The organism is Niveispirillum sp. GW835-FHT14G11 (assembly GCF_058793615.1).
Genome location: NZ_JBXAFZ010000002.1, coordinates 367,898 through 425,568, shown reverse-complemented (window position 1 = coordinate 425,568; position 57,671 = coordinate 367,898). Strand labels below are relative to the sequence as shown.

Below are 57,671 nucleotides of genomic sequence, written 5' to 3'. Positions count from 1 at the left end.
CTGTCTGGAGCGCGGCTGGGAACTGCTGGCCCATAATTACGAACAGGGCGAGCTGCTGACCAATTTCGCCAAGCACCCCGCCAAAGAGCGCGACATCATCCTGCGCTCCATCGAGATGTATGAGCGCCATGTCGGACGCCGCCCGCTGGGCTGGCTCTCCTCCTCCCTGCGCGGCACGTTGAACACCGCCGGCATCCTGGCCGAACAGGGCTTCCTGTTCTATTGCGACCTGATGAATGACGACCAGCCCTATCCATTACAGACGGAAAACGGCCCCCTGGTCTCCGTCCCCTATTCCAACGAGATCAACGACTTCACCCTGCTGACCCGCCGCAACCTGACCACCGATGCGTTCAGGGATACGCTGATCGAGGAATTGTCGGTGCTGCTGAAGGAAGGGGAGAAGACCGCCCGTCTGATGAATGTCGGCCTGCACCCGCATGTCACGGGGCGGGGGTATCGCATCCGCGGGCTGCGGGAGTTCCTGGAATATGCCAAGGGCCTGGACGGCGTGTGGTGGCCGACGCGCGAGGAACTGGCGCGGTGGTACCTGGCCAACAGTGCAGGGCATATGCCGGGGTGAGGGGGACGGCGGTTTGGTTTGAGGGCAGGGAAGCCGGGGTGCGGAGGGGTGCCCGGCTTTTGCATTTGGGATGTCGTGTTTGGGGCCGGAAGCGGACGGGCTGGTTTCAAAATCGCGACAAGCTAAAGCGGATATGCCTCTGGGCGTCTCGCGCTTGAGCGCTAATCTCGCCAGCGCTGATCCGCTGTTCGAAAAACCTATTCCAAGCTCAAGCAGATTTGCTATAATTTCGCACAGCATTTCATTTATTCAAGAGATAAAGACGTGACAAACACTTCGAAGATTGCACTATTCCCCTTCAACACGACGATACCCCTGATTAATGGGTCTGAATTGCAACTCCCAGTGTCATCGTCTGCTCCGCTGTTCGTCGTCGGACCAAACGGCGCTGGTAAATCCGGCCTTATATCCATACTATTCCGCCGCAATCACGACAAAGCCGTTCGTATTTCCGCACACCGCCAAACGTGGATGGCAAGTAATGCGGTTCCATTCTCACCACAAGATAAGATTAGAACTGAACGTAACAATAGAGGGCAGGATAATCAGCCCGACGCACGTTGGAAGGAGTACAATGCCGCTGTTCGATCGGGGTTGGTGATTGCCGACCTTATTGAGTTGGACAACAAGCTCTCACGCCAACTCGCAGACGCATATCGATCTGGCAACGAGGCAGAGGCTGTCAAGCTCGCAGCGGAACCCCAGCCACTTGCCGAAATCACTGAGTTATTTGCTGGATCGGGCATTCCGATTAAATTAGAAATTGGAGAAAATAGCGCTATTTTTGCCAGAAAAAATGGAGGACTGCCGTACAGCATAGCACAGTTGTCAGACGGCGAGCGAGCCGCATTGCTAATCGCAGGAACGGTTCTAACCGCAAAAAAAGGCGCTCTAATACTTGTCGATGAGCCTGAACGTCACCTCCACGCATCGATCGTGACGCCACTGCTTTTGCGGCTTTTCGGAAAACGTCCAGACTGCATTTTTGTTGTTTCTACCCATGAACTCAGTCTGCCAATTGGCATGCCGACTGCCAGAACCGTTTTGGTTCGCGATTCCACATCAATAGGCGATGATGTCGCTGCATGGGACCTTGATGTGCTTGAACCGGGTGTTGAGGTCGATGATGCTACCAAGGAGGCTATCATCGGTTCACGCCGAAAGATGCTATTTATTGAAGGTACGTCTGCCAGCCTTGACAAACCGCTCTATGAGTTGCTGTTCCCCGGTGTATCTATTTTCCCGCGTCAGAGCTGCCGAGATGTTGAACATGCCGTCGTCAGTGTGAGCGACGCCGAGGCGGTAACTTGGGTACAGGCATTCGGCATAGTGGATCAAGATCAGATTTCGTCGACTCAGCGTTCTTCTTTCATAGCAAAAGGGATTTACCCACTCTCCGTATACTCGGTCGAATCCCTCTATTACAGCCCGGCAATCATTGCCGCCGTCGCCCAGCGGCAATGTACCGTTGTCGGAGGCGAGCCCGCGCATATGATTCAAACCGCCAGCGCGAATCTGGTTGCGGCGATTGCCTCCGAGGTTGACAGGCTAGCCGCGCGGATGACGGAGCAGGCTGTTAAAGATAAGATTAGCATGCAAGTGCCTGACTGGAAGGCAATTCAAAGGGGCGACAACGTCAATATCACTGTCGACACACAGACGATGTACCAAGCTGAAAAAGCGCAATTGGAATCCTGGATTGCCGCCAACGATGTTGAGAAGATCGTGCGACGCTATCCAATTCGCGAAACGAGGGCGCTGGAGGCTGTCGTGACCGCTCTTCAGTTTAAAAGCCGGAGCCAGTACGAAGCTGCCGTTCGTAAGCTGGTTAGTGATGATGAGTCAATCAGGGCGACCCTGATCGGGCATTTTGGCGGGCTCGCGGCTGCGCTAGCCTAGAAAATGGCATTTTGGAAAGATAAAGTTAATCGACGCCACCGCCAGTCTGCAATGTGCATGGAAACTGTGGGTGTTCATGTGTGACCAATGAACGGCAGAAACCGGGGTCGCGCTAGAATGCCGGGGACAGCCGAAATGCGGCGCCTTGCTGCCCGAACGCTCTCCGGCCACGGCTTCACGCAGCGTTGCCGGAGCTGTTCACCTTTGCCAACAGGGCCTAATGCCCTACCGGTTGGAAACCCGCGCCGAACTCCCTGGCAATTTCCGCCAGGCGTTTGTCGCGTGTCCACAGTTTGGCGCTGGGGGTGATCAATGTCGAGGCCAACAGGCACATATCGACCAACCCGCATCCCCGGCCGTAGAGGCGCTCGCGTTCGATGAAATCGATCACTTCGCGAAGCGTGGCTTGCTTGCATGGTCGCAGCATGTCGATGCTGCGCAAGGTGCTCGCGCGTGGTTGTGGCGGCGTCCCACAGGCCAACTCGGCCGTCACCATTGGATGAATGAGTGCCAGGTCCGCCTGCATCAGCTCGACCAAGGCAGGGTTTCCATTTCTAAAATGGTCCACCCAAACCGATGTGTCGATCAGCACGTTCATGGGGCGGCGGGCTCCCCGCGCCGGGGAATGTCCTGCATGGTGGGAACGGTACCACCCAGGGCTGCCAAGCGCTTGGCAGACTGCACCCGCACATAGACCTTGATCGCCTCGCGCACGAGGTCCGACGCACTGGACACCTCCGGATCGGCATATTCCAGCGCCTGCTTATAGAGCGCATCCTCAACCGAAACTGTGGTCCGCATCGAAAACCTCACATCATACTTGATGCTTAACTACATCAATATCCGCATCGACGCAAGCGTCGGCACGGGCAGCATATCGGCCATCGCCCTGAGAGCCTTGGCCACCCTCACATAAGCTGACTTCTGCGTCTGCCTGTGGTATAAGGTCGTCATCAACGCCACCCCCATGTCACCCATTCGGAGCAGGCCCACCGCCGGCTCTGAAACGCAGCGCATTTTATGTTGCACGATGTTGCACAGAGGTGTCCGCATTCGGAGCAGGCGACCCATCCACTCCGATCACCCCTCCGGCGTGATCAACGCGACGCTTGGGAAATATGTCCGATACCGTCGGATGTCGCTGGTCAGCAGGGGGAGGGAGGCGATGGCGGCGTGGGCGCCGATGAACAGATCGGCATTCGGCCCAGATGGGATCGTCGGTGACGATATCCAACAGGATGTTGGTATCGACCAGGGTCAAGGCTCACCCCTCACCACGGGTCAGGGCCATGATCTCCTCGGTACTCGGACCCGCCCCGGCGCGGCCACGCAGGGCGGCGAACCGGCGGGCAGGGTGGGCATGGTCGACCTTGACCAGGGTGACACGCCCATCCGGTGCCAGTTCAAAATCGACGGCACTGCCCGGCCCGATGCCCAGCCGGTCGCGCAGCGGCTTGGGGATGGTGACCTGACCCTTGCTGGTGACCGTCGTGACCATGGCTGCCTCGGTTATACCCGTCGTCAACAAGGATACTTCATAGCATGCCGGCACTGTGAAAACAAAAATCCCCCTCCCCGCCATCGCGAGAAGGGGGCCGTGAACCTTGTTCCTCGGACAACAGACCTCAGAACTTGTACCCCGCCGTCAGTGTCCACATCCGCGGCTCGGCAATCGCCACCGCGGCGTTGCTGGGCGCCGTGGTGAAATACTCCTCATCCGTCAGGTTCTTGGCCGCGAGCGTCAGGCTCCAGCGATCATCGCCCGACAGCAAGGCCACCGAGGCGTTGACTAGGCCCACCGTCTCCGTCTTCACCAGATTGGCGACGGTGGAATAGTAATCATCCTGGTACTGATAGCTGCCCGAAAGGCGCAGGCGGACCGCGTCCTGCCAGAACCCAGGCGTTTCATAGGTGAAGCCGGTCTGGATGCTCCAGGGGGAGACGAGCGGCAGGTGCTTGGCGCCGGCCGTGGCGCTGTCCGACAGCGGGTTCTTGGATTTGTATTTGTCATCCATCAGGCCCAGATTGGCGAACAGGTCCAGCCCCGGTGCGGCCTTCAGCGTCAGCTCCAGTTCCGCGCCATCAACCCGCGCATTGCCGATATTGCGGATGGCGTAGGAGCCGGCGGCCACCTGTTCGGTCTGCTGCAAATCATACAGGTCGTTGCGATAGACTGACAGGTTGGCGCGCAGCCGGCCATCCAGGCCCGTCACCTTCAACCCGCCCTCATAGGCCCAGACCGTCTGCGGGTCATAGACCGTGCCAAACACCACGGGGCTGGCCACGGCCAGACCGTTGAAGCCGCCGGCCTTGAACCCCTTGGACACGGTGGCATAGGCGAAGATATCGTCATTGATCTTGTAATCGGCCCCGATCTTGGGCGACCAGGAACTGAAGGACGGGCTGCGGACCACGGGCACCAGGGTGATGGCAGGTCCCGGCGCAAAGGGCAGGTAGTTCTGGATGCTGCCATCCAGCTTCTTCTTGTCCTTGGTATAGCGCAGGCCGCCGGTGACGGACAGGTTCTCATCCACCTGATATGTGCCCTGGGCGAAGGCGGCATAGCTGTCGGTGGTGCTGTCGATGGTCTGGGGCAGGACGGGCATGGTGAAGAACTGGCCCAGCACCAACTGGTCGTTCAGCACCTGCAGGCTTTCCTCGCGGAAATAATAAAGCCCGGTGATCCAGGTGAGCTTGCCGTCCAAGGCGTCGCCCTGGAACTGGATCTCCTGGCTGTACTGGTCGGTCTGGCTCTGCCCGTCACGGACCAGGCCGTTGGGGCGGAAGCTGCCGTCAGGATTGCGGATGCCACCCGACAGGTCGAACACGAACCCGTCATCGGTGCCGACAAAGGCGGAGATGGAGCGCACCGTCATGTCGCCCCATTCGGCGGTAACGTCCAGCGACACCGCCGTCTGGTCGGTATAGCCGTCGGGTTCGGCCGTGGACTGGCTGACGAAGCGCGATCCGGCGCGGGGAATGGCATCCTTCAACGATACGGCATTGGCCGCCAGCGTCGGATAGGTGCCGGGGAAGGTGACGGGGATCAGGTTGGCGGGGCCGTCATTGCGGTCCTGGGTGCGGGTCACCGACAAGGTGGCCTTCAACCCTTCGCGCCCATAGAAATGCAGCTTGCCGCGCAGGGCCAGGTTTTCCTGCCCGAACACATCCTTATCCAGCGCCTCGTTATAAACATAGCCGTCCTGGTCACGGGTGAGGACGGAGAGGGAGGCCCCCAGCGCATCCTCGATCAGGTCGCCGCCCCAGGAGGCGGACGCGTGATAGTCGTTGTAGGAGCCGATGCCGGCCTGCATTTCGGCCCATTCATCCTCCCCCGGCGTGCGGGTCACCACCTTGATGGCGCCGGAGAAGGAATTGCGGCCATAGAGCGTGCCCTGCGGCCCGCGCAGCACCTCGATCCGCTGGATATCGGCCAGTTCCAGGTTGGACCCGGCCAGCCGGCCGCGATAGACATCATCGACATAGAAGGCGACGGCGGATTCCGACGTGACCAGCCCGCCCGACTGTTCCGACCCGCCGCGCAACCCCACCTGCAGGGTGGAGCGGCTGGCGGTGACGGGCATCAGGGTCAGGCCGGGCACGATGGAGGACAGGTCCTCGGCACTGCCGATCTGCTGATCGGCCAGGGCGTCGGCCGTCAGGGTGGTGACGGCGACGGGCGTGGTCTGCAGCGATTGTTCGCGGCGCTGGGCGGTGACGATGATCTCGTCCAGCATCAGGCTGTCGCCGGCAGATTGCGCCAGGGCGGGAAGGGCGGTGCTGCCGGCCAGAAGCGAGGCGAGCAGAAGGGTACGGCGGTGATAGCCGGGCATGTCTGAATTCCTTGATCGATGGAGGTGCAATACCGGCTGGTCAGACGACCATGCAAACGGTTTTCACTTCCAGATAGTTATCGATGGCGCCGACGCCGCTTTCGCGACCCCAGCCCGATTGCTTGAACCCGCCGATGGGCAGGGCCACATCCCAGAAGGAATGGCAGTTCACCCACACCGTGCCGGCGCGGATATCGGCCGACAGGCGCGATGCCGCCGACAGGTCCTGCGTCCAGACGCTGGCGGCCAGACCGAATTCGGTATCGTTGGCGGCGGCCACGACCTCGGCCACGTCATCGAAGGGGGCGACCACGACGACGGGGCCGAACACTTCTTCACAGACGATGGCGGATTTGGGATCGGCACCGGTGATGATGGTGGGTTCGATGAAGGTGCCGGCTGGGCCCTTCTGTCCGCCGCCCGTCACCAGGGTGGCGCCCTCGGCCACGGCCTGATCGATATAGGCCTTCACCCGGTCGGCCTGGCGCTTGCTGACCAGCGGACCCATCTGGGTCTCCGGGTCCAGGCCATGGCCCAGGCGGATGCTGCGGGCGATGTCGGCCACGCCCTTGACCACCTGATCGACGATGGAGCGATGGGCATAGAGGCGGGAACCGGCCACACAGACCTGACCGCCATTGAAGAAGATGGCGTTGGCCGCGCCCTGGATGGCGGCCGGGAGTTCGGCGTCGGGCATGATCACCACCGGCGACTTGCCGCCCAGCTCCAGCGTCACCTTCTTCAGATTGCCCCGTGCCCCGTCCAGGATGGCGCGGCCGGTCTGGGTGGAACCGGTGAAGGCCACCTTGTCGACTTGCCTGTGCGCGGCCAGGGCCGCCCCCACCACCGACCCCAGGCCGGTCACGACATTGACTACACCGGCCGGCACCCCGGCCTCCATCAGCAGCTCCGCCAGACGCAACGCGGTCAGGGAGGTTTCCTCCGCCGGCTTCAGCACCAAGGTGCAGCCGGCGGCCAGGGCCGGGGCCAGCTTCATGGCATGCATGATCAGCGGCGAATTCCAGGGCGTGATGGCGGCCACCACGCCCACCGGTTCCTTGGTGGTATAGGCCTGGATGCGCTTGCCGGCCGGCTGGTAATTGATGCTGGACGGGATGGTGTCGCCCGACACCTTGGTGCACAGGCCCGCGAAGAAACGGAACTGCTCGGCCGCCATCGGGATCTCGGCCCAGCGCCCGACAGAGAGCGCCTTGCCCTGGTCCAGCGTTTCCAGCTCCGACAGCTCATCGATATGGGCGTCGATCAGGTCGGCGATGCGCCAAAGCAGGCGGGCGCGGGCCGCCGGTACCATGCCGCGCCAGGCGCCATCGTCAAACGCCCGGCGGGCGGCGGCGACGGCGCGGTCCACATCGCCTTCATCGGCCGCGGCGATCTGCCCCAGCACCGCGCCCGTGGCCGGGTTGATGGTGGGCAGGTAACGGCCGGCGGCCGGGTCCACCCATTCGCCATCGATCAGCAACTGGTGACGCGGCTTGCGCAGCCAGTCACGCGCACCCGGCTGCGCCGGGCCTAAGTTCTCGATATGCATACCCTGACTCCCAGGTTCGATCATGAACCGCCGTTGCAGGCGTTGTTGTTCTGGGAGGTAATTGTGGGCAGGAAAACGCAAAGGGTCAGAACCGTTTTGCGGTTTATCCGCTGGGTGGAACTTGGTTTGGCGAGGATATGTTTGTCCGAACCAATATCCAATTACCCAAGCGACCATCTGGCGGACAGCGGCCCGGTGCAGGGTGGCACCTCTTTCCTTTCGTGATCACGTTTGAATACTTCAACCTGCGAATGGTTGAGCCATCCAAAATTAAATCCGAGGGGATGTGCTTCATGTCGAAGAACCGGGTGCTTATGTCCGCCCTGGCCGCCAGCCTGGCCTGTTCCGCCATTTCCGTTCAGGCAGCGGAAGGCTGGCGCAACCCGTCGCTGTCGCCCGATGAACGTGCCCGGCTGCTGGATGCGGAACTGACGCCGGATGAGCGGATCGGCCTGCTGCACGGCCCCATGGCGCTGAGCTTTCCCGGCGGTCCGCCCATTCCGGCCGGCTCTGTCGGCGGGGCCGGCTTCATCCCCGGCGTGCCGCGCCTGGGCATCCCGGCGCTGAAGGAGACGGATGCCAGCCTGGGCATCACCAACCCCGGTGACGTGCGGCCTGGCGACGTGGCCACGGCCCTGCCGGCCAGCCTGGCGCTGGCCGCCAGCTTCAATCCCAAGCTGGCCTATGACGGCGGGGCGATGATCGGCAGGGAGGCGGCGGCCAGGGGCTTCAATGTGCTGCTGGCCGGCGGCGTCAATCTGGCCCGCGATCCGCGCAACGGCCGCAACTTCGAATATCTGGGCGAGGACCCGCTGCTGGCCGGCACCCTGGCGGGCGAGAGCATCCGGGGCATCCAGTCGCAGAACATCATCTCTACCGTCAAGCATTTCAGCCTGAACGGCCAGGAGACCAACCGCCACTGGGCCAACTCCATCATCGACGAAGCGGCGCATCGCGAAAGCGACCTGCTGGCCTTCCAGATCGCCATCGAGCGGGGGCAGCCCGGCTCCGTCATGTGCGCCTATAATCTGGTGAACGGCGCCCCTTCCTGCGGCAGCGACCATCTGCTGAACAAGGTGCTGAAGGGGGACTGGGGCTATAAGGGTTGGGTCATGTCGGACTGGGGGGCCGTGCACGCCACCGACTATGCCGCCAAGGGCCTGGACCAGCAGTCGGGTGAGCAGCTGGACCAACAGGTCTGGTTCGGGGAACCGCTGAAGCAGGCAGCCGCGGCCGGCACCATCCCGGCCGCACGCCTGTCCGACATGTCGCGGCGCATCCTGCGGTCGATGTTCGTGGCCGGCCTGTTCGAGGCCGAGCCGGTGAAGCCGGCAATCGACGCCGCCGCCCATGCCGCCATCGCCAAGAGCGTGGCCGATGAAGGCATCGTGCTGCTGGCCAACAAGGGCGTCCTGCCGCTGGCGGGGACGAAGAAGAAGATCGTGGTCATCGGCGGCCAGGCCGATGCCGGCGTGCTGTCGGGCGCCGGATCGTCGCAGGTGACGGGCATCGGTGGCAATGCCCGTGTCGTGCCCATCGGCGGCGACGGCCCGATGGCCATGTGGGGGCGACAGGTATTCCACGCCTCCTCTCCGTTGAAGGCGCTGCGCGCCGCCCTGCCAGACGCCACGATCAGCTTCGCCGATGGCCGCTATCCGGCCGAAGCGGCGGCGGCGGCCAAGGGCGCCGACATTGCCATCGTCTTTGCCACGCAATGGATGGCGGAGGCGGTGGATGCCTACGACCTGTCGCTGCCGCAGGGCCAGGACGAGTTGATCCGGGCGGTGACGGCGGCCAATCCCAACAATATCGTCGTGCTGCAGACCGGTGGGCCGGTGCTGATGCCCTGGCTGGACAAGACGGGGGCGGTGGTGGCGGCCTGGTACAGCGGGCAGAAGGGGGGCGAGGCCATTGCCGACATCCTGACCGGCAAGACCAACCCGTCTGGCCGTCTGCCCGTGACCTTCCCCTCCAGCCTGGACCAGTATCCGCGCCGCGACCTGCCGGGCTGGGGCCTGCCCAAGAAGCAGCAGTTCGACGTGGTCTATGAAGAAGGGGCCGATATCGGCTATCGCCGTTTCGCCGCGCTCGGCATGAAGCCGCTGTTCCCGTTCGGCCATGGCCTGTCCTATACCAGCTTTTCCTATGACAAGCTGCGGGTGAAGGGTGGCGATACGCTGACCATCAGCTTCCAGGTGACGAATACCGGCAAGCTGGCTGGCAAGGATGCGCCGCAGGTCTATCTGACCGGCGCGGGTGGCCAGAAGCTGCAGCGCCTGATCGGGTTCGACAAGGTGGACCTGAAGCCCGGTGAAAGCCGGACCGTGACCGTGAAGGCCGATCCGCGCCTGCTGGCCAGCTTCGACGCGGCCGGGCGCCAATGGCGCATCGCCGGCGGGACGTATGAGGTGAGGGTGGGAGCATCGGCCGAAAACCTGGCCCTGTCCGGTCAAGCCAAGCTGTCCGGGCGGACCCTGAAGCCGTAACCGGCATCAGAATGGATGCGCAGTAAAACCCGCCTTCCCGGCCTTCGCCGGGAAGGCGGAAGAGATGATCAAGGGCTCAAACGATCAGCGGTTCCCGCTGTCCGGCCGCTACTTCCCGCCCGGTGCAAAGAAAAACGGCCCTCCCCGATACGCTGCGGGGAGGGCCGTGAGCCGTTGGTCGGGTGTGGCGAAGCGTCAGTTGAACAGCAGCGGCGCGATCTGTTCCAGATAGGCCCGCCAATTGATCCAGGTGTGGCCACCGCCGGTTTCGACATTGGTGTATTTGATGCCGTGATCATCCAGGATCTTGCGGAAGGGGGGCGCCATGGTGATGACGAAATCCTCCTTGCCGATGGCATAGAAGACCAGGCCGCCATCCTTGGCGCGGGCCTTCAAGGCGGCCTCGTTGGCCTTGCGGTATCTGGCCGTCTGCTCCTCGCCCATCATGCCGATGGAGAACACGCCGATGGAACCGAACACGTCCGGACGCGGCAGGCCGAACATGATCGTGTGCGCACCCCCCATCGACAGGCCGACCATGGCGCGGGTCTTCACTGCCGCCCTGGTGCGGAAATGCCTGTCGATATAGGGGATCAGATCCTTGTGCAGGTCGTTGCCGAAATCGGTATTCTCCATTCCCTGCACGCCGTCACGGGCCGGGGTATGACCCTGGGGCATGGCGATGATCATCGGCTTGGCCTTGCCGGCTGCGATCAGGTTGTCCAGGATGTAGTTGGCATTGCCCTTCATGGTCCAGGCATCATCGCTGTCGCTGTAGCCATGGATCAGATAGAGCACCGGGTACCGGTCCTTGCCCCCGGCCTCGTACCCCGGCGGGGTGTAGACATGGGCACGGCGCGTGAGGCCGCCCAGGCTGGCCGACGGATATTCCACCACCGACACCAAGCCGTGCGGCACCTCGGCCTTATAGAACTGGTTGGCCGTGGCGGCACCCGACAACTGGAAGATCGACTGCACGCCGCCAAACGCCTCGGCGAAGCGAGTGCCGCGCGGGTCGGCGATGCGCAACCCGTCAACCTTGAAATTATAGGTATAGACGCCGGGATCGACCGCGCCTTCGGTGGTGGCCACCCAATAGCCTGCCCCATCCTTGGTCATGGGCAGGCCCGGCGGCTTGCCATCCATGCCGGTGGGAACGCTGTTCATTTCCTGCGGCAGGGCCACGACCTGGCGCGCATCCTTGGCGCACAGGCGGAAGGTGACACGGCCGTCGGGCAGCACCTCCACTGACTGATATTCCAGCGGCGGCTGCATGAAGCTCCGCTCCTCGCAAGGGGCGGTATTGGGGGCGGCATTGGCGGAGATGGCGCCCAGGATCAAGGGCAGGGCCGTCAGGGCCGGAAGAATGAACGGACGCATATTCGCTCCTGAAAGGCGGATGCCCCGGGGCAGCGTTGTCCCCCGGGGCATGGCAAAGAATCAGAACTTGTACTTCGCCTGGACGCCCAGGGTCCGGCCTTCGCGCAGGCCGACATTCACCGTGGAATAGGTGAAGGACGGGGCCGGCGTGAACAGGATGTTGTTGTTCACCGTGGTGTAGCGACGGGTATCGAACAGGTTGTTGGCGAACACATCCACCGACACCGCCCCCACGGTCACGCCGGCGCGGGCGTTGAACACATGGGTTTCCTTGGTCTTCAGGACATTGCCCACATCGGACCAGACACCGGACTTGTAGTTATAGTCCAGGCGGGCGAACCAGCTGGCATCGTCCCAGGACGCGACATAGCCGTTCAACAGGATGCCGCCCGAGGCCGAATATTTGGACGTCGACGGCAGTTCATTGCCGGAGAAGTCGGAGGTGCCGACCAGGAAGGTGACCAGGGGCGCGTTGTAATCCTTGATCTTGCTGTCGTTCAGGGCACCGGCGGCATTCAGCGTGACCATGTTGGTCAGGCGGAAGCTGCCGTCGAATTCCAGGCCCTTCATGTCGGAATTGCCGCTGTTGATGGTGCCGAACACGCTGCCGAAGCCGCCGGTCGGGGTCACAAAGGTCTGGATGACCTGGTTCAGCTGGTCACGCCACTGCGAGTAATAGGCGGCCAGCGCATAGCGCAGGCGGTTGTCCACCGCCGTGCCCTTGATGCCCACCTCATAGGTCGTAACCTTTTCCGGCTTCACGAACAGGTCGATGCCCAGCGTCTTGGCGATGGTCGCCGTCTGGCCGGTATAGGTGACCACGCCGGCATTCAGCGAGGCCGGGTTGACGCCCTTGGCCACCGACGCATAAGTCATGACCTCGTCGGTCCACTGGTACTGCGCGATCAGACGGGGCAGGAAGTTCTTATACTCCTGCTGGCCCAGCTTGGAGCCGGCCTTATAGGTGCCGACCGGCACGAAGGTCGGGTCGGTCAGCACCACATCGGCCAGGGGCGAGATATAGGCGTACAGCTTGTCGATCTGATAGCGGCCTTCCACGCTGGCCGTCAGCTTGTCGGTGATGTCATAGGTGACGCCGAAGAAGCCGCCATAGGTCTTGGTTTCCGTCTTGCCGGACGGCGTGACCTGCCTGTTCAGGATCATGTTGTCCAGCGTATCGACCGTGCGGCGGCCATTGGCGCTGAGATAGGACAGGCCGGCGACGAAGCGCAGCGCCTCACCATCATCGTAGCTGGTGCGCAATTCCTGGGAGAAGTCCTTGGAAATATTCTCCACCAGATAGGCCGAGCTGAAATAGGAGCGCAGGCCGTTGGTGGCGGTATAGGCCGGGTTGGCGATGCCGGAACTGTCATAATTGCCGATATCCGACAGCGAGCCCCATTCCTCATGGTTATAGCCCGTCAGGGAGCTGACGGTGAAATTCGTGTCGGGGATGTCGTAATCGACGACCAGATGGGCATGGCGGTAATTGCGGACCAAGCCATAGCTGTCAACGCTGTTATCCTGGTCGATCAGGCGGTTGATGGTGACGGCCAGCGCGTTGCGCACGAAGCTGTCGACATTGTAATTGCCGGCCGGTGTGGTGGCGGGCAGCGACGGGACCGTGCCGCACATGAACGGGTTGAACCCGCCCAGGGTGCAGTTCTGCTGCGCCGGCACGACGACGCGGCCGGTGCTGTCGGTGACGGCGCGCGCGCTGATCAGGCCCAGGGCGGCGGGGCCGTCCTTATCATGGGAGAGGATGCCGAACGCCTTGATGGTCAGGTTTTCGGTCGGTGTCGCCATCAGCAGCAGATTGGCGTTGCGCGACGACTGGTCGCCCAGGGTCTGGGACAGGTTGGCGGCGTTCTTGTACGTGCCGTCCTTGGCGTTGTAATCGCCGGCGATGCGGAAGGACAGCTTGTCCTCGACGATAGGGCCTTCCAGTTCGGCCTGCACGCGCCGGGATTTGTGAGAGCCGGCCATGGCGGTCACGCTGCCGCCGTAATCGTTGCCCGGCTCCTTGTTTACGACATTCAGCGCGCCGGCAAAGGTGTTGCGGCCGAAATAGGCCGATTGCGGCCCGCGCAGCAGTTCGATCCGCTCCGGGTTCGACACGCTCATCACCGCGGTGGGGGAGGAGACGGGAACGCCGTCGATGAAGGTGGCGACGGGGGTGCTGTCGGTCGTGGCGGGCGTGAAACCGCGCAGGATCAGCTGCTGGAACGACCGGTCGCCGCGGCCGGAACTGTTATTGTTGATGTTGAAGCCGGGCGTCTGCTCCGACAGGTTCTGGACGGACGTGATGCCGCGCTGTTCAACCTCTTCCGACGTCACGGCGGTGACGGATACCGGCGTCTTCAGGATGTTTTCGGACCGCTTGCGGGCGGTGACGATGATTTCCTCAAGCTCCAACGGCGCATCGCTGGATTTCGGTGCTTCCTGCGCGAGGGCGGTGCCGGCCGAGATGGCCATGCCCATCGCAATCATCAGGGCCAGGCGGGACGTGCCCTGCTGGCCGGCGGACTTGACTTCCTTCATTATCGTCTCCCAGTTCTGAAAGTATCCCACAGTGATGTCACGCGGTTTGATTGTTCGCGTGTCGCGCCCATAGCTCCGCCGGCGGGTGGAATTTCTCGTTCCACCCGATTGATTGCTTCACATGCCTGCCGGAGTTCTGGATATTTTTAGTTAATCCGATGATGGGTTCAGGGTGCAAACCGCTCAAGATATTGTCCGGACTTATCCATCACGTGGACAGGCCAGCAACCTTTCGGCGGCCGATCGCCGCAGTGGTCACCCAAGCGCCATCGCCACACCCAGCACGATGGACGCGTCCTTTCCCATCACCTGCACCGACAAAGGCAGTCCGTCCGGCGACCGGCCGAACGGCACGGCGACAGCAGGACAGCCGATGAAATCGGCCAGGGCGGTGAAGTCTGCCTGATTGGCGGGCACGGGCCGGTCGAAGGCGAAGGCCGCTTGCGGGGCGGTGGGCAGCAGCACGGCGTCCACCTGTTCCAGCCAAGCAGCACCCGCGCACCGGATTGCATCCAGCCCCTGATAGGCGGCTGCCACCTTCGTAGCCGGCTGTCGCCCGCCCCAGCGCAACAGGCCCAGGAATTCGGGCGAGAACCCGTCCTCGCCATGGGCCAGTTGTGGCTCATGCGCGTTCAACCCCTCCACCTCCGACACCAGCAGGCCCAGGCGGCGGGCCTGGCCGGGCTGGTAATCGTCCAGGTCGGCATTCACGCGCCGCATGCCGTTCAGCAGCAGCAAGGCCGCCGCCTCGTCGCGTGCCTTCCAAATATGGCCGGGAGCTTCCACCCGGCCACGCCAGTCCGGTATGGCCAGCCGCAGCCCGTCCAGTTTGGGGGATGTCACATGTCCGGCACCGGCATGGGCCGCCACCAGGGCGCAGTCGCTGACGCTCCAGCCATGGACGCCGACATGATCCAGACTGGTGGAGAGCGGGATGACGCCGTCCAGGCTGATGGCATGGCGGGCCGGCTTGTACCCGGCCAGCCCGCAATAGGCGCTGGGGATGCGCACCGATCCCATTGTGTCGGACCCCAGCGCTGCCGCTGCCATGCCCGCTGCCACGGCCGCTGCCGATCCGCCGCTGGACCCGCCGGCCGTGTAGCCGTCGCGCAGGGGATTCTGCGTGCGCCCGAACCAGACATTGTCAGTGCTCGCCCCCAGGGCGCCCTCATGCATATTGGCGACGCCCAGGATGATGGCGCCGGCCGCCCGCAGCCGGGCGACGCAGTCGGCGTCCTGTTGCGCGATGCGGGTACGGTAGGCGCCGATGCCGGCATGCCAGAAGGCACCGGCCACAGCGATGTTGGCTTTTACGGCGATGGGGGCGCCGTCGATTTCCGACAGGGGTTTCCCCGATTGCCAGCGGACCGCGGCGGCGGCGGCATCGGCCAGGGCAGGTTCCGCCAGCACCTGATTATAGGCCTGCACATGTCCGTCCAGTGCCGCAATGCGCTCCAGATAGAAGCGCGTCACGGCCAGGGGGTCGATATCGCCGCGCCGGTACACATCCGGCAGACCGGTCACGCCGGCGGCGATGATCGGGTGCTGCTGGCGGGCGTCGGTCATTTGAACCGCTCGTCGATCAGGCGGATGGGCTTCTGCCGCACGTCGATCTGGGTCAGGGGGGCGGTGGCGCGGTGATCCACCAGTTCCACCGCCACCTCGATGCCGATCTTTTCCTTCAGCACCGCGCGGCTGCGCTCCGCCACGTCCTGGCGGTCATCGCCGCCGGCATTGGTCTCGGCGATCACGATGAACGTGTCCCGGCCGGCCGCGTCACGCACCGCCTTGCAGATATATTCACCGGTGATGCCGGCCACGCCATTCAGCATCGGGCCGATGGCCTGGGGGAAGATGTTGATGCCGCGGATCTTCACCATATTGTCCGACCGGCCCAGGAAACCCTCGATCCGCTTGAACCCGACGCCGATGCTGGACGCGCCCGTGCGGACCTGCGTCACGTCATGGGTGTTGAAGCGGATGATCGGGTGGATATCGTCCTTGTAAAGGCAGGTGACGACCATGTCGCCCAGCCCACCGTCGGGCACGGCGGCACCGGTATCGATGTCGCAAACCTCCAGATACTGCGCATCCTCCATGACGTACAGCCCGTCACGGTCCGGCCCTTCACCGGCGATGCAGCCCGTGTCGCCCACGCCATACCAGTCGAAACATTCCGCCCCGCCCCAAGCTGCCGACAGGCCCGCCTTGTCCTCCTTGCCCAGGTGGCCGGAGATCATGCGGATATTCAGGTCGCGGACGGGATCGATGCCCTGCTCGCACGCCACCTCGGCCAGTTTCTTGATGTAGTCGGAGAAGCCGACAATCACCGTCGCCCCGAACTCCTTCATCAGTTGCACCTGCTGGGCGGAACGGGTTTCCACGCCCGTGCCGGCCGACATGAAGATCGACGAGGTCCAGTGCAGCACGCTTTCGCGCACATAATGGCCGCCATTGATCATGCCATGGCCATAGACGGAATGGACCACATCGTCGGGGCGCATGCCCTGGAACCGGTAGAGACGGCCCAGCAGCAGGTTCTGTGCCTCCCGCCCCTTGGCGCCAAACAGCAGTACCTGGGGCTTGCCGGTCGTGCCGCTGGTGGTGTGGAACACGACGGGCGGGCGTTCACCGGGCGGATAGCTGGAAAAGGCGGAGAAATCGCCAAACGGCGGGGCAACCTCCAGGCTGGCCATGATGTCCGACTTGTCGAACATCGGCAGGGTGGCCAAGTCGGCGATGGAGCGGATGTCGCCCACCTCAATCCCGGCCTTGCCCCACAGGCGCTGATAGAACGGGGTGGCCCAGGCACGGGCCACGCAGCGCAGGAACAGGCGGTTCTGGTGCGCCGTCAGTTCATCCCGGCTGGTCTTCGTGGCGAAGCGCACGAAATCGTCACCGATGGGATGATCCTTCTGCAAGGCATCCCAGTCCACGGCGTTGAAATAGGTCCTGTGCCCGTCCATGGGTCCCTGTCTCCCGCTATTGCGTCCCTCATTCGCCGGCGCCCCCATCCGGGGGGCTTGGCTTTCGCGGCATGTGCCGCGCGGCGGCGGTCGCCGCCGTACTTCGACCGCTGGTCTCGTTCAGTCCGGCAGGCCGGCAGCACTGCGCAGCAGGCGGGCCATATCGGTCTGGTGTTCAAGTGTGTCGATGGCGGTGATCAACGGGTCGGCAAGCTCGGTGCTGCCTGCGAACTCCAGGCAGGCGCGGAACTTGCGAAGATGCTGTTCGCGGCTGAGGGGGTTGGCGGGGCTGCCCAACTGGCTGTCGACACGGGCCGGCACCACGCGGCCGTCGGTCAGCACCGCCTGCGCCAGCGCAGGCGTGAAGGCCGCGGGATCGGGATTGGCGTCGGCGACCACCCGAATGCGCGATCCCAGCGCATGCAGAGCCGGGTCGGACAAACGGCCAGGTGCGAAATCGGCCAGACCGACTGTGCCACGGGTCAGCACCACGGCCCCCAGCCAGGCGAAGCAGAGCCGGGCGTAATTGGCCGTCAGTGCCGCCGGATAGGCTGGCAGGGGCCGTCCCACCAACCGGTGGATCAAGGGCGGGGCGGTGTAGGTCAGGCTTTCCAGGTTGGCGGCCGTGACGCCATGGTCGCGCATCAGGGTCTGCAACGCCACGATGGCGCCATGGGCGGCGCGACCGGTGGGGAAGGGCTTGTGGCTGACCTCCGCGATGCGCCAGTCGTGGCCCAGCCGGGGCAGCAGGCTGGCGAGATCGCTGTCGGTCTCGAACAGCGACAGATAGCCGAAGGGGCCGTCGATGCTGCCATCGGTGCCTGGAACGCCGGCCAGTGCCAGATCGATGGCCATCAGGCTGGCCTGGGCGGCATGCGCCACCTGCAGGGGCAGGCCGGGCTTGCCCTCCACATGCGCCTGCATGGTGCCAGACGCGAAGGCCAGGGCATGGCCGAAGGCGCTTTGCGTTATTTCCACATCCAGCCGGCGCAGTCGCGCCATGGCGGCAACGCAGCCGAAGATACCGGCCGTGGCCGGGCGGAAGAATTTCAGCGGCGATTTGGACGCCAGCCCCAGGGTGGTGGCAATATCGACGCCAGCGGCCAGGGCCGCGCCGAAATCTGCACCGGTCACGGGCAGGGGCTGGCTGGCGGTATCGGCCATCAAGGCGGCCAGGATTGTGGCCAGCGGATGCACCACCGCCGCCTCATGCACGCAGTCAAATTCCTGGGCATGGATCTGAAAAGCGTTGAGGAAGGCAGCCTGTGGCGCCGACAAGGTGACGGCCCGGCCCAGCACGGGCGCCGGCCCGCCGCCGCCCCAGCCCTTGGCCACGGTGCCGATCTCCGCCGCGAACGGCGCCTTGGCACCGGCGATGCCCACCCCCAGCGTATCCAGCAGGAAGATACGCACGGCATTGCGGGCCGGTTCCGGCAGGTCCGGCCATTCCACCGACAGCGCGTGGCGCGCCAGGATCTCCGATGCATTCATGCCCCTGTCCCTCTCAAACTTCCCGGCCACATAGTCGGAAGGGGGCGGCCTTCGGCCAGTTCCAGGCATTCCGTTACCAGAATGCCGATGGACGTCGCTTCCATGCCTGCCGCCTGCATCAGGCTGCGGGCCTTGTCGATCACGCGGTCGATGGGCAGCGGATTTTCCGGGTCGCCCAGGGCGTCCGGCTGCTCATGGACCAGCAATGCGCCATTCGTCAGGTTGACGACCAAACGGCCCCCGAAACGGTTCGGATAGGCCCCGACATAGGGTTCGCCAACCGTGACCTTGGTGCGCGTCCGCAGGGTGGCGACGTCGGGGTCGGCGATCATCGGCGGGTCGAAGGCTTCCAACGTGGGCGGTCCGCCCAGCAAGGTCACGGCCACGGCATGCTGGAGGGAGAATTTGGCCTCGATCACGCTGCGCGGGGCGGGCCGGTCGCAGAAGCGCAGGGCGTCGCCATAGGTCTGGATGGCGATGCCCGCCACCTCATGCGCCTGCAGCCGCTGCCGCCCCGCCTTGGCCAGCAGGGCCAGGGCAGCGTCGATGACCGGGTGGGCATGGCGGCAGGCGGGCCAGGGCTTTAGGCTGACATCGGCGATGCACCAGCCGGCGGGGCTGGTGCCGGCCAGCAGGGATGCTGGGGTGGCACCCGGGGCCGTGGCGGCAAACAGCCCTTCCCTGCCCTCCAGGATGAAGGCGGGGCCACGCAGTCCGGCGGCGGCCATACGCGCGGCCAGCAGCCCGTCACCCGCCGCCTGGGCATTGTGGATCTGCTTGGCGTTGGATTGGGGATCGTTGCGCGTCTCCCACAGCCCGCCGGTGCGGGTGGCGGCCAGGGCCATGGCATGGGCCAGGCCGGCGCGGTCTAGGCCCAGCAGGCTGGCGCATGCCGCCGCGGCACCGATTGTGCCCGCACTGGCCGTGGAATGCCAGACGCGGTAATGCCCGTCGCCCAGCGCCCGGCCCAGGCGGATCACCGCCTCATACCCGCGCACGATGGCGTCCAGTAGGGTGGTGGAACTGGCACCCGTAGCCTGGGCCAGCGCCAGGGCGGCGGGGATGATGACGGGGCCGGGATGCAGCCGGGCCCGCTTGTCGACATCATCCATCTCATAAATGTTGCCGAGCGCGCCGTTATAGCGCGCCGCCGCTTCCGCGCCGGCCCCGCCATCGCGGCCGATCAGGCTGCAAGGCCCGCCGACCCCATCCAGGAACACCCCGGCAAGCGCATCGACCACCGGTACCGTCGCCCCGATCACCGCGCAGCCCGCCCAGTCGAGCAGGTGCAGGGTGGCACGCCGCCGCATCAAAGTCGGCACCGGGCGGGAAAGATGGTCGGCGAACTGGGCGATCAGCGTCGTCATGGTGTCCCTTATGTCCGGACATAATTGCCTCTACCATGCCGCCCACGCCGGGGGCCGAGTTTCATGGCGGCCATCCACCAGGTGGTGTTCCGGGGGGTGCGGAAGGTTGACGGCGATGTCGGGGCATGGGCTTGATCGGCATCGCAAAGTCGATGAGGAACCGCGTTTTGGCCGCCGCCCCCCTTTATCAGCAGATCGCGCAGTTGCTGCGGGCGGCCATCGCCAATGGCACCTATAAGGTGGGTGACCTGCTGCCGACGGAGCAGGAATTGTGCGCCATCCACACGATCTCCCGCCATACGGCCCGCGACGCGCTGCGCCTGTTGACGGAAGCGGGGCTGGTGACGCGGCGGCGGCGGGCGGGCACGGTGGTCACGGCCCAGACCGAGCCGCCCTTGTTCGTGCAGCCGCTGGGCGGGTTCCAGGACCTTCTGCAATATGCGCGCGAGGCGCGGTTGACCATCCTGGCCTATGAGCCGGCCCCGGCCGACGGCATGGTGGCGGGGATGGGGCTGGACCCTTCCGGCTGGCTGGAACTGCGCGGCCAGCGCTGGGATGGGACGACCATCGTGGGCATCACCCGCGTGCTGATCCGCGCCGATTGTGCGCCCAGCCAGGCGGAGATCGAGACCCACCGCACCATTGCCGACGCGATTGAGGCGCTGTTCGGCATTTCCGCAACCCGCATCGACCAGCAGATCAAGGCCATGATCCTGGATGCGAAACTGGCCCCTTTGTGCAATTGCGAGCCGGGGACGGCGGCACTGCGCACCCGGCGCACCTATCACGATGCCAGGGGCGCGCTGTTTCTGGCCAGCGAGAGCGCGCATCCCGCTGACCGTTTCGTCTATTCCATGAGTTTCAACCGGGAGCGGGGCGAATAGCCTCACCCAAATGTGAAGGTGGCCTTGCGCTTCTGACGGAAGGCGTCGCGGCCTTCGATGAAATCCTCGCCTTCGATCGCATCCAGGAATTCCGCCACCGTTTCCGGCGTATCGGTCACCTGTCCGCCCAGGACGCGGTTGATCATGCGCTTGGTGGCACGGGCGGAATATTGGCTGGCTTGGGTGATCTGGGCGGCATAGGCCAGGACGGCGGCCTCCACCGCGTCCGGGGCCGTCACCCGGTTGACCAGACCCATGGACAGCGCTTCGTCGGCCCCCAGCAGACGGCCGGTGAACAGCAGATCCTTGGCGTGGCTGGGGCCGACGGCCTGGACCAGGCGTCTGGTGTCGCCCAGCGGATAGACCAGACCCAGCTTGCCCGGCGTGATGCCCATGCGGGCATCGGATGCGGCGAAGCGCAGGTCGCAGGCCAGCGCCAGTCCCAGCCCGCCGCCCACGCAGGCGCCCTGGATCAGGGCGATGGTCGGCTTCACGAAATCGGCCAGGCCATCCATGGCCCCGGCGATGGCGCCGGCATAGGCGGCGGTGCTGTCACGGGTGGCATAGGCGGCTTCGAATTCGGAGATATCGGCCCCGGCGGCGAAGGTCCCGCCCTGGCCCTGCACCACCAGCACGCGGATGGCGGGATCGCTTGCGGCCTCGGTCAGGCGCACGGGCACCAGTTCCCACATCTCCTGCGACAGAGCATTGCGCCTGGCGGGCTGGTTCAGGATCAGGCGGCCGATGCCGTTCTCATCGCGGCGCAGGATGACTTTGTCGGACATGTCGGGATTATCCTTCGGCGCGCCGTTCGGGCCGGTAATGGGCGTGGATCAGGTACTCTGATTCTTATCGGCAAGTCGGGGCCGATGCACAAGGGCGCCATCACACCGACATCGCCACCATGGTTTTGATATCGCCTGTCCCGCGCCCGTCTGTCTGGTGGTCGCAGATGACATATTCCCTGTCCGCCGGGTGGACAGACGCCGGAATATTCCGGCGCGGCGTGCTTTCGCGATTGCCGATCCGCATGGAATTATATCAATGATATATTATTATATCATTTAGACCCGGGGGCGCAGATGTCGGTCGATCGGTCGGAGTTCAGGCAGGGGTGGAAGGTCGTCGCCGCCTCCGCGCTGGGGATCGGGACGGGGCTGTCGCCCATTCCCTTCTATACGACCGGCGTCTTCGTGGCGCCGCTGTCGGCGGAATTCGGCTGGGGCGTGGACCAGATCATGTTCGCCCTGGTCATCATGACCCTGGGCGCCATGGTCATGGGGCCACTGGCCGGAATGGCGGCCGACCGGTTCGGCGTGCGTCGGGTGGTACTGACCTCCGTGGCCCTGTTCGGGCTGACGCTGGCCGGCTTCGCGCTGTCCAACGGGTCGCTGACCCTGTTCTATATCAACTGGATGCTGCTGGCGGCGCTTGGTTCGGGCACGCTGCCCATCACCTGGACGCGGGCGGTCAATAACTGGTTCAACGCCAACCGCGGGCTGGCGCTGGGCCTGTCGCTGCTGGGCACGGGCCTGTTCGGGGCATTCGCCAAGCTGTATGCCAATTTCCTGATCGGGGAGGTGGGCTGGCGCCTGGCCTATGTCGGGCTGGCGCTGCTGCCGCTGTTGCTGTCGCTGCCCACAGCGTTCTTCCTGTTCCGCGATGTCACGGATGCGGGTGCCAAGGGCGCACCGGTGAAGCGTGCCCATCGCGGTTTCACTCTGCGCCAGGCGCTGCGCACCTACCGGTTCTGGGTGCTGGCTATCGCCTTCGTGCCCATCTCCTTCGCCGTGGGCGGTCCCATTCCGAACCTGGAGAAGATTCTGGGCACCAAGGGAATGGATGTGCAGCAGGCGGTGCAGATCGCCAGCCTTATAGGCCCGTCGGTCATTGCCGGGCGCCTGATCGGCGGCTGGCTGATCGACCGGTTCTGGGCGCCGGGCGTGGCGTTCGTGCTGCTGGCCTTGCCGGCGGGGGCCTGCCTGCTGCTGACCGGGGATGGGGTGACGCCCGCATCATCCATGGCCGCCGTGCTGCTGATCGGCTTTGCGGCCGGCGTGGAATATGACATCCTGGCCTTCCTGGTCAGCCGCTATTACGGCATGCGCGCCTATGGCGCCATCTATGGCACCATGTACGGGTTCTTCGCGCTGGGTGCGGGCTTCGGGCCTTTCACCTTCGGCCGTATCTTCGTCACGACCGGCAGCTATGATCTGGGGCTAATCTATGGATCGGTGGCGTTGCTGGCGGGGGCGGCCCTGCTGCTGACCATGGGGCGGTATCCCCATCCCGACAGCCTGCCGGCGGATGAAAGTGTGCCCGCTGCGAAGGCGGGGTGAGGGGATATTCAGCGTTCGCTTGCCGGGAGACGGTGGCCCGGTCAGATCTGGGTGGTCAGCAGGAAGCGCTGGCGGTCCTGGCTGGTCCGGCGCTTGATCTCCTCCAGCTCCCGCTTCTCGGCCGCGGTCAGCATGGCTTCGAACAGGCGATGGAAATGCTCGCGCATGGCGGCGCGTGACGCGGCGGGGTCGCGGCGGCGCAGGGCTTCCAGGATGGCGGCATGCTCATCCGTGCGGGCCTGGGCGTCCGACACGCACACGCTTTCATAGATTTCGCGCACGCGCGGCAGTTCGGTGCGCATGCGCCAGAGATTCTGCACGGTATGTTCCACCACGGGATTGCCGCCCAGCTGGGCGATGGTCAGGTGGAACTGCCGGTCCAGGGCGTCGCCGGTTTCGATGTCGCCATGCTTCACGGCGGCCATCTTGCGGACGATCTGGTCCAGCTTGGCCAGCCCTTCTTCCGTCATGTTGGCGGCGGCCAATGCTGCGGCCTCCGCCTCCAGCACGGCGCGGGCGGCGGTCAGCTCAAACGCGGACACGTCGGGCAACTGGGCCCCGGCCTCGCCCCTGGGCTTTTGCACATAGGCGCCGGAGCCGATCCTGACGGTGATATAGCCCAGCGCCTCCAGGGCGATTTCCGCCTCGCGGATGGTGACGCGGCTGACATTGAAGCGCTCGCTCAACTCCCGTTCGCCGGGCAGGCGGCTGCCCACGGGGAATTCCCCGCTTTCGATCAGGTCCATGATGGCCTTGGTGACGGTCTGGTATAGACGCTGCTTCACTTTGGTTCGGTCCTGATCCCTGTCACTGGTCTGGAGTGTCAATATCACAAGGGCGGGACGGCGGCAAAGGCTGCCGCCGTCCCATCACCCACAGATCAGAAGCGATAACGCGCACCCAGATAGTAACGCGAACCGTAGAGATGCACCTCGCGCACGCCGCCGGTGATGGGCATATCCTCCACCCGCTCGGCATTGTTGATGTTGGACCCTTCGAACGACAGGCTCAGGTGATCATCGACGCGCCAGGTGGCGCGGAAATCGATGACGCCGGCCCCGCGCACGATACGGTTCTGTGCCGCCGCCCCCACGAATTGCTGGAAATAGGGCGAACGGTATTTGTAGATGCCCTGCAGCTCCACCGGCCCCAGCTCGTAATAGACGGAGCCGGAGACGACATGCTTGGACAGGCCGAAGATGTTGACCGGGTCGATGATGCCGGGGATGGTGCGGCCGGTGACCGGATCATACTGGTCGCCCAGACGCAGATCCTCGTTCTCGTAATTGCTGTTGGCATAGTTGTAGCTGGCCTTCGCACCCAACCCGTCGAACGGGTAAGGCAGGTCGGAGAAGCGGTAGCTGCCCGACAGTTCCAGTCCGTAGATGCGGCTTTTCGTGTCGCTGGTTTCGGTCAGGATGACCGGCACGGTGATGTCGCGGCCGCCGATATTATATTGTTCATTCACGACGCGGTTCGTGAAGCCGCCCTGGAACTTCTTGTAATACACGGCGGCGCTGAACAGGCTGTCGCGGTTCAGGTAATATTCAAAGGACAGATCGGCGTTCCAGGACAAAAGCGGCTTGATGGCCGGGTTGCCGGCGGCCGTGATCGACCGGATGGCCTGTTCGACAGAGGTGAAGCTGGTGCCGCTTTCCAGGGTGAAGGTGCGGCCGGCCCCCAGATCTTCCGGGTCGGGCCGCGACATGGCGCGGAACAGGCCCAGACGGATACGGAAATCCTCCGCCACATCGAAGGCGGCATTGAAACTGGGCAACCAGGTGTCGTTCTTGCCCGTGAAGGTCAGACTTTCGAACTGGCCGTTGGAGACCAGGCGGATGCTGCCATCCGGATTGCTGACCACATTGAAGCCGCCGCGCAGACCAATCGAATTCACCTCTGTATGGACATAGCGCAGGCCGATATTGCCGCTGACCGGAAGGTCGCCCAACTGGGTCTCATATTCCGCCATGCCATAGAAGGCTGTGGCCTTCTCCACCATGTCGCGATTGCCGATGGCACGCTGATCATCACTGCGGCCCGGATCGGCCGTACCGATCAGGGAATTCATCAGGCAAGAGGCATCGAAGGCCGCCCAGGAGGAGATGGGCGTGCCCTTGGCATCCTTCATGAAATCCTTCTGCGGGAAGGCGATTTGACAGGCCCGATTGGCGGCGGCGATCGCAGCCGCATCGGTGATGTTATATTCCTTGCGGTCCTGCGGCACGTCGCGGAACGCATGCTCACTATAACGTCCGCCGGCCTTCACCGCCGTGATCGGCCCGTCATTCAGCGTATAGGTGGCGTCCAGCTTGCCGGCGTCGATCTGGTCCCAACGGATCTGTTCCGTCCGGCGCACGCGGGCGGCGGCGCTGAAATTGGCGTGACGGGTCACGTCATATCCACCGCCAACCCCGATGGTCGGAAGCCAGCCATTGCTGGCATCGTAGGTGTAGGGCACGCGCTGACCATTGATCACGCCGGCAATGGCGGCACCATTGATGTCGGTAGCGTTGGAGCGCATCCGCACTTCCCGGTCCAGACGCGACCGGTAGGTGTCTGACCAGCCGTAATCGGCGGTAACCGTCAGGGCATCAGTCAGGTTGACAGCGACATTGATGCCGCCGCCATCATATTTCTCGACCTGGTAGCGCTCCATCGGCGTGGATTCCAGCGTGGAGTTGCCGGAATAGGCCAGCAAATTGCCCATGCTGTCGACGGTGCGGTTGGTGATGCCGCGCAGCGTTTCGGAGAAGTTCAGCTGCTGCCGATCTTCCCAGAACTTATAGACCGAGTTCTGATAGTCGAGATTGATATCCAGCCAGTCGCGCGGCCGCCATTGGATGGAGCCCATATAGGCTTCGCGGTCATCATGTTCGCTGATCTGCGCGAAGGTGCGGCTGCCCGGCGCCAGATAGAAGGGTGTACCCGCCGCCGTGGCGCCCGAGGCATAGCTGGCCGGGGTGACTTCCGGGCAATTGGCCGTGGCCGCACTGGTCAGGCTGCCATTGCAGGCGACCCAGGTGGAACTGGCTGTGTATAGCTCTTCGGGATTGTTGCTCTTGCCCTTCTGCACACCGAACGCAATGCCCAGTTCGCCGGCATTGCCCAGATCATACTGGTCGACATAGGTGCCGGTGCCGCGCCAGCCCAGGCCATTCTTGTCCTCAAGCCGCTTGTCATAGGACTGGTAGATGCCGCGCCCTTCCACCTGGATGCGCTGTTTGCCGAAGGTCAGCGGCTTCATGGTCTGCATGTCGATGATGCCCGACACGCCGCCTTCCACGAAATCGGCCTGCTGCGATTTATAGATGGCGATACCGTTGATCAGTTCCGACGGGAACATGGAGAAATTCACCGACCGGTCGCCGGAGCCGTTGCTGGCCTCGCGCCCGTTGAAGGTGGTGGCGCCCAGGAAGGGCCCCAGGCCGCGCACGGCGATTTCCGAGGCGCCGCCCTTTTCGCGGTGGGTGGCGGCACCGGTAATGTTCTCAATGGCTTCACCCACCGACAGGGCCGGGATATCGCCGATATCATCCGATGACAGCACGTCGGACACGACGGAGGCTTCGCGCTTCTGTTCGATGGAGCTTTGGATCGCGGCCCGCACACCGGTGACGATGATTTCTTCCAACACCGTCTCACCGGCGGCGGGCGCTGCCGTCTGGCCCTGGGCGGCGGCGGCCACTGCCGCCAATGCCACGCCGCAGAACAGGCCCATGCGCACAATGCCGGCGCAATTGTTCATTCGCTTTGCCACGCGTTCCTCCCTCATCACTGTCTTGGTCACAGGTTCTTATTAAGGTGAACCCCTAAATCGACCCGACCAGCATGTCAACCAGATTTCCATGCCAGTTGGTCGGAATATTCACGGACCAATTGGCTGGTCCGGTTGTCAGGACGCTGTGCGTGACTGGTATGGGGCGGGCAAACCCGCGAAAGGGCGGGGGCTTGGCCGTCATACCGGTGGGCCGGGTTGGTGGGCCGGCTAGCTGGCCCTGCAATTTGGTCCGTTAAACAGGTTGACAGATTGGTCTAAATTGGTCTGAATGCCGACCAATCCGATGCGAGGTCAGAATGTCCCGATCCCTTCGATCCCTGCTGCGCCTGTCCATCGCCCTGCCTTTGCTGCTGGTCCTGCCGGCCTGCGCCCCGCATGCGGCGGGGCCGGCCAAGGCGGCGGTCACCCAGGGTCGCACCCTGCTGGCCCATGATCCGGCGCAGTTCCAGGCCCTGCTGGCGACGGCCAAACCGGGCGACCGGCTGGTGCTGGCCGACGGGGTCTGGCGGGATTTCCGCATCGATTTCTTCGCGCAAGGGACCGAAGGGGCGCCGATCACGCTGGCCGCACAGACGCCCGGCAAGGTGATCTTGTCGGGCAAGTCCAACCTGCGGCTGGCAGGATCGCATCTGGTGGTCACAGGGCTGGTGTTCCGCGATGGCCATACGCCGACGGGAGAGGTGATCGCGTTTCGGGGGGAGAAGGGGGCGGCGGCCAGCCAATCGCGGGTCACCGAAACCGTGATCGATGCCTATAACCGCCCGGCCCGGCAGGAGAGCGACCATTGGGTGGCGCTCTATGGCAGCGACAACCGCTTCGACCACAATCATATCGTCGGCAAGACCAATCAGGGCGCGACGCTGGTGGTGATCCGCGACCCGCAATATGGCCTGGATAACCGCCACCACATCGACCACAATTATTTCGGTCCCCGGCCCAGCCTGGGTTCCAACGGTGGGGAGACGATCCGCGTCGGCACCAGCCACCAGTCGCGCAGCGATAGCCATACGGTGGTCGAATATAATTACTTCGAACGCTGCGACGGGGAGGTGGAGATCATCTCCAGCAAGTCGGGCGGCAATGTCTATCGCGGCAATGTCTTCATGGAATCGGCCGGCGCCCTGACGCTGCGCCATGGCAACGGCAATGTTGTGGAGGACAATGTCTTCTTCGGCAACGCCAAGCCGCATACCGGCGGCATCCGCGTCATCAACCGCGACCAGATCGTCCGCAACAATTACATGGAAGGCTTGGCGGGCAAGAGCTTCGCCAGCGCCGTGGCCGTGCTGAACGGCGTGCCCGACGGGCCGATCAACCGCTATGACCCGGTGGTCAATGCCCAGATCACGAACAACAGCATCATCGACGCGGCGTCCATCGAACTGGGCGCCGGGGCGGACAAGGAACGTTCCGCCCCACCCACGCAAAGCCGCTTCGCCGACAACCTGATCACCGGCGGCCCGGAAGAGATTTTCCGGGTTCTGGATGATGTGTCGGGCATCGCGTTCGACGGCAATGTCCAGACGCCGGTGAAGAGGCCGGCATTGGCGGCCATCACCCGCCGGGCGGTGGAGCTGCGCCGGGCGGAGAATGGGCTGCTGTACCCGACCGATCCGGCCCTGGCCGATATCGGCGTGCGCCGCGACCTGAAACCGGTGGCGAAGGACGATGTCGGTGTGCCCTGGTATCCCAAGCATGTGGCGCAGGCCGGGTTCGGCACCGGCCGCACCCTGGATGTGGCGCCGGGCGACGGCACCCTGTCCGCCGCCTTCGCCAATGCGGGTGCTGGCGACATCCTGTCCCTTTCCGCCGGGCTTTACCGGGTGGAGGAGGTGTTGCCCGTGTCCAGGCCGCTGTGGCTGCGCGGGGCCGGTGACATCCGCTTCTCCCGCCCCACCCTGTTCCGGATCGAGGAGGGCGGGTCCCTGCGCCTGACCGGTGTCACCATTAGCGGGGCCGATGCGCCCGATGCCGCCGGCAATGCCGTGATCCGCACTGCCGATGGCCTGGGCCGCAATTATGAGCTGCGGTTGGAGGACAGCCGTTTCACCGGTCTGGACGTCAACAATGCCTTCCATGTCGTGGCGGCGGGCAAGGGCTCATTGGCCGGCCTGATCCGGGTGGAGGGTTCGAGCTTTCAGGACATTTCCGGCACGGCGTTGAAGCTGGATGCGGAGACCGACGATCTGGGCCTGTACAATGCCGAACGGGTGGAAATAGCACGGTCGGAGTTCAGCAATGTGAAGGGCGGGGTCCTCTCGCTCTATCGCGGCGGCAAGGATGAAAGCACCTTCGGCCCGAAGCTGGACTTTACCGACAACAATCTCACCAAGGCCGGTTCTGGCACCGACAACCCGTCGCTGCGCCTGCATGGCGTGCAGGCCATCCGCATCACCGGCAACCGCTTCACCGACAGCGGTGCGATCAAGCTCACCCGCACGGTGGGGGAGCCTGTGGTCACCATCCAGGACAATGAATTCAAGGGCACGCCAGCGCCATAGGCCAAAGGCCCTGATGGGAGGAAAAAGATATGTATCATCGCCATCCGTTTGCCCTGGCCGCCCTTGCGGTCATGGCCGTGGCGCCGACGGCACTGGCCGATACGGCCCCCGTCCTGGTGGACGAGGCCGGGCGGCAGGCCATGCGCGACGCCCGCCAGAACCCGCTGTTCGCCGCCGAATTTACCCGCGCCCTGGCCACGGTGGAAGCCGTGCGCCAGGTCGGCATCCAGGTGCCCCTGCCCAAGGATCCCGGCGGCGGCTATACCCATGAACAGCATAAGCGCAATTTCCGGGCGCTGTACGATGCCGGCGCGCTGTACGCCATCACCGGTGACAAGGCCTATGTGGAATTCAGCCGCGACATGCTGCTGGCTTACGCGAAGGTCTATCCCGGTCTGGGCCCGCATCCGGCGGGACGGGGGGAGATACCGGGCCGGCTGTTCTGGCAGACGCTGAATGACAGCAACTGGCTGTTCTATGCCGTCCAGGGTTATGACGCGGTGCGCGCCGCGATGGCGGAGAAGGACCGCAAGATCATTGAGGATAAGGTGTTCCGGCCCATGGCCCGGTTCCTGTCCGAAGGGTCGCCCAGAAACTTCAACCTGATCCATAACCATGCCACCTGGGCCGTCGCGGCGGTGGGCATGACAGGTTACGTCCTGCGTGACCGCGATCTGGTGGACAAGGCGCTGCTGGGCCTGGACAAATCGGGCAAGGCGGGGTTCCTGAAACAGGTGGACCAGCTGTTCTCGCCCGACGGCTATTACGAGGAAGGGCCGTACTATCAGCGCTATGCGCTGCTGCCCTTCATCGGCTTCGCCCGCGCCATTGAGCAGAACGAGCCGCAGCGCGGCATCTTCCAGCGCCGCGACGGCGTGCTGCTGAAGGCGGTGCGGACCACCGTCAACCTGACCTATGGCGGTCTGTTCTTCCCGCTGAACGATGCGATGAAGGATAAGGGGCTGGCGACGGAGGAACTGTATCAGGCGGTGGCCATCGCCTATGCCCGCACGGGCGACACCGGCTTCCTATCGGTGTCGCAGATGCAGGGAAAGGCTGTGCTGACGCCCGATGGCGCCGCCCTGTCGGCCGCGGTGGCCGCCGGCAAGGCCACACCCTTCGCCTTCACCTCCCAGAACCTGGGCGACGGGCCGGATGGCAGCCATGGCAGCCTGGCCATCCTGCGCGCCGGCACTGGGCCGAAACATCAGGCGCTGGTGGCCAAGAACACCGCCCAGGGCATGGGCCATGGTCATTTCGACAAGCTGTCCTGGATCTTTTACGATAATGGCGCGGAGGTGGTGGCCGACTACGGTGCCGCCCGGTTCCTGAATATCGAGAGCAAGGCCGGTGGCGTCTATCTGCCGGAGAATAAAAGCTGGGCCAAGCAGACCATCGCCCACAATACCCTGGTGGTGGATGAGACCAGCCATTTCGACGCCGACCTGAAACGCGCCCAGCCGCTGGCGCCCACGCCGCTGTTCTTCCACGCCGATGATGACATGCGCATCGTGTCGGCCCGCATGGAGGGGGCCTATCAAGGTGTCGCCTTCACCCGCACAATGGCGCTGCTGGGCCATGCGGACCTGGACAAGCCGGTGGTGATCGACCTGCTGAAGGTGGCGTCGGATCATCCGGTCAAGCTGGACCTGCCGCTGCATTACCGCGGCCACATCATGGATGTGGGATTCCCCCTGGCCTCCAACATCGATACCCGCCCCGTGCTGGGCAAGGCGGCCGGGTACCAGCATGTCTGGGTGGATGCGACGGGCAAGCCGGAGGCCGGTAACGCGACCCTGACCTGGCTGCTGGGCGACCGGTTCTATACCTGGCGCTTCCTGCCGCAGGCGGGTGCGACCGCCATTCTGGCCGAAAGCGGGGCCAACGATCCCAACTTCAACCTACGCCGCGAACCGATCCTGATCCAGCGGTTGGACAATGCCAAGGAGGCCAGCTTCGTCGGCGTGCTGGAACCGCACGGGGAATATAATGGTGCTGCCGAATTCACCCTGCGCGGCCGCACCCGCATCACCGGCCTGAGCCATGTGGAAGGGGCGACGGGTGATGTCATCACCCTGACGCTCGCCACCGGCGCCCGCCTGCGCTTGGCCGTGTCCGCCGATCCCGCCAGGGAGACCTGGCACGAGGTGGCGGTGGAGGGCCGCACGATCCGCTGGCAGGGGCCGTTTGCAAGGGTCGACGAGAACGCCAAGAACGGGGAGGTCAAGCCGTGAAATTGCCCAATCTCAGATGGCTGATCATCGTCCTGATCGGCGTGGCGACCGTCGTGAACTATATCGACCGCAATGCGCTGGCCGTGATGTGGCCGGAGATTGCACCGCAGATCGGGGCGACCAAGGAAGATTACGCCCTGCTGGTTACCATCTTCATGATCTTCTACGCCCTGGGCCAGTCGCTGTTCGGGCGGCTGTTCGACCGGATCGGCACGCGCATCGGCTTTGCCCTGTCCATTGCCGTCTGGTCGGTGGCCATCGCCCTGCATGCCGCCGCCAGTTCCGTTCTGACCTTCAGCCTTTTCCGCGCCCTGCTGGGCGTGTCGGAGGCGGGTGCCTGGCCGGGCGCCGCCAAGGCCAATGCCGAATGGTTCCCGGTGCGCGAACGCGCCTTTGCCCAGGGCCTGTTCAATGCTGGCGCCTCGCTGGGTTCCATCGTGTCGGCCCCGCTGATCGCCATCCTCTATCTGGCTATCGGCTGGCAGGCGACCTTCCTGCTGGTGGGCGTGCTGGGCTTTGCCTGGCTGGTGCCCTGGCTGCTGGTCTATCGCGCCGGACCCGAAAGCCATCCCTGGATCACTGCGGCGGAGCAGGAACATATCCTGTCCGGCCGACAGTCGGCAGGTACGGCAGCCGGCAGCGATTATGCCCCGACCTGGGGGCAAATCCTGCGCCACCGTGAAAGCTGGGCGGTGATCCTCTGCCGGTTCTTCATCGATCCGGTCTGGTGGCTGTTCGTTTCCTGGCTGCCCATCTATCTGGCCGAAACCTTCGGCTTTGATATCAAGCAGATCGGCCTGTTCGCCTGGGTGCCCTATGTCGGTGCCATGCTGGGCAGCCTGTTCGGTGGCTGGCTGGCGGGAAGGCTGCTGCGCCGGGGTTGGGCGGTGGGCCGGGTGCGGCGCACGGTGATCACGCTGGGCGGGGTGATCATGCTGCCGTCGCTGCTGCTGACGGCCAGTGCCGCCACGCCGCTGGCCGCCGTGCTGCTGATCGCCGTCATCCTGTTCGGGTTCCAGACGGCCATCGGCAATATCCAGACCCTGCCCAGCGACCTGTTCGCCGGCCGTTCCGTCGGCACGCTGGCCGGGATTTCCGGCACGGCGGCGGTGGCCGGCGTGCTGATCACCACCTGGCTGGTGCCCGCGATGACCGCCCAATCCTATGCGCCGATCTTCGCGCTGGGCGCGTCGCTGGTGCCGCTTTCCATTCTTTCCGTCTGGCTGCTGGGCGGGCGCCTCACGCCCGTGACGCCGGACGCATCCCCGTCATCGAAGCAAGGAGCAGGAGCATGAAGCTCAAGGACAAGGTCGCCATCGTCACCGGCGGCGGCCGCGATATCGGCCGCGCGGTCTCGCTGCGGCTGGCGGCAGAAGGTGCCGCCGTGGTGGTGAATTACTGCAACGGTACCGACAGTGCGGCAGAGACGGTGCGTGCCATCGAAGCGGCGGGTGGCCGGGCCATCGCGCACCGGGCCGACATGACTAGGCAGGAAGATGTCGCGGCCCTGGTGACGGCGGCTACGCAAGCCTTTGGTGAACAGATCGACCTGCTGGTCAATGTCACCGGCGGTATGGTGGCGCGTAAGGTGCTGGCCGACATGGATGACGATTTCTTCAGCCATGTCATGGACCTGAACGTCAAATCCGCCTTTCTGGCCACCAAGGCCGTGGTGCCGCTGATGAAGCAGGGGGGCGCAATCGTCAACTTCTCCTCCCAGGCCGGCCGCGATGGCGGCGGCTTCGGCGCATCCGCCTATGCCACGGCCAAGGGGGCAGTGATGACCTTCACCCGCGCCATGGCCAAGGAACTGGGCCCGACGGGCATCCGCGTCAACGCCGTCTGCCCCGGCATGATCAGCACCAGCTTCCACGATACGTTCACCAAGGCGGAGGTGCGCAAGGCGGTGGCGGGCGCCACCCCCCTGCGGCGCGAGGGCGTGGCGGAGGAGGTGGCGGATCTGACCGCCTATCTGCTGTCGGACGAAGCCGGGTTCGTGAATGGCGCCTGCATCGACATCAATGGCGGCACCTTCTTCTCCTGATGATGTGGCACCCCGGGGGCCGGCCTCAGGGTGCCTTCGCCTCGCGCAGCACCGACCTGTCGATCAGCGTTTCCAGCTGCGCACGGTCGCGGGCAGGGCGGTTGGCCTGGGCCGCCAGCCATTTCTCCTCCGCCACCATCACGTCCAGCAAATCGTCGGGCAGGGATGCTGGAAAACGGTGGTGGTGCCAGGCGGCGGCGACCAGATCGTGGGGATAGCCGCTGGAGGTGGCGACCAGCGGCCAGATATTCGCCGGTTCCTGTGCAGAAACCTGCGCGGCAGTAATCAGCCGGCGCACGAAATCCACGATCTGTGCCCGGCGGACGGGATCGGCCAGGGCCTGGGCCGTGGTATTGAGATTGTACAGCTCACGATAGACGGTGGGGTCCGACAGGCTGACCCCATCATCGCCCAAAGCCAGCAGGCTGCGCTCACTCTCCGGCTCCCAGATGGCCACCGCATCCACCGTGCGCGCCGCCAGGGCCGGTTCCATCTCGCGCGGACGCAGGGGGACCAGCGTCACCTCATGCATGCCGATGCCGGCACGGGCCAGCAGCCGGTCCAGGAAATAGGCGGCCGACGTCCGCTCGAACACGCCGATGCGTTTGGCCCGCAAATCCTCTGCCTTCGCAATACCGGCCGACCGGCGGGCGACGATCCGGTACAGGCCCTCCGTCACTGTCAGGATGATGCGCAGGTCGGGATTGGCGACGGATGCGCGCAGCGCCTGGGTTTCCGCCTGTGCGGCCAGATCGGCGCGGCCCGGCGCATGGTCGAAGCCACCGGCGGGGGCCGATCCTGCCGCTTTGAACAGATTGTCGACGCCGCCACTGGCGAAAACCGCAATGTCGGGGCCGGCCTGCTGGATGGCGTAGAGCACGGGCCCAACCTCCATCACGTCGTGACGGCCCACCACCTTCAGCGGTTCTCCCGCACTTGCCATGCTGCCAGCCAGGAGCAGGGTGGCCAGTCCCAGGGTTCGGATCAACCGCATATTTCCTCCTGCCAATGATGATTTATGTTCGTTATTGTATAATCAAGTTCGTTATGATGCCGCAAGAGTATCGATCCTGTCGATTTAAACGATTGGACGCCCCCCACGCCCTTCATGTGAAGGTGCTGCAAAAGCGCGGTCCGCAAAAGGTTCGCGATGTGAACGGGAGGGCAGAATGCGGGATAATCAGAAGACTCTAATTACGTCCGGTCACGGACGCCGGCGGTTGGCAACGGCGGTGGCAGCCCTGTCGGCGGGCCTGCTGACCACGAACGGCGTGATCGCGCAGGAAACCCCGGCTGAAGAGATCGAACTGTTCGAAATCATCGTCACCGGCACGCGCATCAGCGGCTTCGCCGCCCCCACGCCGGTGACCTCCATCGGTGAGGCGGAGCTGGAAACACGGGCCATCCGCAATCTGGCCGACATCATGTTCGATACGCCGACCCTGAAGCCGGCGCAGAATAGCGGCCAGTCGAGCCAGCCCATCGGCGCCAGCAATTTCGACCTGCGCGGGCTGGGCCCGAACCGGACCCTGATCCTGGTTGATGGCCGTCGCTTCGCCGCGACCGATCCCACCGGCGGCATCGACGTCAATGTCATCCCGGCCGCATTGATCAAGCGACTGGAGATCGTCACGGGTGGTGCCTCGGCGGCCTACGGGTCGGACGCGGTGTCGGGCGTGGTCAATATCTTCCTGGATGACCGGTTCGAGGGGGTGAAGGGTTCCGCCCAGTACAGCCAGTCCAAATATGATGATCACCACAAGCCGGCGGCATCGGTTGCCGTAGGCAAGGCCTTCGGCAATTTCCATCTCGTCGTCTCCGGCGATTACTTCAAGGATGACGGGCAACTGGCCCAATCCTCGCGCCCCTGGGGTCGGGATGATTACGCCGTGCTGACCAACCCGGCCTATCCGGGCACGCCCGGCCAGACCCGCCTCGTGGTCGCACCGGATGCCCGCTTCTCCCAGATGACCTTCGGCGGTGTGACCGCGTCCAATAGCATTGCGCCCCTGCGCAATCTTCAGTTCGGGCCGGGCGGCACGGTGCTGCCGTTCAATCGCGGTACCTATGTCGGCGGCACCTTCATGTCGGGCGGCGATGGGGCCAGCCTGGCCGACACCGCCAACATCTCCCCGGAGATCGAGCGCGGGACCGGCTTCGCCAAGCTCAGCTTCGATGCGACGGAGGATCTGACCTTCTACGCCGATGCGCTCTATTCCCGCGCCGACATCTATTCCGACGGCACGACGGCCACCGACAATGGCAATATCCCCATCCAGCGGGACAATGCCTTCCTGCCCACCCAGATCCGCAACATCCTGGTCGCCAACAATCTGGCCCGCTTCTCCATCGGCCGCGTGGGCGGGGAAGAGGGGGCGTTCTTCAACACCGTGGAGAACGAGGTCCAGCGGTATGGCCTGGGCGTGAACGGCACGTTCGGCGATGGCTGGCGCTGGGATGCCTCGGCGCAGTTCAGCCGGGTGCGCTATTACCGCGAGGATGGCAACAACCGCAACAATGCCCGCTTCACCCTGGGCGTGGACAGCGTCATCAACCCGGCCACGGGCCAGCCGATCTGCCGCGCCCTGCTGAACAATCCCAACCCGACGGCGGCCCAGGACCCGTATGGCGACATCCGCGCCTGCGTGCCCATCAACCTGTTCGGTGCCGGGTCCATGTCGCAGGCGGCGTTGGATTATATCGGCGGGGTCGCCATCCTGGATGCCCATCAGGAACAGGATGTCTATGTCGCCAATGTCGAGGGCTCACCGTTCGCGACCTGGGCCGGCGACGTGTCGGTGGCCGTCGGCATCGAATATCGGCGGGAAGCGGTGCGAGCCACCAATGACGATGTCTCCAAGCGTTCCGGTTGGAAGACGGTGAACCCGCAGGCGCTGCGCGGCTCCCTGAACGTCAAGGAGGGCTATGCGGAAGTCGTTGTGCCCCTGCTGAATGACAGTCCCTTCGCCCGGTTGCTGGACCTGAACCTGGCCGGCCGTGTCACCGATTATTCCACCAGCGGCCGGGTGGAGACCTGGAAGGTCGGGGCCAATTACCAGCCGATCGACGATATCCGCCTGCGGGCCACCTTGTCGCGCGATATCCGCGCCGCCAATATCAACGAACTGTTCTCCGGCCAGAACCAGCTTATCAATACCATCATCAATCCGAACACCAATGTCGCCCTGTCGACGCCGCAACTGACGGGCGGCAATCCCAACCTGCGGCCGGAGCGCAGCAAGGCCTTTACCGGCGGCGTCGTCTTCCAGCCGGAATGGCTGCCGGGCTTCCGCACGTCCTTCGACTATTTCTCTTTCAAGATCGAGGATGCGATCACGGCGCTGACCGGTCAGCAGATCGTCGATGGCTGTCTGAAGCAGAAGCAGGACAGTCTGTGCAGCGCCATCACTTTCGATGCCAATAATGTCATCACCCGGGTGGAGGCGACGCTGCTGAACGCGGCGCGGTCGACGGCCAAGGGCTTCGATATCGAGGCGGCCTACAGTTTCGACCTGGACGAGGCCAAGGTGTCGGTGCGTGGCCTTGCCACCTATGTCGATGAACTGACGGTCAGCAGCAATGGCATCACCACCGATTTCGCCGGTACCGTGGGCAGCACCGGCACGCTGGGCCCGGCGGGCGGTATCCCGAAATGGCGCGGTACGCTGTCGGTCGATTATGTGGCCGACGACTATGCGCTGGGAGCGGTGGTGCGCTATATTGATGGCGGCAAGCTGAATGTCGCCTATGTTGAGGGCGTGGATATCGCCGATAACAGCATTCCGTCGCGCACCTATGTCGATATCAACGGCAAGATCAGCGTAACCGATGCCGTGGATATCTATGGCGCCATCGACAATCTGTTCAACAAGGCCCCCCCCATGACCCCCGGTGCGGTGACGGCCCCCAGCTACGCCTCCTCGGTCTTCTATGATCGTATCGGCCGCACCTATGCGGTGGGGGCGCGGTTCAAGTTCTGAGGAAGGGCACTTACTAAAATGCCCGCCAACCCGAACGGATTGGCGGGCTTTTCGCTGTCTACCCCCGTCCTAAAAACGGCTGTCCGATGGGCAGGATCACGCTTTCCAGCACATTCACCTCCGGCGGCATCGCGGCGATGCAATGGACGAGTTCGGCCACCTGTTCGGGGCGCATTGATTGTTCGGCGCTCATCCGCTCCAGGCCCGGCACGAAATTGGTGATGGTGGAACCGGGATGGATGATGCAAGCCGTGATGCCATGGTCGCGCCCGTCCAGCGCGATGGAGCGGGTCAGGCCGTCCAGGGCGAACTTGGTCGTCGTATAGGCCGCCGTATGTTCGCGCGGCACCAGGGCGGAGATGCTGCCGACCAGAAGGATGCGGCCCCGGCGCCGCTGCTTCATCATCCGCACGGCGGCACGGCAGCACAGGAAGGCGGCGGTGAGGTTGATGTCCAGTACTTCCTGCCAGCGCGCCAGGCTCAAATCCTCCAGCGGGGTCTTGTCGGCGATGCCGGCATTGCTGACCAGCAGGTCGGGGGGGCCAAACTCTTGCTGCACGGCGTTGAACAGACCGTCCACCTGGTCCTCGCGCGTTACGTCGGCGGCGTGAACGCATGCCGAGCCGCCGGCCGCCTGGATTTCCGCGACGATGCTGGCCAGCTTGTCGCGGCTGCGGGCGACCAGGGCCACCTTCATGCCGGCTGCGGCCAGCCGGCGGGCGACGGCCTCACCGATGCCGGAACTGGCGCCGGTCACGATGGCCACGTGTTGGGAGAGGTCCTGCATCGACGATCCTCGTTGCTGATGGTGATGGTCTCTCGATCCGCCGCATGAGATGTGACATGATCTAATCAATTCCAGCATAGACAAACGATCTGGGTGCATCATGCCGGCGGATCAGAACGCCATCCCGTGCGATGGCTGTATTCAATGCTGCAAGAACGATCAGGTGATCCTGCATCCCGAGGCGGGGGACGACCTGTCCTTCTATCGCTGGGAACCGATCGCCTCGGCCCTTTATCCCGGCCGGACCATGGCCGCGCTGAAGCGCGATCCCATCACCGGCCACTGTACCTATCTGATGGCCACGGGCTGTTCGATCCATGAAAAGCGGCCATCGGTCTGCCGCCGGTTTCACTGTGCCCGTACCGCTCTGGCGCTGGAAAAGCTGCCGCACCGCACGCGCAAGATCCTGCGCCGGCGCGGCGATGTGTTCGACGCCGACCTGCTGGAACGCGGCCGCGACCGGCTGCAGCGCGCCCGCGAGATGGGGCTGGAACAGGTGCTGGACACCGATCAGCAGGTCGCAGCCTTCGAACGCATCGCGGCGATGACCAAGGCGCGTTAAACCCCAGCCCCATGCAGCACCCGGATTTCGGCGTAGGAGCGCAGGCCGGCCAGGCCCATGCCGCGGCCGATCCCGGATTCCTTGAAGCCACCGAAGGGCAGGTCGGGCGCGGCACCGCCATGGCCATTGATCCAGACGGTGCCGGCCTCCAGCCGGTTGGCCACGGTTTCGGCACGGGCCGGGTCGCCGCTCCACACCGAGGCACCCAGGCCGAAGCGGGTGGCATTGGCGCGCATCACCGCCTCCTCCTCATCCGTGAAGGACAGGATGGGCAGGACGGGGCCGAATTGTTCCTCATCCACCAGCCGCGATCCTTCGCGCAGGCCGGTGACGATGGTGGGGGCGATGAAATAGCCGGGGCGGTCCAGGGCGTGGCCGCCGGCCAGGATGTGCCCGCCCCGGGCGCGGGCGTCGTCGATGATGGCCAGCACCTTATCGAACTGCGGGCGGTTCTGCACGGGGCCGAATTCGACATCCGGTTCGAAGCCGCCGCCGACGCGGGCCTTGCGGGCCTCCGCCGCAAGCGCTTCGGCCAGGGCGTCGGCGATGGGGGCCTGGACCAGAACACGCTTCACCGCCATGCAGATCTGGCCGCTATTGATGAAGGCACTGGCGAACAGGCGCGGCGCGATCTCCGCCACATCCACATCATCCAGCACGATGGCGGCGTCATTGCCGCCCAGTTCCAGCGACACGCGTTTCAGGCTGGATGCCGCCGACGCCATCACCTTCTTACCGGTGGCGGTGGAGCCGACAAAGGCGATCTTGTCGATGCCGGGATGCTGGGTCATCCACTGGCCCAGATCATTGCCGCCCGACAGAGTGTTGACCAGACCGGGCGGCAGGGTGCGGGTCGCCAGTTCACCCAGGCGCAGGGTGGACAGGGGCGTGAAGGGCGACGGCTTGACCACCACGGCATTGCCGGCGGCGAGCGCCTGCGCCACCATCTGCATGGCCAGGATCAGGGGGGCGTTCCAGGGCGCGATCACGCCCACCACCCCCATGGGCACATAATCCAGCCGCACAGGACCCAGCGGCCCCTCGCGCAGGTACCCACCACCGATATCCAGTGCTGCCACGCCCGCGATCCGGTCGGCGGCGAAAGCCACCTCCCGCCTTGCCACTGAAAGGGGTTTGCCCTGTTCGCGGGTCAGCAGTGCTGCCAGCGGTTCTGTGTCAGCCCGGATGGCGTCGGCAAAACCGCCCATGGCAGCGGCACGGCTGCCGGCATCCAGGTGCCGCCAGCCGGCGAAGGCGTTTCGGGCCGCCGCAACGGCAATGTCCAGTTGCGCCTCGCTGGCATCGGGCGCCGTGGCGAAGGCTTCGCCCGTGGCGGGGTCGATGACGGGGAAGCAGGCCGCAGCAGGCACGGCCTCGCCGCCGATGGACAGCAGGAAGTTTGTCATGGGGCGCACCCGTGTTTGCGATGTGGGAACAGTTAGCGCTGTCCCGTGGAACAGTATCCACCGTCACCCCGGCGAAAGCCGGGGCCCAAGTGACAAGCGCCTTGCTCTACGAATTGGGCCCTGGCTTTCGCCGGGGTGACGGTGGAGAAAGTGGCAATGGTGGTACCCAAGAGTTTCGCTGTATCCCCGCTTTCGCGGGAATGACGGTAGAATGGGTAAAGGCAGATAGAAGGCGAACCCTCATTCCCCCTTCGCCTTCGCCTCCCGTTCCTCCACCACCTCCAGGAACTTGCGGCTGGCGGAGATGGCGGACGGCCAGGAGGCGTAGAAGGCGAGATGGGCGATGGCCTCGCCGATCTCTTCCTTAGTCAGGCCGTTATCCAGCGCCAGACCCAGATGCGCCGGCAGCTGTTCGGGCCGGTACATCGAAATCAGGGCGGCGATGGTGACAAGGCTGCGGTCGCGCTTGGACAGGCCGGGGCGCTCCCACACATCCTCGTACAGCACCCGGTCGGTCAGTTCCACCAGGGTGGGGACCACGGCTTTCAGCTCGTTGCCCTTCTTGGCGCTCGGGCGTTTCATCGAAATCCTCCGCCTTATTCGGGACGATTGTAGGCGCCCATGCCGGGGCGGAAAGTCTTTTCGTCCAGGAACTGCTTCAGCCCCTGTTCCTTGCCCTTCTCGGTATCGACGAAATTGGTCTGGTCGACCTTGGCCGTCAGATATTCCGACGCCTGTTCCCAGTTCATCTCGCGGGCGTACTTATAGGCCAGCTTGGCCTGACGCAGCACGGTCGGGTTCTTGCCCAGCAGCGTGCGGGCGATCTCCGTGGTGCGGGCGCGCAGCTGGTCCTTGGGCACCGCCTCATTCACCAGACCCATGGCGGCGGCCTTCGCACCATCGAACTGTTCCCCCGTCATCACATAATAGAGCGCCTGACGGTCGCCCATGACCGTGGCGATAGCTTTGGACACAGCACCACCGGGGATGACGCCCCAATTGATCTCTGACAGGCCGAAGACCGCTTTTTCATCGGCGATGGCCAGATCGCAAGAGATCAGCGGCGTGAAGGCGCCGCCGAAGCACCAGCCATTGACCATGGCGATGGTCGGCTTGGCATAATGCATCAGGTTGCGCCATTGCCAGGCGCGGGTGGAGCGATAGGCGCGGTGGCGTTCGATATCACCCAGCCCGTCGGTAGCGCGGAAGAAATCCTTCAGGTCCATGCCGGCGGAAAACGCCTCGCCCACGCCGGTCAGGACCAGGACGCCGCAGCGCGGGTCGGTTTCCAGCGCGTCCAGCACCTCGTTCATTTCCTGGGCCAGACCGACGCTCATAGCGTTGCGCTTGGCGGGACGGTTCAGCTGTACCCAGGCGATGCCGTCCTCGAATTCGACCAGCACGTCGTTGCCGCCGGGGATGGGCCGTTCAATGGCTTCGGTTGTCGTCACGTCCGATGTCCTTTTCATTCGGTGATGAACAATGCGTCAAGCGCCATGACCCCTTCGCCCCTGGCGAAAACCGTCATAGGATTGACATCGACTTCCCTGATTTCAGGATGGGCGCGCAGGATGGCGCCCAGGGCCAGGATGGCATCGGCCACCGCCTCCACATCACGGGCCGGCTGTCCCCGGAAGGGGCCTAGCAGCCTGGCTCCGCGCATCTGGTGCAGCCGTTCCAGGATCTGGGCGCGGCCGGCATGGGCCGGCAACATCTCCACGGCGTCCAAGGCTTCCACCCAGACGCCGCCCAGGCCGAAGACGATGAACGATCCCCATTCCGGATCGTTGCGGCCACCCAGAACCAGTTCCAGGCCGGGCTGCGCCATCTTTTCGATCAGGATACCGTCCAGGCCGCCTTCAGGAATATGAAGTTGCGCACTGTCCATCAGACGCTGCCAGCCGGCGCGCAGCGACGCCTCGTCCTTGATGTTCAGGATGACGCCGCCGACATCGCTTTTATGGGTCAGGCTGGCGGCCTGGAGCTTCATGGCCACGGGATAGCCGAAACTGGCCGCCAGCTGCGCGGCAGAATCCACGTCGCGGAAGACCAGCACGCCCTTGGGCACGCGGATGCCATATTCCGATAGCAGGGCCTTGCCCTCATATTCCGGCAGCGGACCCCGGCGCGGCAGTTTCGGACCCGGCAGGGGCGGGCTGGTGCGGGTGCCGATGCGGGCCAGGGCGTCGGCATAGGTCCGTACCGCCCGGAAGGCGCGCAGCGCGCGGTCGGGAGAGCGGAACAAAGGTGTATCGGTATCACGCAGCGGCGTGACGCAGCCGGGGTCCAGCGGCGCCTCGTCCCCGATGATGGCGACGGCCACGGGCTTGGGTGCCGTGCGGGCCAGGGGTGCGATCACTTCCGCCTTGGCCCGCTGCTGCCAGGGACCGCCACCGGCCAACGCCAGCAGGACGGAGCCGACGGACGCATCGGCCAGCATGGCATTGGTGGTGTTGGCAAAGACCGACGCGTCGGAGAAGCCGGCGATGCCGACATCCAGCGGGTTCGACGCCTCGCATTGCGGGGGCAGCATCTGGCGGAACGCCTCCAGTGTTTCATCACTGAGCGCCGCAACCTCCAGTCCCACCTTTTCACAGAAATCCAGGCTGAGGCCGCGGACGGCGCCGGAATTGGTGACGATGCCCATGGCCCCCTGGCTGGGGACCGGGAAACGGTAGAGGATGGCGGTGGTGTCGAACAGTTCGTCCATGGTTTCCACCAGGACCACACCTTCATCCTCCGCCGCCGTCCGCATGGTGGCGTAGTCGCCCAGCATCGCCCCGGTATGGGACTGGGCGGCGGCACGACCCGACGCGCTGGACCCGGGATGCACCATCACGATGGGCCGTCCCGCCAGCCGCGCCATGCGGGCGGCGGCCAGAAAGGCGGCGGGATCGCGGATCTGTTCGACATAGACGGCGATCAGGTTCGCCCCTTCCTCCACCAGATGGCGGATGACATGGTCGACCCGGACCACGGCCTCATTGCCGGTGGACACAACATGCGAGATGCGGATACCGCGCGCCAGCAGGGCGGAACGGATGTTGGACGCCATAGCCCCGCTCTGCGCGATCACCCCCATATGCGGGCCGGCCGCCGCCGGCTGGAAGGTCAGCGATTCAAAGCTGAGGGCTGCGCCGCTGATATAATTGGCAAAGCCCATGCAGTTGGGGCCCAGCAGGGCCAGGCCGCCCTCGCGGCAGAGGCGGGCGATTTCCTCCTGCTCCTGCGCGCCTTGTTCGCCTGCCTCGCGGAAGCCGGCGGCGAAAACGACGGCGCCGCCCACACCGCGTTCGATGCAGGCCTCAATGGCTTCCTTCACCGCTTTGCGCGGCACGTTCAGCACGGCGACATCCACGCCCTGCGGCAGGGCCTGGATCGAAGGCAGGCAGGGGATGCCATTAATCTCCGCCCGTGTCGGGCTGACCAGGTGCAGGGGGCCCGTGAAGCCGGAGCCGGCGATATTCTTCAGGATGACGCCGCCCACCGATGCCGGGTCCGGCGATGCGCCGGCAACGGCGATGGAGCGGGGACGCAGCAGGCGTGCGAGATCGATACGGGAAGCGGATGCCCCCGTTTGCACATCGGATGTCGGCACTTCAGACCTCTTGTCTGTTGGCGCGGAAGGGGGCGAACCGGTCCGCCGCACTTTTCAGCGCGTTCTTGTACATGACCATGTCGGACTGCCAGGCAATGTAGCGGGACCCCCGCTCGACCGCCTGTTTCAGGGCGTCGGGATTGCTGGCCACCATGCCGAAATGCTTGCCGGCGCTTTTGCAGGCATCGATCACCCGGTCCACGACCTTCTGCACCTCCGGATGCTCCGCCTCGCCGGGATAACCCAGCGACTGGCTGAGATCGCCGGTGCCGATGAAGGCCACGTCCAGATGATCCACCTGGCACAGCGCCTCGATATCGGCGGCCATGCGGGCATTTTCGACATGGACGGCCACGGTCGTGTCGCGGTTGGCGCGCTCGATATAAGTCTTGGGCGGGGTGAAGGCATAGTCGCCGGCGCGGCAGCCTGGCGCCCAGCCGCGTTCGCCGATGGGATGATATTTGGCGCGGCGGACCACGGCGCGCGCTTCCTCCGCGGATGACAGCGACGGGACCTGGATGCCGCTGGCGCCGCTGTCCAGTGCGTGCAGGATATTGGCTTCGCCCGCATCGGCGGTGCGGACGATGGCGGCCATGCCCACCAACTGGGCGGCGCGAACCAGCTCCTCAATCTCACCATGGGTGAGATTGGCATGCTCGCTGTCGATGATGATGAAGTCGAAACCGGAAAGTCCGATCATCTCGACAAGATTTGCCGAGGCGAACTTGACGAAGGTGCCGAAGACCGGCTCGTCATTCTCCAGGCGTCGCTTGATTAGGCTGTTGATCACAAGCACCTCCCGATGGGCGGCGTCGCTCTTGTCCTGGGACGCCTGCCGCTCCTCCATCCAATGCAATCGGCCAGTGGGAATCAAATGCTGATTAGGGCCTTGTCCGATAACGATGCGGTATCGGAGCGGTTGGCCGGGAAACCGATGCCGTGGCGGCATCAATCGGCCGACCAAAAAGAATTAGACGCAAGCCTGCATTCCCTTCCTACTGGCCCAATCGGCAAATGCCGGAATAGCAAGAATTAGTGTCCGGGAGGCGGCGTGTACGGAAAGAACGACTTGCGGGCTGCATTGGCGCCTTTGGCGGTGAAGCCCGCCGCAACCCCCTTCAAACCCGCATCCTATGGGCGATTCTACGCAGAAACCCCGGCTGAGGAGGGCCCGCTGGCCCGTACCTGGCTGGCGCGGGGCCAGAACCTGATCGTTGCCTACAGCCGTGTGTCTGCTGGTGCTGTATTGTCGCGGGTGGCCCAACTGGACGAATATGCCGTCGTGCTGCCCGATGCGGGCCTGTCGGTGGAGATCAGCGCCGACGGCCAGACGGAGATGGCACATGGCCCCTGCGTGGCCTTTGTCCCGCCCGGCGACAGCGTCGTGAAGGTGCTGGGGGAGGGCGATCTCTATCGGCTGATCACGGTGCGGTCGGCGGACTTGGCAGCCCAATGCTCCAACGCCGGCGATTATGCCACGCACGACCCCAATGTCCCGGAATTCCAGGCCTGGCCCGACCCGGTCGGGGGTTTCCGTATCCGGGTCTATTCCGGCGACGTGCCGGCGCAGCAGGGGCGGTTCGGGCGGCTCTATCGTTGCTCCACGATCATGGTGAACCTGACCAGCGGCCGGCCCGGCCCCCGTGATCCGGCCGATCTGTCGCCCCATCATCATGATGATTTCGAGCAATATTCCATCGCCACCGCTGGCGATTTCATCCACCACCTGCGCTGGCCCTGGACGGGCAACAGCGCGCACTGGCTGGATGACCAGCATGAATTCTGCGCCAGCCCCTCGGTCGCGGTGATCCCGCCGCCGGCCATCCACACCTCGCAAGGGGTGGCGGACGGCCTCAACCGGCTGCTGGATGTCTTCTGCCCGCCGCGCAAGGACTTCTCCGCGCGGGAAGGCTGGGTGCTGAACGCGGCCGATTATCCGGCCCCGGAGCTTTGACCAACGTCCAAGAACCGCCCCAAGGCGGCGCCATTCGATATGGAGGAAAAGATGACGGATCGCCGGATTGATGATCTGCTGATCGGCGCGATTGACCTGCATTGCCATAGCGGCCCCTCGGTCATGCCCCGCAGCCTGAACCATGTGCAGGCCATTCATGAGGCGGAGGCCGCCGGCCTGCGCGCGATCCTGTTCAAGGACCACTATTATTCCGTCACGCCGGTGGCCGAGCTTCTGAAGGAGACGATGAAGCCGAAGATCGAGCTGCTGACCGGCGTGCCGCTGAACAATACCTCGGGCGGGCTTAACCCTTATGCGGTGGAGCATGGGTTCAAGCTGGGGGCGCGGCTGGTCTGGATGCCCACATTCTCCGCCGCCAACCATATCCGCCATTCGCACCGCCGCCAGTTCCTGCCGACGAAGGAGCGGATGCTGGAGCCGACGGCGCTGAGTGTCGTGGATAATCGCGGTGCGCTGCTGGATGAGGTCAAGATCATCCTGGACCAGATCGCCGATTACGACGCCATCCTGTCGGCTGGTCATCTGCATATCAGCGAGATATGGCCGCTGTTCGCCGAGGCGAAGAAGCGGGGTGTGAAGCGGCTGATGGTCAATCACCCGACCTTCCTGATCGACTGCAACGCGGCCGATATGAAGGAACTGGCTGCCATGGGCGCGTTCCTGGAACATTCCTGCTGCATGTGGGCGGGTGTGCAGGGCAAGCATTACACGCTGGAAAGCCTGGATGTGGTGATCAAGGCCGGGGGTGTGGACAGCACCATCATCGGGTCCGACCTAGGGCAGGTCGGCAATCCCAGCCCCGTCGAAGGCTTCCGCCATGTCATCGGCATGTGCATCGAGCTGGGTTATTCCGACGAGGACATCCGCAAGATGATCAGCACCAACGCCGCCCGCCTGGTCGGGCTGGACGAGCCACGGCAGGCACGGTCCGCCGCGGCCGAGTGAACAGCCTACCATAACGACGACAAGTCGGAATTCAGGGAGAAACGAGCATGCCGGCCAGTCCCTTGGACGTCATCGCCAAGATGCCGATGCGCACGCGGCAATATGTGATCATCGCCTTGTGCTGCCTGATCAACATCACCGAAGGCTATGACATGATGTCGGCGGCCTATACGGCGCCGCTATTCACGGCCGAATGGGGCGCGCCGCGCACGGCGCTGGGTATCCTGTTCTCCATGGGGTCCCTGGGGCTGGCGTTCGGTGCGTTTGCGGCCGCACCCATTGCCGAGCGGGTGGGGCGGCGCGGCGTGACCTTCGCGGCGCTGGCCGGCATCACCATTTCCCACGCCCTGTCGGCCATGGCCCATTCCATGGAGATGCTGACCTTCCTGAAATTCCTGATGGGTGTCGGGCTGGGCATGCTGGTGGTCAGCCTGAATGTGCTGGTCTCCGAATTCGCCAATGATGATCGCCGCAATCTGATGCTGTCGCTGCTGCATACCGGCTTCAGCATCGGCATGACCATCAGCGGTGCCGTCACCGGGCTGCTGCTGGAGCCGTTCGGCTGGCGGTCGGTGTTCGTGGTGGGGGCTGGCATCAATATCGTGCTGCTGGCGATCCTGGCGATATTCATGTGGGAATCGCCCGCCTATCTTCTGTCGGCGCGGCCGCGCAACGCCTTGCCGCGCCTGAACAAGATCCTGACCGGCTTGGGTCAGCCCACCTTGTCGGAACTGCCGCCCCCGCCGCCGCGTGCCGCGCGCAAGGAGAACCGGGCGATGGCGCTGCTGTCCAGTGACGTGCGGCGGCTGTCACTCCTGATGTGGACGGCGTCCTTCGTCTATGCCGTCGTCGGCTATTTCCTGCTGAACTGGAAGCCGACGGTCCTGGTGGATGCCGGGCTGACGCCGACGCAGGCGAGCTTTGCCGGTGTGGCGCAGGGCATCTGCGGGTCGGTCGGCCATATCGTGGTCGGCATGCTGGCCAAGCGGGTGGGTGAAGGGCGGCTGACCGCCATCTTCTTCCTGGTCATGGGCTGTGTGCTGGTGCTGTTCGGCAATGTGCATGCAGGAGCGCCGGTGATGATTGCGCTGGCCTGTGCGCTGACCTTCTTCACGGTCGGTTCCTATACGGGCGTGTTCTTGACCACCATCGCGCAATATCCACTGCATCTGCGCAGCTTCGGTGTCGGGTTCGTGGTGGGTGTCGGTCGGGCCGGCGCCGTCATCGGCCCGTTCATCGGGGGTTTGCTGCTGGGTGCCGATATCGGGCGGGGGGCCACCTTCGTGTTCTTCGCGGCGTTGAGCGTGATCCCCGCCGTGGCACTGCTGGTGCTGGGCAGGACGATCAAGCCCGCGCCCCAGGCCGCGTCGGTGTAAGGGGGACAGCATGGGTCAGGCAACCAGCCGGGAACCGCTCTACGATTCCCACGCGCATGTCTTCACCACCGATGAGGCGCGCTATCCCATGGATACGCGCAACGCCAGGGAGGGGGAGGACAACCTTCGCCGGCGCATCGAAGCCGACCCGATGACGGGGGAGCGGCTGCTGCAACGGTGGGAGGCGACCGGCATCATCGGCGGCACCGCCGTGCAGTACAACACGATCTACAAGAAGGATAACCGCTATCTGCTGGATATGGCGGACGCCTATCCAAGCCATTTCTCAGCCGTCGTCATGCTGGATGCCCAGGACCCGGAAAGCCCGGCCAAGATCGACCGGATGGTGGCCGATCATGGGATCGTGGGGCTGCGCCTGTTCGGGTCCCCGGATGCGGCGGGCAATTATCCGTGGCTGGACAGTGAGGCCGCGCTGAAAAGTTGGCAGGCGGCCGACCGTCACGGCCTGACCATGGTGGTGATGTATGCGCCGGGCGTGCCGTCGGCGGCGGCTTTGGAGCGCATCGCCGGTCTGGCCTGCCTCTTCCCGCGACTGCGCATCGCGCTGGACCATTTCGGCTGGCCGGGCGGGGGGGAGCCGGGGTCGATGGGGCTGGTGCCGGAACTGGTGGCGATGCGTCGGTTCCGCAACGTCTATTTCAAGCTGACGACCATCAATTTCCAGATGTTCGACAAGGCCGGGGTCGATCATTCGGCCTTTGTCCGGCGGGCGGCGGACATCATGGGGGCCGACCATATCATGTGGGGCTCTGACGTGGGCAACACGCCCGACAATTATGAAAGCATGGCGGCGCAGGCGCGCGCCTCGGCCTTTCTGCTGAACCCGGAGGAGCGCCGCTTCTACCTGCGCGCCACGGCTCGCGGCCTGTTTCAGCGGGGAGTGCTGTAGCAAGATGTCGGCAGAACCGCCTATCGTTGATGCGCATGCCCATATCATGACCCGGCGCATGCCGTTCCGGGAGGATGCCTGGATCCGTCCGGATTACGAATACACCGCCGAGACCTTCGTGGCCGACCTGGACCGGCACGGCATACCCTTCGGCATCATAACGGCCGCCAGCCTTTATGGCGACTATAACGACTACACGCTGGAATCTCTGGCCCGGTACAGGCGCCTGCGCGCCACGGTCATGCTTGAGCCGGAGACCGACGCCGCCACCATCCGATCCCTGGCCGACCAGGGCGTGGTCGGTGTGCGCATGCAGTGGAAGGCGGATGCCGCCCCGCCGGACCTGGCCAGCTTCCGCTATGCCAAATTTCTGAACCGCCTGGCCGATTGCGGCATGCATGTCGAGCTGAACGCCAGTGCTGATCAGCAGGCGGTCGTGCTGCCGGTCCTGATGGCGCACGGCATCCATGTCGTGGTCGATCATTTCGGCCTGCTGCGTGCCCCCGCCGGCATGGAGGGGGAGGGGTTCAAGGCCATCCTGCGCGCCGTGGCGGCCGGTCGGACCTGGGTGAAGATCTCTGCGGGGTTCCGGTTGGACCCGGCCCTGCGTCGGGCGGCGGCGGCAAGGCTGCTGTCGGAGGCGGGTGGCGACCGCCTGCTCTGGGGCAGCGATGCGCCGTTCGTGGGCAAGGAGGGGGCCGTATCCTATGCCGATACCATTTCCCTGTTCCATGAACTGGTCCCCGATGCCGCCACGCGCCGCCGCATCTCCGACGCAGCCCTGCGGCTTTGCTTCTTCTGACGAATGATCCTGGGCGAACCGTTCCGGCAGGTCAGAGTTTGATGCCGAAGCGGTATTGATCTTGCCAAGAGTGGCATTGGACTTTCGTCATCGTAGAACTGAATATGAAATTAACAAACAATATGAATGCCGATTGACCACCAGTCGGCCAGGGAGAAACAGATGTTCCAAGAGCTGCATCGCGGTTCCCTTAAGCATGCGTCGACCTTTGGTTCTGTCAGCCTGATCGCCCTTGGTATCGGATTGCTGATACCGCAGACGGGTGTCGCCCAGGAACTGGAGCTGGAGGAGATCGTCGTCACCGGGACGCGCATTTCCGGCTTCACCGCGCCGACGCCGCTGACGTCGGTCGGGGCTGCGGAACTGGAAGACAAGGCGATCACCACCGTTTCCGACCTTTTGCAGGAAGTGCCGCAGCTGAAGGTCAACCAGAATATCGGCAAGTCGAGTGAGCCGATCGGGGCGTCGAACGCCGATCTGCGGGGCCTGGGCACCCAGCGCACGCTGGTGCTGATGAATGGCAACCGTGTCGGCGTGACCGATCCGGCTGGCACCATCGACACCAACATCATCCCCGTTGCCCTGATCAAAAGCGTGGAGATCGTCACGGGCGGTGCCTCCGCCGCCTATGGTTCCGATGCCGTGGCCGGCGTGGTGAACTTCATCCTCGACAAACAGTTCGAGGGGGCGAAAGCCGATGTCTCCTATGGTGTCTCCGATTATGGCGATTTCCGCCGTCCCACCGTGAATTTCGCCGTGGGCCACGGCTTCCTGGACGGCAAACTGCATGCATCGCTCGCTGGCGACTATATGCATAATGGCGGCCAGACCAGCCAGGCTAGCCGCCCCTGGGGTGACGACCACACGGTGCAGCTGACCAACCCCGCCTATACGGCCACCAACGGCCAGCCGCGCCTGCTGATCGTCAATAACGGCGTCTTTTCGCAAATGACGCCGGGCGGCGTGGTTGGGTTGCAGGGCACCAGCAACACGCTGGCCCGCAACCTGGCCGCCCGGCTGGGCTTCGCGCCCGGTACCGGCGTGCAGTTCGGACCCAATGGCGTGCCCATGCCGTTCGAATATGGTACCAATATCGGTGCCACCTATATGCAGGGTGGCGGCAATGGCGATCAGGCGGTGGATGGCGGCAACCTGCTGCCAAAGATCGAGCGCAAGAGCGCTTATGGCCGTGTGGATTTCGAGCTGACCGAGGATGTCAGCCTGTTTGCCGACATGCTCTATTCAGAGGTGCACGCCAAGTCCGATCTGGTGCCCAACCCGGATACCGGCACCCTGACCATCCGCAACGACAATGCCTTTCTGCACAGTTCCGTCAAGGCGGCGATGGCGTCGCTGGGCCTGACCAGCATCCCGTTCGGCCGCTATAATGTGGAGGATGGCAATTCCATCTTCGAGACGACGACCAAGGCGCGGCGTGCCAGTTTCGGGGCGGAAGGCAGCCTGGGCGGTACCTGGGCCTGGAGCGTCACCGGACAGTTGGGTCGCAATACCTATGACCAGGCCGCCTATAACAACCGCATCGCGCAGCGCTGGACCTATGGCATCGACAGCGTCATCAACCCGGCCACGGGCCAGGCCACCTGCCGCGTGCTGCTGAACAACCCGAACCCGACGGCGACGCAGGACCCGTTCGGGGATATCCGCAACTGCGTGCCGATCAACCCGTTTGGTGCCGGGTCCATCAGCCAGCAGGCACTGTCCTATTACCACGGTACCTCCACCACCTATGCCGAGATGGAGCAGCAGGTTTATGCCGCCAATATCTCCGGCTCTCCCTTCTCCACCTGGGCAGGGCCGGTTTCCATCGCGGCCGGTGCCGAATACCGGACGGAGAAGACTACCCAGACGTCGGACGCGGATTCCGCCGCCAGCCGCTGGCGCTCCATCAATGCCCAGCCGTTCAGCGGCAAGTACAATGTGAAGGAAGCCTACACCGAGGTCGCGGTGCCGCTGGCCGATGGTGCGGCCTTCGCCAACAAGCTGGATCTGAACGCAGCGGCCCGCTACACGGATTATTCGACCAGCGGCGGCGTCTGGAGCTGGAAGGTCGGCGGCAATTACGAGCCCATTCCCGACCTGCGCTTCCGGGGTACGATCTCGCGCGATATCCGGGCCCCGAACAATTTCGAGCTGTTCTCCAAGGGCAATCAGGTGATCAATTCGATCATCGACCCGAACGACAATATCGCGCGCCAGACGACGCTGATCACCGGCGGCAATCCGGACCTGCTGCCGGAAAAGGCCGACACCTATTCGGTGGGCATCGTGGTGCAGCCGGAATGGCTGAGCGGTTTCCGCGCTTCGCTCGACTATTACAATATCAAGGTCAAGGATGCGATCTCGGTCATCGCGGGGCAGGATATCGCCAATTTCTGTTTCCGTGGGCAGGCTCAGTTCTGTCCCAGCATCATCCGCACCAACGGCATCATCACCCGCATCAACATCATCCCCTTCAACGCCAATTCGCAGGAAGTGGCGGGCCAGGACTTTGAAGCGGTCTATTCCTTCCCGCTGGATCTGGCCGATGCCGGCGGCACCATGCAGCTTCGCCTGCTGGCCAACCACGCCGACAAGCTGAGCACCACCGCCAACGGTCGGACGGACGATTATGTCGGCCTGGCCGGTATTTCCCCGCCGCCGCAAGGCGTGCCGGAATGGCGCGTCAATCTCAGCGCCAACTATACGGTTGATGCCTGGAAGCTGGGCCTGGCGTACCGCTATGTCTCCGGCGGCAAGATCGATACGCGGTTCAACACGACCCGGCTGGACATCGCCGACAACAATATCGACGGCATCAGCTATTTCGACGCCAACGTCGCCTATGACCTGACGGAAAATCTGACCCTGTACGGGTCGGTGGAAAACCTGACGAATGAGGCGCCGCCGATCACACCCAACGGTATCGTGCAGCCGACCATCGCCAACTCGCCCTTCTTCGACAATCGCGGCCGTTACTGGGTGTTCGGCCTGCGCGCCCGGATGTGATGTTCCTCTTCCCCCAGCAACTGACGCCGGAGCGGGTGACCGCTCCGGCGTTCTTTCTATGGGGGATTTTGTGGACCTCTTCGTCATCCCGGCGCAAGCCGGGACCCCGGGGCCACACGCCCGCCCTCTCGGCAGCTTTGATCCAAGCAGCGTATAGGTTTGATCCCATGGCCCTGGGTCCCGGCGTTCGCCGGGATGACGGTTGAGAATGGAGAGAAAGCGGGTGCCTACGTCTCCCGGATCAAATCCGCTGCCTTCTCCGCCACCATGATCACCGGGGCGTTGGTGTTGCCGCCGGGAACGGTGGGCATGATCGAGGCGTCGACGACGCGGAGGTTCTCCACCCCGATGACGCGCAACTGCGGGTCAACGACCGCATCATCACCGCTGCCCATACGGCAGGTGCCCACCGGGTGCTGGGTGATGCGCAGGTTGGCGCGGATGAAGGCATCAAGGTCGGCGTCGCTGTCGCGATCCGCACCCGGTTTCGTTTCCCTTGCTGCCATGTCGGCCAGCGGGCCGGCGGCGAACAGGGTGCGCAGCGCCCGGATGCCCCGGCGCAGTTCGGCATAGTCACGTTCATGCGACAGCAGGTTCAGCTGTACCCGCACCTTGTCGGCCGGGTCAGCGGAGCGCAGCGTCACCCTTCCGCGGCTTTCCGGATGCAGCTGGATCACCATCACGGAGAACATGTCGGCCAGCCGCTTGCCGATGCCGGGGACCCAGATCTTGGCGTCCAGGCGCACGGGCATCACCATCAGCTGGATATCCGGTCGGGTCAGTTCCGGCAGTGTCCGGATCAATGCCGCAGCGCTGGTCACCTGCGAGGCGAAAGGGCCGTTGCCCAGCAAGGCCCAGCGCAGCACCGACAGGGCCGCGCGGTCCAGGCGCAATTGCCGCAGGAACGTGTCGCCGCTTGTGGCGAATTCCGCATAGACCATGGGATGTTCGGACAGGTTGCCGCCAACGCCGGGGCTGTCCACTCGTACCTCGATCCCCTGCTCGCGCAGGTGGGCGGCAGGCCCGATGCCCGACAGCATCAGCAGCTGCGGGGAATTATAGGCCCCACCCGACAGGATCACGTCGCGGGCGGCCCGCACCTGTTGCAGGACGCCGTCACGCCGATATTCCACACCCACGGCGCGGCTGCCGTCGAACAGGATGCGCGTCACCTGGGTATGGGTGATCAGGTGCAGGTTGGGGCGCTTCAGGGCCGGGCGCAGATAGGCGCGGGCGGCACTGGCGCGCCGTCCGCGCCGGTCGACGGTCACCTCGCTGAGTGCGAAGCCCTCCTGCCGGTCGCCGCTGAGATCGTCGCTCAGGGGAAAGCTGGCGGCGGCGGCCGATTCCAGGATCTGGTCGATCCGCAGCCAGGGATGGCGCACCGGGCTGACGGTCAGGGGGCCGTCGCCGCCATGATAGGGGCCGGCACCTCGCCAGCTCGTCTCCATCTTGCGGAAATAGGGCAGGACATCGTCATAGCCCCAGCCGGGACAGCCCAGATCGCGCCATTCATCATAATCGCCGGCATGGCCGCGCATATAAATCATGCCGTTGGTGGTGGAACAGCCGCCCAGCACCCGGCCGCGCGGCAGGGGCACGCGGCGGCCGTCCAGATGTGGTTCCGGTTCCGTGGCATAGCCCCAATCCTTGGCAGGATCGGCCATGGCGGCCATGAAGCCCAGCGGCATGGCATGGAACGGGCTGGCGTCGGACCCGCCGGCCTCGATCAGCAGCACGCTGCGGCCGCCATCGGCACTGAGGCGGTTGGCCAGCACGCATCCCGCCGACCCGGCGCCGACGATAATATGGTCGAATTCCTGCGACAAGGTCCCTCACAATCTCGAAAGGAGCTGTTGCACAATAACGGAAGATGTTCAACAATAGCAAACGAAGAGACGCCCCCTGCGGCGTCCGCACGGGCGCATGCGCCGCAACCATTCCACCCATCATAGCCAGACGGTGACACATGCCGGATATCGCAAAGGACCAACTCGCCCTGGAGGAGGCCCGACAATTCGCGGGCAGGGAACATGGCCTGTTCATCGACGGCACCTGGATGGCGCCACGGTCGGGCGCCTCGTTCGAGACCTTCAACCCCGGCGACGGCTCGCGCATCGGCCATGCGGCGGCCGGCGGGGAGGCGGATGTCGATCTGGCCGTGCGTGCGGCCCGCGCTGCGCTGGACGGTCCCTGGGCCATGATGAAGCCGTCGGAACGCGCCCGTCTGCTGTGGCGGCTGGCCGACGCGATCGAGGCGCATGCCGATGAGTTCGCGCTGCTGGAAACGCTGAACAATGGCAAGCCGCTGCGCGATGCCCGGATGTTCGACGTGCCGCACGCGGTGGAGGTGCTGCGCTATAATGCCGGCTGGACCACCAAGCTAAACGGGGAGAGCGTGAACCTGTCCGGCCCCGGCACCTGGCACGCCTATACGGTACGGGAGCCGGTGGGGGTCGTGGCGGCCATCGTGCCCTGGAACGCGCCGCTGGCCATGGCGGTGGCCAAGACCGCACCGGCCCTGGCTGCCGGCTGCACCATCATCCTGAAACCCGCCGAACAGACGCCGCTGACGGCGATCCGGCTGGCGCATCTGATACAGGAAGTCGGCTTCCCCAAGGGCGTGTTCAATCTGGTGACGGGCCTGGGTGAGGCGGCGGGGGCGGCCCTGGTGGCGCATGCGGGTGTGGATAAGGTGACCTTCACTGGTTCCACCGAGGTCGGCCGCCTGATCGTCAAGGGCGCCACGGTCAACATGAAGCGGGTGACTCTGGAGTTGGGCGGCAAGACGCCGGTCATCGTCATGCCCGACGCCGACATCAACCGCGCCATCGAAGGGGCGGCACGGTCGATCTTCACCAATGCCGGCCAGATCTGCAACGCCGGCTCCCGCCTGTTCGCGCATGAAAGCGTGTTCGATGCGCTGGTGGAAGGGGTGGCCGACTTTGCGGCCAAGCTGCGCGTCGGTCCCGGCCTGGGCCCCGATACCCAGATGGGGCCGGTCGTGTCGGCGGAGCAGCGGGACCGGGTGCTGGGTTACATCGCGGCGGGAGTACGCGACGGGGCGAAGATCAGCGGGCAGGGCAGTGCCGCATCCGGCCCCGGCTATTTCGTGCCGCCGACGGTGCTGACCGGCACCAACCCGACCATGTCGGTGGTGCGGGAGGAGATATTCGGGCCCGTGCTGTGCGCCATGTCGTTCAGCGACCGCGACCTGGACGCCATCGCCGCCCAGGCCAATGATACCGATTACGGCCTGGGTGCCATCGTCTGGACCCAGAACCTGAGTGCCGCACATAAGCTGGCCCGCAAGATCAAGGCCGGCACGGTGCGGGTGAATGGCGGCGGCCTGGACCCGGCCCTGCCGTTCGGCGGGTTCAAGCAGTCCGGCTGGGGCCGGGAGAACGGGCGTGAGGGGATCGAGGCCTATACGGAGGTGAAGTCGATCGCCATTGCGCTGTAGGGCGGTTCTATTCTCGCCTCCCCGGCCTTCGCCGGGAAGGCGAGAATATGTCGAGGGAACATCCTCAACGCCGCGCGGACGCCCGCCCGCCCATCTTCACCGAAATGCGCCCGGCGGCGCCCAGCACATGGTCGATGCTGGACTGGGTGCGCGTTCCCGTCAGGTATTTGTCCGGTCCCAGCAGGGTCAGCGCTGCGGCCAGACCGTCGCTGTAATCAAAGATCGGGGCAGAGATGGCGGCGAAGTTGGCGTTGATCAGGCCGCTGGTGGTCGCATAGCCCCTGTCGCGCACATCGGCCAGCAGGGCCGGGGCCGGCATTTCGGCTGTGCTGTCCGCTGACAGGTGGGTCAGGGCCTGCGGCAGGAAGGCCAGAAAGATCAGGCCGGTGGCGGAACTGGCCATGGGCAGGACATGGCCCAGCCGCACGGTGAAGGCGCCCTGGCGGTTGCCATCCACCTTGGACACGATGGCGGGGCCATATTCGGTGAAGACGGAAAGATAGGTCGCACAGCCCGTCTGCGCCGTCAGTTCCGCCATCTCGCCATTCGCGGCCTCCACCACCGACAGCTGACGGATGGCCGACAGGCCCAGTTCGGTGGCGTAGGGGCCCAGGGCATAGCGCGCCGATTGCGGGTTCTGCGCCACCAGACCTTCGCGCATGAAGCTGGTCAGGTAGAGATGCGCCTTGCTGGCCGGCATGTCGGCCGCCTTGGCGATGTCGCGCAGCGCCATGGGCTCATGCGCCTGTTGCAGGACGCGGATGACGCGGAACCCCACCTCGATCGACTGCACACGCCGCTTCTGGTTCAGGGTGTCATCGGGCGGTATCGGCATCTCATTCTCGCTGGTTTCCCGTCATGGGTAACAGAGGCGCGGGGTTCCGTCATCTGCGCAATGCGCTGTGGTCAGGATTTGAGTCTTGTGTTATTGACAAATGATGTTCGGAAATATCAAACTATAATGACGGTAGCGAGGATCAGAT

42 protein-coding genes (2 of these 42 running past the window's edge) are annotated in these 57,671 nt (G+C 64.5%); 19 read left to right on the top strand and 23 right to left on the bottom strand.

The genetic code is table 11. From position 1 onward, the window contains the following. Positions 1 to 583: the 3' portion of a polysaccharide deacetylase family protein gene (locus tag AC1Q7F_RS05290; RefSeq protein WP_492504541.1), read on the top strand. The gene continues 326 nt to the left of window position 1, outside the view; the window shows 583 of its 909 coding nt (coding positions 327-909); its start codon lies beyond the left edge, outside the window; it ends in the stop codon at positions 581 to 583. Positions 584 to 847: 264 nt separating this feature from the next. After that, a complete protein-coding gene (locus AC1Q7F_RS05285) occupies positions 848 to 2,482 on the top strand; it encodes an AAA family ATPase (RefSeq protein ID WP_492504539.1) in 1,635 nt (544 codons plus the stop codon). Positions 2,483 to 2,699: 217 nt separating this feature from the next. Here AC1Q7F_RS05285 and AC1Q7F_RS05280 read toward each other — a convergent pair whose 3' ends face one another. The 5 genes from AC1Q7F_RS05280 to AC1Q7F_RS05260 form a co-directional block, all read right to left on the bottom strand. After that, entirely contained in the window at positions 2,700 to 3,080 is a 381-nt protein-coding gene (locus AC1Q7F_RS05280; RefSeq protein ID WP_492504537.1) for a type II toxin-antitoxin system VapC family toxin, read from the bottom strand. After that, positions 3,077 to 3,283 (bottom strand): hypothetical protein, encoded by a 207-nt coding sequence (locus AC1Q7F_RS05275; protein ID WP_492504535.1) that lies wholly within the window; start codon positions 3,281 to 3,283, stop codon positions 3,077 to 3,079. Before AC1Q7F_RS05275 ends, AC1Q7F_RS05280 begins: the two co-directional genes overlap by 4 nt. A gap of 463 nt (positions 3,284 to 3,746) precedes the next feature. Further along, positions 3,747 to 3,980, bottom strand: coding sequence for an AbrB/MazE/SpoVT family DNA-binding domain-containing protein (locus tag AC1Q7F_RS05270; protein ID WP_492504533.1), 234 nt, complete (start codon positions 3,978 to 3,980; stop codon positions 3,747 to 3,749). 127 nt (positions 3,981 to 4,107) lie between these two features. After that, positions 4,108 to 6,315: a TonB-dependent receptor gene (locus AC1Q7F_RS05265; protein ID WP_492504531.1), complete on the bottom strand. Its 2,208-nt coding sequence runs from the start codon at positions 6,313 to 6,315 to the stop codon at positions 4,108 to 4,110. Positions 6,316 to 6,355: 40 nt separating this feature from the next. Then, complete coding sequence (locus AC1Q7F_RS05260) at positions 6,356 to 7,864, bottom strand: aldehyde dehydrogenase family protein (RefSeq protein WP_492504530.1); 1,509 nt, start codon at positions 7,862 to 7,864, stop codon at positions 6,356 to 6,358. A 293-nt stretch (positions 7,865 to 8,157) separates the two neighbouring features. Here AC1Q7F_RS05260 and AC1Q7F_RS05255 point away from each other — a divergent pair, with 293 nt between their 5' ends. Beyond that, positions 8,158 to 10,350 (top strand): beta-glucosidase, encoded by a 2,193-nt coding sequence (locus AC1Q7F_RS05255; protein ID WP_492504528.1) that lies wholly within the window; start codon positions 8,158 to 8,160, stop codon positions 10,348 to 10,350. A gap of 195 nt (positions 10,351 to 10,545) precedes the next feature. On the opposite strand, the gene AC1Q7F_RS05250 is transcribed toward AC1Q7F_RS05255, so the two are convergent. The 6 genes from AC1Q7F_RS05250 to AC1Q7F_RS05225 all read right to left on the bottom strand — a co-directional run bounded on the left by AC1Q7F_RS05250 (position 10,546) and on the right by AC1Q7F_RS05225 (position 20,095). Beyond that, complete coding sequence (locus AC1Q7F_RS05250; RefSeq protein WP_492504526.1) at positions 10,546 to 11,730, bottom strand: alpha/beta hydrolase-fold protein; 1,185 nt, start codon at positions 11,728 to 11,730, stop codon at positions 10,546 to 10,548. 60 nt (positions 11,731 to 11,790) lie between these two features. After that, a complete protein-coding gene (locus AC1Q7F_RS05245) occupies positions 11,791 to 14,271 on the bottom strand; it encodes a TonB-dependent receptor (protein WP_492504524.1) in 2,481 nt (826 codons plus the stop codon). 255 nt (positions 14,272 to 14,526) lie between these two features. Beyond that, the gene (locus AC1Q7F_RS05240; protein ID WP_492504522.1) at positions 14,527 to 15,837 is read right to left on the bottom strand and encodes an amidase; all 1,311 of its coding nucleotides are present in this window, start codon (positions 15,835 to 15,837) and stop codon (positions 14,527 to 14,529) included. After that, a complete protein-coding gene (locus tag AC1Q7F_RS05235) occupies positions 15,834 to 17,237 on the bottom strand; it encodes a phenylacetate--CoA ligase family protein (protein ID WP_492504520.1) in 1,404 nt (467 codons plus the stop codon). Before AC1Q7F_RS05235 ends, AC1Q7F_RS05240 begins: the two co-directional genes overlap by 4 nt. A gap of 120 nt (positions 17,238 to 17,357) precedes the next feature. Next, positions 17,358 to 18,728: an MmgE/PrpD family protein gene (locus tag AC1Q7F_RS05230; RefSeq protein ID WP_492504518.1), complete on the bottom strand. Its 1,371-nt coding sequence runs from the start codon at positions 18,726 to 18,728 to the stop codon at positions 17,358 to 17,360. Beyond that, positions 18,725 to 20,095 carry an MmgE/PrpD family protein gene (locus AC1Q7F_RS05225; protein ID WP_492504517.1) on the bottom strand — a complete coding sequence of 457 codons (1,371 nt, stop codon included), beginning with the start codon at positions 20,093 to 20,095 and terminating at the stop codon, positions 18,725 to 18,727. The genes AC1Q7F_RS05230 and AC1Q7F_RS05225 overlap by 4 nt, the downstream gene beginning before the upstream one ends. Positions 20,096 to 20,247: 152 nt before the next feature. Between AC1Q7F_RS05225 and AC1Q7F_RS05220 the strand changes: the two genes are divergently transcribed. Beyond that, complete coding sequence (locus tag AC1Q7F_RS05220) at positions 20,248 to 20,979, top strand: GntR family transcriptional regulator (RefSeq protein WP_492504514.1); 732 nt, start codon at positions 20,248 to 20,250, stop codon at positions 20,977 to 20,979. A 2-nt stretch (positions 20,980 to 20,981) separates the two neighbouring features. On the opposite strand, the gene AC1Q7F_RS05215 is transcribed toward AC1Q7F_RS05220, so the two are convergent. Then, positions 20,982 to 21,764, bottom strand: a complete 783-nt coding sequence (locus AC1Q7F_RS05215) for an enoyl-CoA hydratase/isomerase family protein (RefSeq protein ID WP_492504513.1) — start codon at positions 21,762 to 21,764, stop codon at positions 20,982 to 20,984. Positions 21,765 to 22,061: 297 nt separating this feature from the next. Here AC1Q7F_RS05215 and AC1Q7F_RS05210 point away from each other — a divergent pair, with 297 nt between their 5' ends. Beyond that, positions 22,062 to 23,318, top strand: a complete 1,257-nt coding sequence (locus tag AC1Q7F_RS05210) for an MFS transporter (RefSeq protein WP_492504511.1) — start codon at positions 22,062 to 22,064, stop codon at positions 23,316 to 23,318. Between the two features lie 41 nt (positions 23,319 to 23,359). Here AC1Q7F_RS05210 and AC1Q7F_RS05205 read toward each other — a convergent pair whose 3' ends face one another. Continuing rightward, complete coding sequence (locus AC1Q7F_RS05205; RefSeq protein ID WP_492504509.1) at positions 23,360 to 24,103, bottom strand: FadR/GntR family transcriptional regulator; 744 nt, start codon at positions 24,101 to 24,103, stop codon at positions 23,360 to 23,362. Positions 24,104 to 24,198: 95 nt separating this feature from the next. After that, positions 24,199 to 27,078, bottom strand: coding sequence for a TonB-dependent receptor (locus AC1Q7F_RS05200; protein ID WP_492504507.1), 2,880 nt, complete (start codon positions 27,076 to 27,078; stop codon positions 24,199 to 24,201). Between the two features lie 317 nt (positions 27,079 to 27,395). Here AC1Q7F_RS05200 and AC1Q7F_RS05195 point away from each other — a divergent pair, with 317 nt between their 5' ends. Genes AC1Q7F_RS05195 through AC1Q7F_RS05180 form a run of 4 tightly spaced genes read left to right on the top strand, consistent with a single transcriptional unit; the run spans position 27,396 to position 33,878 of the window. Beyond that, positions 27,396 to 29,600 carry a chondroitinase-B domain-containing protein gene (locus tag AC1Q7F_RS05195; RefSeq protein WP_492504505.1) on the top strand — a complete coding sequence of 735 codons (2,205 nt, stop codon included), beginning with the start codon at positions 27,396 to 27,398 and terminating at the stop codon, positions 29,598 to 29,600. Positions 29,601 to 29,629: 29 nt separating this feature from the next. Next, positions 29,630 to 31,834 carry an alginate lyase family protein gene (locus tag AC1Q7F_RS05190; protein ID WP_492504503.1) on the top strand — a complete coding sequence of 735 codons (2,205 nt, stop codon included), beginning with the start codon at positions 29,630 to 29,632 and terminating at the stop codon, positions 31,832 to 31,834. Beyond that, positions 31,831 to 33,129, top strand: a complete 1,299-nt coding sequence (locus AC1Q7F_RS05185) for an MFS transporter (protein WP_492504501.1) — start codon at positions 31,831 to 31,833, stop codon at positions 33,127 to 33,129. The genes AC1Q7F_RS05190 and AC1Q7F_RS05185 overlap by 4 nt, the downstream gene beginning before the upstream one ends. After that, the gene (locus tag AC1Q7F_RS05180) at positions 33,126 to 33,878 is read left to right on the top strand and encodes an SDR family NAD(P)-dependent oxidoreductase (protein ID WP_492504499.1); all 753 of its coding nucleotides are present in this window, start codon (positions 33,126 to 33,128) and stop codon (positions 33,876 to 33,878) included. The genes AC1Q7F_RS05185 and AC1Q7F_RS05180 overlap by 4 nt, the downstream gene beginning before the upstream one ends. A 25-nt stretch (positions 33,879 to 33,903) precedes the next feature. On the opposite strand, the gene AC1Q7F_RS05175 is transcribed toward AC1Q7F_RS05180, so the two are convergent. Beyond that, entirely contained in the window at positions 33,904 to 34,872 is a 969-nt protein-coding gene (locus AC1Q7F_RS05175) for an ABC transporter substrate-binding protein (protein WP_492504497.1), read from the bottom strand. A 175-nt stretch (positions 34,873 to 35,047) separates the two neighbouring features. Between AC1Q7F_RS05175 and AC1Q7F_RS05170 the strand changes: the two genes are divergently transcribed. Next, positions 35,048 to 37,858, top strand: coding sequence for a TonB-dependent receptor plug domain-containing protein (locus tag AC1Q7F_RS05170; RefSeq protein ID WP_492504495.1), 2,811 nt, complete (start codon positions 35,048 to 35,050; stop codon positions 37,856 to 37,858). A gap of 58 nt (positions 37,859 to 37,916) precedes the next feature. Here AC1Q7F_RS05170 and AC1Q7F_RS05165 read toward each other — a convergent pair whose 3' ends face one another. Beyond that, a complete protein-coding gene (locus AC1Q7F_RS05165) occupies positions 37,917 to 38,645 on the bottom strand; it encodes an SDR family oxidoreductase (RefSeq protein ID WP_492504493.1) in 729 nt (242 codons plus the stop codon). Between the two features lie 100 nt (positions 38,646 to 38,745). On the opposite strand from AC1Q7F_RS05165, the gene AC1Q7F_RS05160 reads away from it, so the two are divergent. Continuing rightward, positions 38,746 to 39,207 (top strand): YkgJ family cysteine cluster protein, encoded by a 462-nt coding sequence (locus AC1Q7F_RS05160; protein ID WP_492504491.1) that lies wholly within the window; start codon positions 38,746 to 38,748, stop codon positions 39,205 to 39,207. Here the strand turns inward: AC1Q7F_RS05160 and AC1Q7F_RS05155 are convergent. The 5 genes from AC1Q7F_RS05155 to AC1Q7F_RS05135 form a co-directional block, all read right to left on the bottom strand. Then, positions 39,204 to 40,613, bottom strand: coding sequence for an aldehyde dehydrogenase family protein (locus AC1Q7F_RS05155; protein WP_492504489.1), 1,410 nt, complete (start codon positions 40,611 to 40,613; stop codon positions 39,204 to 39,206). The two genes, AC1Q7F_RS05160 and AC1Q7F_RS05155, sit on opposite strands and share 4 nt — an antisense overlap. A 240-nt stretch (positions 40,614 to 40,853) precedes the next feature. Further along, positions 40,854 to 41,195, bottom strand: coding sequence for a carboxymuconolactone decarboxylase family protein (locus tag AC1Q7F_RS05150; protein WP_492504487.1), 342 nt, complete (start codon positions 41,193 to 41,195; stop codon positions 40,854 to 40,856). 14 nt (positions 41,196 to 41,209) lie between these two features. Continuing rightward, positions 41,210 to 42,064, bottom strand: a complete 855-nt coding sequence (locus tag AC1Q7F_RS05145) for a p-hydroxycinnamoyl CoA hydratase/lyase (RefSeq protein WP_492504485.1) — start codon at positions 42,062 to 42,064, stop codon at positions 41,210 to 41,212. A 14-nt stretch (positions 42,065 to 42,078) separates the two neighbouring features. Next, positions 42,079 to 44,211 (bottom strand): acetate--CoA ligase family protein, encoded by a 2,133-nt coding sequence (locus tag AC1Q7F_RS05140; RefSeq protein ID WP_492504482.1) that lies wholly within the window; start codon positions 44,209 to 44,211, stop codon positions 42,079 to 42,081. Between the two features lies 1 nt (position 44,212). Continuing rightward, complete coding sequence (locus tag AC1Q7F_RS05135) at positions 44,213 to 45,001, bottom strand: HpcH/HpaI aldolase family protein (protein WP_492504480.1); 789 nt, start codon at positions 44,999 to 45,001, stop codon at positions 44,213 to 44,215. Between the two features lie 261 nt (positions 45,002 to 45,262). Between AC1Q7F_RS05135 and AC1Q7F_RS05130 the strand changes: the two genes are divergently transcribed. The 6 genes from AC1Q7F_RS05130 (at position 45,263) to AC1Q7F_RS05105 (ending at position 53,225) form a co-directional block, all read left to right on the top strand. Continuing rightward, positions 45,263 to 46,165 (top strand): cupin domain-containing protein, encoded by a 903-nt coding sequence (locus AC1Q7F_RS05130; RefSeq protein WP_492504478.1) that lies wholly within the window; start codon positions 45,263 to 45,265, stop codon positions 46,163 to 46,165. Between the two features lie 51 nt (positions 46,166 to 46,216). Beyond that, positions 46,217 to 47,131 (top strand): DUF6282 family protein, encoded by a 915-nt coding sequence (locus AC1Q7F_RS05125; RefSeq protein WP_492504476.1) that lies wholly within the window; start codon positions 46,217 to 46,219, stop codon positions 47,129 to 47,131. A 47-nt stretch (positions 47,132 to 47,178) separates the two neighbouring features. Continuing rightward, positions 47,179 to 48,507, top strand: coding sequence for an MFS transporter (locus AC1Q7F_RS05120; protein ID WP_492504474.1), 1,329 nt, complete (start codon positions 47,179 to 47,181; stop codon positions 48,505 to 48,507). 10 nt (positions 48,508 to 48,517) lie between these two features. After that, complete coding sequence (locus AC1Q7F_RS05115; RefSeq protein ID WP_492504472.1) at positions 48,518 to 49,417, top strand: amidohydrolase family protein; 900 nt, start codon at positions 48,518 to 48,520, stop codon at positions 49,415 to 49,417. 4 nt (positions 49,418 to 49,421) lie between these two features. Continuing rightward, positions 49,422 to 50,219, top strand: a complete 798-nt coding sequence (locus tag AC1Q7F_RS05110) for an amidohydrolase family protein (RefSeq protein ID WP_492504470.1) — start codon at positions 49,422 to 49,424, stop codon at positions 50,217 to 50,219. A 162-nt stretch (positions 50,220 to 50,381) separates the two neighbouring features. Beyond that, positions 50,382 to 53,225: a TonB-dependent receptor plug domain-containing protein gene (locus AC1Q7F_RS05105; RefSeq protein WP_492504468.1), complete on the top strand. Its 2,844-nt coding sequence runs from the start codon at positions 50,382 to 50,384 to the stop codon at positions 53,223 to 53,225. Between the two features lie 227 nt (positions 53,226 to 53,452). Here AC1Q7F_RS05105 and AC1Q7F_RS05100 read toward each other — a convergent pair whose 3' ends face one another. Continuing rightward, complete coding sequence (locus AC1Q7F_RS05100) at positions 53,453 to 55,054, bottom strand: GMC family oxidoreductase (protein WP_492504466.1); 1,602 nt, start codon at positions 55,052 to 55,054, stop codon at positions 53,453 to 53,455. Positions 55,055 to 55,194: 140 nt separating this feature from the next. Between AC1Q7F_RS05100 and AC1Q7F_RS05095 the strand changes: the two genes are divergently transcribed. Beyond that, entirely contained in the window at positions 55,195 to 56,688 is a 1,494-nt protein-coding gene (locus AC1Q7F_RS05095) for an aldehyde dehydrogenase family protein (protein WP_492504464.1), read from the top strand. Between the two features lie 64 nt (positions 56,689 to 56,752). Here AC1Q7F_RS05095 and AC1Q7F_RS05090 read toward each other — a convergent pair whose 3' ends face one another. Then, the gene (locus AC1Q7F_RS05090) at positions 56,753 to 57,523 is read right to left on the bottom strand and encodes an IclR family transcriptional regulator (RefSeq protein ID WP_492504462.1); all 771 of its coding nucleotides are present in this window, start codon (positions 57,521 to 57,523) and stop codon (positions 56,753 to 56,755) included. Positions 57,524 to 57,669: 146 nt separating this feature from the next. Between AC1Q7F_RS05090 and AC1Q7F_RS05085 the strand changes: the two genes are divergently transcribed. Further along, positions 57,670 to 57,671 carry a 2-nt sliver of an FAD-dependent monooxygenase gene (locus tag AC1Q7F_RS05085; protein ID WP_492504460.1) on the top strand. Its footprint extends 1,186 nt past the window's final position, so just 2 of its 1,188 coding nucleotides fall inside the window; only part of the start codon is in view: it crosses the right edge, with 2 bases visible at positions 57,670 to 57,671; its stop codon lies off the right edge, out of view.

Coding starts and splice junctions, on each gene's coding strand:
- AC1Q7F_RS05095 (WP_492504464.1), top strand. CDS start 55,195: ATGCCGGATATCGCAAAGGACCAACTCGCCCTGGAGGAGGCCCGACAA.
- AC1Q7F_RS05190 (WP_492504503.1), top strand. CDS start 29,630: ATGTATCATCGCCATCCGTTTGCCCTGGCCGCCCTTGCGGTCATGGCC.
- AC1Q7F_RS05225 (WP_492504517.1), bottom strand. CDS start 20,095: ATGACGACGCTGATCGCCCAGTTCGCCGACCATCTTTCCCGCCCGGTG.
- AC1Q7F_RS05105 (WP_492504468.1), top strand. CDS start 50,382: ATGTTCCAAGAGCTGCATCGCGGTTCCCTTAAGCATGCGTCGACCTTT.
- AC1Q7F_RS05210 (WP_492504511.1), top strand. CDS start 22,062: ATGTCGGTCGATCGGTCGGAGTTCAGGCAGGGGTGGAAGGTCGTCGCC.
- AC1Q7F_RS05250 (WP_492504526.1), bottom strand. CDS start 11,730: ATGCGTCCGTTCATTCTTCCGGCCCTGACGGCCCTGCCCTTGATCCTG.
- AC1Q7F_RS05255 (WP_492504528.1), top strand. CDS start 8,158: ATGTCGAAGAACCGGGTGCTTATGTCCGCCCTGGCCGCCAGCCTGGCC.
- AC1Q7F_RS05150 (WP_492504487.1), bottom strand. CDS start 41,195: ATGAAACGCCCGAGCGCCAAGAAGGGCAACGAGCTGAAAGCCGTGGTC.
- AC1Q7F_RS05160 (WP_492504491.1), top strand. CDS start 38,746: ATGCCGGCGGATCAGAACGCCATCCCGTGCGATGGCTGTATTCAATGC.
- AC1Q7F_RS05260 (WP_492504530.1), bottom strand. CDS start 7,864: ATGCATATCGAGAACTTAGGCCCGGCGCAGCCGGGTGCGCGTGACTGG.
- AC1Q7F_RS05270 (WP_492504533.1), bottom strand. CDS start 3,980: ATGGTCACGACGGTCACCAGCAAGGGTCAGGTCACCATCCCCAAGCCG.
- AC1Q7F_RS05240 (WP_492504522.1), bottom strand. CDS start 15,837: ATGACCGACGCCCGCCAGCAGCACCCGATCATCGCCGCCGGCGTGACC.
- AC1Q7F_RS05170 (WP_492504495.1), top strand. CDS start 35,048: ATGCGGGATAATCAGAAGACTCTAATTACGTCCGGTCACGGACGCCGG.
- AC1Q7F_RS05280 (WP_492504537.1), bottom strand. CDS start 3,080: ATGAACGTGCTGATCGACACATCGGTTTGGGTGGACCATTTTAGAAAT.
- AC1Q7F_RS05155 (WP_492504489.1), bottom strand. CDS start 40,613: ATGACAAACTTCCTGCTGTCCATCGGCGGCGAGGCCGTGCCTGCTGCG.
- AC1Q7F_RS05110 (WP_492504470.1), top strand. CDS start 49,422: ATGTCGGCAGAACCGCCTATCGTTGATGCGCATGCCCATATCATGACC.
- AC1Q7F_RS05120 (WP_492504474.1), top strand. CDS start 47,179: ATGCCGGCCAGTCCCTTGGACGTCATCGCCAAGATGCCGATGCGCACG.
- AC1Q7F_RS05125 (WP_492504476.1), top strand. CDS start 46,217: ATGACGGATCGCCGGATTGATGATCTGCTGATCGGCGCGATTGACCTG.
- AC1Q7F_RS05265 (WP_492504531.1), bottom strand. CDS start 6,315: ATGCCCGGCTATCACCGCCGTACCCTTCTGCTCGCCTCGCTTCTGGCC.
- AC1Q7F_RS05090 (WP_492504462.1), bottom strand. CDS start 57,523: ATGCCGATACCGCCCGATGACACCCTGAACCAGAAGCGGCGTGTGCAG.
- AC1Q7F_RS05175 (WP_492504497.1), bottom strand. CDS start 34,872: ATGCGGTTGATCCGAACCCTGGGACTGGCCACCCTGCTCCTGGCTGGC.
- AC1Q7F_RS05230 (WP_492504518.1), bottom strand. CDS start 18,728: ATGAATGCATCGGAGATCCTGGCGCGCCACGCGCTGTCGGTGGAATGG.
- AC1Q7F_RS05215 (WP_492504513.1), bottom strand. CDS start 21,764: ATGTCCGACAAAGTCATCCTGCGCCGCGATGAGAACGGCATCGGCCGC.
- AC1Q7F_RS05195 (WP_492504505.1), top strand. CDS start 27,396: ATGTCCCGATCCCTTCGATCCCTGCTGCGCCTGTCCATCGCCCTGCCT.
- AC1Q7F_RS05245 (WP_492504524.1), bottom strand. CDS start 14,271: ATGAAGGAAGTCAAGTCCGCCGGCCAGCAGGGCACGTCCCGCCTGGCC.
- AC1Q7F_RS05235 (WP_492504520.1), bottom strand. CDS start 17,237: ATGGACGGGCACAGGACCTATTTCAACGCCGTGGACTGGGATGCCTTG.
- AC1Q7F_RS05115 (WP_492504472.1), top strand. CDS start 48,518: ATGGGTCAGGCAACCAGCCGGGAACCGCTCTACGATTCCCACGCGCAT.
- AC1Q7F_RS05220 (WP_492504514.1), top strand. CDS start 20,248: ATGAGGAACCGCGTTTTGGCCGCCGCCCCCCTTTATCAGCAGATCGCG.
- AC1Q7F_RS05180 (WP_492504499.1), top strand. CDS start 33,126: ATGAAGCTCAAGGACAAGGTCGCCATCGTCACCGGCGGCGGCCGCGAT.
- AC1Q7F_RS05275 (WP_492504535.1), bottom strand. CDS start 3,283: ATGCGGACCACAGTTTCGGTTGAGGATGCGCTCTATAAGCAGGCGCTG.
- AC1Q7F_RS05165 (WP_492504493.1), bottom strand. CDS start 38,645: ATGCAGGACCTCTCCCAACACGTGGCCATCGTGACCGGCGCCAGTTCC.